Genomic DNA, 48,067 nt, shown 5'->3' with positions numbered 1-48,067 from the left:
GGCTGTAGGCTGTAGGCTGTAGGCTGTAGGCTGTAGGCTGTAGGCTGTAGGCTGTAGGCTGTAGGCTGTAGGCTGTAGGCTGTAGGCTGTAGGCTCATTTTATTCCTGTGATATGTAATGTACAAATAATATATCGAGCCGACTATTGTAACCTAAATATTATGAAAAACAAAAGGATTTTTTAGTTAAATCTGATTTGATGTAAGAAGGCTTTAGTGCGTTCATGTTGTGGGTTTTCAAATAACGTTTTTGGCGATCCTTGTTCCACAATAATGCCTTTATCCATAACGACCACTACATCTGCCACATCTAAAGCAAATTTGATTTCATGCGTGACTACGACCATTGTCCAACCTTCGTTAGCAAGCTCTTTCATCGTGTTTAACACATCTTGAACTAATTCAGGATCCAGTGCTGAGGTAGGTTCATCAAACAGCATTAATTCAGGTCGAATAGCTAAAGCCCGTGCAATACCAACTCGCTGTTGTTGTCCGCCGGAAAGTTGGTGTGGATAGAGATTAGCTTTGTCTATTAGCCCTACTTTACATAATAACGTTTCCGCTTCTTGGCGTACTTCATCAGGCTTGCGTTGTTGTACTTGAACGGGTCCTTCCATGATATTTTCTAATGCGGTTTTATGTGGAAATAAATTATATTGTTGGAATACCATGCCTGATTTTTTGCGTAGCGGTAAAATGTTTTTGCGAATGTGTTTATCCGTAAAATCAATATACAGCGGATTTTCTTTGTGAAATTCGATTGTGCCTTGTTCCGGTAATTCAAGGGCATTTAAACAACGTAAAAAAGTCGTTTTACCTGAACCTGATGGTCCTAAGATGACAACAACTTGACCTTTTTCTATATCTAAATCAATTCCACGTAATACAGGATTATTGTCGAATGTTTTATGAATATTACGAATTTTAATCATCATTTATCCTTTGTTAGCGAGTAACATAACGAGCAAGTTTTTTTTCTATGCGAGCTTGCCATAAGAACAAGACAAAACAGAAACACCAATAAATCAGGGCTGCCTCAATATAAACGGGTAGGAAATCGTAAGACATATTTGCTACTTGTTGTGCCACTCGGAACATTTCCGTTACTGTTACTACCGAAGCTAATGAAGTGTCTTTGAATAAACTGATAAATGTATTACTCAGAGGCGGAACGGCAACACGAAATGCTTGCGGTACAATAATTCGGCGGAAAGTTTGCATATAAGTCATGCCGATTGTGTAACCGGCTTCCCATTGTCCTTTAGGGACGGATTGTATCGCCGCTCGTACCGTTTCAGAAGCATAAGCACCGACATTTAATGAGAAACCGATAATTGCGGCAGGAATAGGATCAATAAAAATCCCCAGTGCAGGTAATCCATAAAAAACGATGGATATTTGCACCAGCATTGGTGTCCCACGAATAATTGAAATATAAATTTTTGTTATAAATAAAAAGAGGCGATGGATAATGCTATGGCTCGGACTCACTCGAATTAACGCAACAGCAATCGCAATAACCATTCCCAATATAAATGATACGATAGCAAGCGGTATTGAAACTAATACCGCCGCTTTGACCATGGGAAAAAATCCATTTATGACTAATTCTGCTCTTGCCTCAGTCATAAAAGGCAATGAGGCAAGGAAATTATTTAACACTGATATCTCTACCAAAGAATTGTTCACCTAATTGTTTTAATGTGCCATCGTTGCGTAATTCTTCGATAGCTGCACTGATTTTTGCTAGTGCTTCATCATTATTTTTATTGACAATAAGACCCGCCCCCACTTTATCTTCAGATTCCCATACCGGTTTTAAACCTGAATTTGGGTATTTTTTCAAATAATCCAATAAGGCTAGTGCATCGTTAAACGTCATATCTGCTCGTTTTTGTTGTATGAGTAATAAGCCTTGTGCCATGCCGTCAATAGGAACAATCTTAGCTTGGTATTTTTGTGCCAATTCACCATAGTTTGAGCTAAGTGTTTGTGCTGCTTTTAAGCCTTTTACATCTTCAACTTGTTTAATGCGAGTTTCATTATCTCGTGCTACTAACATTGCTCCGGACCAACTATAAGGTTCAGATTTGTCAAAAGTGGCTTGACGTTCAGGTGTTGTTAATGCGACTTGGTTTGCTACCAAATCAAAACGTCCTGCTTTTAAACCGGCAAGCATCGCATCCCATTGTGTTTCTTTAAATTCAACGGTTACACCTAATTTTTTAGCTACTGCACGAGTAACTTCAACATCATATCCCGTCAATTTTCCGGTTGAGTCATGGTAAGTGAAAGGTGCGTAAGTTCCTTCTGTACCGACAGTAATCGTTCCTTTGTTGTTAATGCGATCTAATAAACTCGCTTGAGCTGAGGCTTGTGTGTTGGCGGCTATTGTCAAAACAGCAGTGAATAAAAATGTTATTTTTTTCAACATAAAAGCTCCTTTCAGTAAAAATTGGGTTGCGGTAAAAAAGAGTGCTTGGCATTGTAAAAGAAATGTTAAATATTACAAATAACTTTCGGGAATATGTTATGCAGAATGGGTGTTTTTATCGAGAGAATTAGAGAGCTTACGAGCCGAAAACGCCTTGATACAGCAACAATACAGCGAAATAAGGGAATGAGCCTATGACACCAACCGAAAAGGCATTAAAGCGGATTGAAGTATTACTAAGCAATGAGCACCGCAATAAATTAACCTTGTGGGAAATAAACTTTCTCAACAGTTGTGCCAAACTTGCTGGAAACACCTATAAATTTGATACTTTCACGATGAAACAAAAACAAATGATCTACAACTTATACAAAAAAACAAAGTCGTAACGCTTGCGGTCGTTGAAACTTGCTTTCAACGTTCGCAAGGGTTGAGCAACCGTAGCGACAGCGTAGGGCGGTAGGCTTGAAAATTTGAATGATAAGGCATACAATACAAGAAAGGGACGAACCGAAGTCCGCCCCTTGGTTGGGTTGCTATCTTGCGATAGGGGTATCAGCAGTTAGCAACAGAACAATTACCAGGATTAAAAACAATCTAAATAATTTCACGCATAATCACCTCCTTAGATCGGTAAGATTTGGGAGGATATAGCTAACCCGAGTACCAGTCGGGTTAACTACAACACCCGACCAACCGTAGAATAGTATAACATAAACCGCCTACAATGGCGGTTTTGTTTTATGGAGCGATGAAAAATGATCAGAATTTAACGCCTAAAGCTCAAGCTGAAAAATCCGCAGGAAGCAGGATCGAGTAAAGGAAAATCAAGCGATATTTCGTTATGGCACTTGAAATAATCCTATATTATGCACAAAGGGCGTAAGCTGCCATAAAAGCTAGAAGAAAAACACCGAGACTATGAAGTTCAATAAAAATGAGCTTTGATAAGTGAATTAGGACTTAAAAAAGCTCATTTTGTTATATCGAAAAGGTCAATGTAGCCAGAATAAATAGGCAAATGTACCGATAAACAGTACGCAAATAATATTTAAGACAACACCTGCACGAACCATTTCTTTTTGTTTAATTTCGCCTGTACCAAAGACAATTGCATTCGGCGGAGTTGCAACCGGTAACATGAAGGCACAAGAGGCACCTAAACCAATGATCAATGCTAAACCTAATTCAGGCATGCCAAGTGACCGTGCAATAGAAATGAAGATAGGAACTAATAACGCCGCACTTGCACTGTTTGAGGTAAATTCAGTTAAGAAAATGATAAAGGCGGCAACTAATAAACCGATAAGATAGAAGTTCCCACCTTCGATCATGAAGACTATGCCGTCAGCCAAAACTTTGCTCGCACCTGAGTCTTGTAATACCGCACTTAATGTTAAACCACCACCGAAAAGCATTAATACGCCCCAATCCGTATTATCTTGTAACTGTTTCCAAGAAATTACGCCGCTGACGCAAACGGCAATAGCGGCAAGTAATGCGATGACACTGTCAAAACTGGCAATATTTTTTTCCAACCCTAATAAAGATGACAGCATTGGGTTGAGTTTGGCACTAAATATCCAGCAAAATGCAATAGTTACGAAAATAAGTAATGTAATGATCCGTTGATTATTCATCTCAACTTTCTCAAAGTTTTGTTTGAAACTCGCCTTGAGATTCGGTTTAAAGATAATGTAAAGAGTACCGATCATGATTGGCATAAGAATAAGCATGATAGGTAAACCGAAATAGAGCCAATCGGAGAAAGATAATTTCAATTGAGAAGCAACAATTGCGTTGGGCGGACTACCAATGACAGTTCCCATACCGCCGATACTCGCACTGTAGGCAATACCTAATAAGACGAATACATAAGTGTTATGTTCTTTCGTTCTATCTAATTGGCTAAGAATACCCATAGCTAACGGCAACATCATCGAAGCTGTTGCAGTATTACTCATCCACATAGAAAGAAATGCGGTAATTGAGAAAAGATAAATGACGCCAATAAAGAGATTTCCTTTTGCCAGCATCATTATTTTATTGGCGATCATTCTATCCAATTTTTGAATATGCAGTGCGGTAGCGAGGGCAAATCCTCCAAAGAAAAGGAAAATAGTTGGTGCTGAATAAGAAGCTAAAGCGGTTTTTGTTGTGACTAAGCCTAATGCAATTGCTATAAACGGCACCAATAAGGCTGTTACTGTTACATGCAGTGCTTCAGTTAGCCATAACACAGCAATAAAGACTAATAAAGCCAGTCCTTTATTTGCTTTTTCATCAAAGGGTAAAACATAAAGTAGAACAAAAAAAACGATAACATCAAGAATGAATATTAACGCATTTTGGTTAAAAATTGATTTAGAAACTGTTTTGCTCATAAGGTTATCCTGCTTAGATAAAATATTGAACTATCCCTATTTTGGGGTGGGAATTTGAGTGAAAGTTACCAAATGGTAAAAAAAATGCAACGACCTTTTGTTTTTTTTGTGAGGTATGTCTAAAAAATAAAAAGTGCGGTCTTTTGAACCGCACTTTTGTAGGAATTAGTGCTGAATGGTGATTATAAGCTATCAAACTCTTCTAAATCTAAAGGCTCTTGAGAAAGAATAATGCCGGTAAGATCTGCATAAACATAGTCATCAGGAAAGAAGGTTACGCCACCAAAATTTACCGGAACGTCCGTTTCTCCTATGCTTTGTTCATCTGAACCGACAGGGATAGGTGCAAGTGCTTGAATGCCGATATTTATGTTTTCTAATTGTTGTAATTGACGAATTGCTCCGTATACGATAATCCCTTCCCAGCCGTTATCTGCCGCTAATTGTGCTAAGTTTGCATCAATTAATGCACGGCGAACCGCACCGCCACCATCAATTAATAGCACTCGACCCTCGCCATTTTCTTCGAGAATTTCACTGATTAATCCATTGTTTTCAAAGCATTTGATTGTGGTGATTTTCCCAAAGAACGTGCTTTTGCCGCCAAAACTGGAAAAAATAGGCTCAACAACATCAATTTGATCGAGGTAAATATCACAAAGTTCAGCAGTATCAATATACATAGGGTTTTCCTTCTATATTTCGGACAGTTGTTAAGTATAACCAATATTAGTTTACAAGCAAGCTCAAACTGAATAATAGATTCGTGAACAAGGCAAGTAAGGACATTTGTGCAAGCATTGGGCGTAAATGTAACGGATTTTTATTGCGATACACAAAATGTGCATGCTTGATCAGCAGTGGAAAAGAAAGAATAAAGATAAAATTTGACCAATGTGTAAATGTGTATAAGGCAAAAATAATATAACTTAATGCACTGAGCAATAGAATAATGCAATGATAAATACGTGCATTTTCAGCACCTAAACGTACTGCAAGGGTATTTTTACTCGCTTTTCTATCTTGTTCAATATCACGTAAATTATTGATATTTAATACCGCAGTAGCTAATAAGCCTGTTGCGGTAGCAGGGAGAAAAATAAACCAATTTAGCTGATGGGTTTGCAGATAATAAGTACCGCCAACACCGAGCAGACCGAAAAATATAAGTACCGAAACATCGCCTAAACCTAAATAACCATAAGGTTTTGTACCTACGGTATAAGTAATTGCGGCAAGAATGGCGAGTAAACCCAAAAGTGCAAAGGCAACAAGATCAACAATTGTTTGATAAGCATTCACAATCAGTAAACTGCCGGAAATCAAACTCAAGAATACAACAAGAATAAGTCCCTGTTTTAATTGTTTTGCGTTAATAGCACCTTGTTGAATAGCACGCAACGGTCCGATACGTTCTTGTGTATCGGAACCTTTTTGATGATCTCCATAATCATTGGCAAAGTTGGATAAAATTTGCAATAGCAAGGTCGTTAATAAACAAAGTAAAGTTGTTGTCCAACTGAACTGTTGTGACCAATAAGCCAATGCCGAGCCAGTCATAATTGAGGCGGCAGCCAAAGGTAAAGTTTTGGGTCTAGCTGTTTCAAACCACATTTTGACACTATTATTTGCCATAATATCCACATTATAATTGATACAGAAAATGAAATTTTCACCAAGCGTGTAAATTTGCGTTATTCTACTGTTTTATTAATGAGTTTTTAACTGTTTTAAGGAAAATATGTCTAAATTTTTACTTCATCTTACGCCGATTGCAATCATTCATACGCCGTATAAAGAAAAATTTTCCGTCCCTCGGCAAGCGAATTTAGTTCAAGACGGGACAGGTATTGTGGAGTTGCTTCCGCCGTTTAATTGTCCGGAGGCTGTACGTGGACTGGAGCAGTTTTCTCATTTGTGGTTAATTTTTCAATTTGACAACGTGCCGACAGGTAAATGGCAACCTACAGTACGACCTCCCCGTTTAGGAGGTAATGAGCGTATTGGTGTTTTTGCTTCTAGATCGACACATCGCCCAAATCCTTTGGGTTTATCTAAAGTAGAACTTCGTGAAATTGAATATAAAAACGGAAAGGTTTTGTTACATCTCGGCTCGGTAGATTTGGTTGACGGCACACCAATTTTTGATATTAAACCTTATATTGCCTATGCGGATAATGAACCTAATGCAAGATCGGGATTTGCCCAAGAAAAGCCAAAGCAGGAATTGCGAGTGGAATTTAGTCCTGAGGTGCAGGCAACACTGGAAAAACTGGAAAAAAAACGACCGCACTTGAAGCGTTTTATTCGAGAAGTTATTCAGCAAGATCCCAGACCTGCCTATCAGAAAGGAAAAAATTTGCATAAAATTTATGGTATGGCACTGTATGAATTTAATGTTCGTTGGAGAATTAAACATGATGATGTTACAGTGGCGGAAGTGATTCACATTCAGCATGTTTGATCTTCAAATAAATTTTTTGATCCACTTCACATTTTTACAGTTTTCTTTTTTCTTTTTATGAAATTTTCCATTAAACTACTTTTTGTTTAATCGAAACGTTTCGATGATAATTATCAATGTTTTCTCTGAATAATTTCAGAAAAATGGGAGAAAATTAATATGAAGAAAACAAAATTATTAAATGCGAGCTTATCACATTATATTGCAACGTTAGGCCATACAGACAGTTTGGTTATTTGTGATGCCGGATTGCCTATTTCAAATCAAGTTGAACGTATTGATTTAGCGTTGGAGGCAGGCGTTCCCGCCTTTTTACAAACTGTTGATGTGGTTATAAGTGAGATGTTTGTGGAGCATGCTGTTGTGGCGAAAGAAATTAGAGAAAAAAATCCGCAAATTCATGACGCACTTTTAGATTCGTTAAGAAAATTATCAGAACAACAAGGCAACTGCATTGCCGTTGAATATGTGGAACATGAAGAATTTAAAGTATTAAGTTCTGAGAGTAAAGCTGCTGTACGTACAGGGGAATTCTCGCCGTATGCCAATATTATTTTGTATTCAGGTGTGCCGTTTTAATCAGTTGAAGAGAGGTATTTATGCAAGTGGAAACCTTGCTCAAAATTACCGGTGTAGATAAATCTTTTCCGGGTGTTAAAGCACTTAGTAATGCTTGTTTATCTGTTTATGCGGGACGAGCAATGGCACTTATGGGAGAAAATGGTGCAGGTAAATCAACGTTAATGAAGGTTTTAACCGGAATTTATAGCAAAGATAGCGGTTCTATTGAATATTTAGGAGATGTTGTCAATTTTAAAGGACCTAAGGATTCTGAAACGGCAGGAATTAGTATTATTCACCAAGAACTGAATTTAGTTGCAAATTTAACCGTTGCTGAAAATATTTTTTTGGGGCGTGAATTTACAACCTCTTGGGGAGCAATTGATTGGAAGAAAATGTACAGAGAGGCTGATAAATTATTAGCACATTTGGGTGTGTCATTTCGCAGTGATCAGCTTTGTTCGGAATTGTCTATTGGTGAACAACAAATGGTTGAGATAGCAAAAGCGTTGAGCTTTAAATCAAAAGTGATCATTATGGATGAACCGACAGATGCCTTGACAGATACGGAAACGGAAACGCTTTTTAACGTTATTCGTGAATTAAAAGAACAACATTGTGGCATTGTATATATTTCTCATCGGATCAAAGAAATTTTTGAAATTTGCGATGATGTAACAGTATTACGTGATGGACAGTTTATTGGTGAAAGTGCGGTGCGAGATCTCACGGAAGATCGTTTAATCGAGATGATGGTTGGTCGCTGTTTAGAGGAGCAATATCCGCATGTTGAACAAGATCGTGGTTCTGTTCGTTTGGAAGTAAATCAGCTTTTCGGTAGCGGAATATGTGATGTGAGCTTTAAACTATATAGTGGTGAGATTTTAGGTGTGTCAGGCTTAATGGGTGCTGGTAGAACTGAATTGATGAAAGTGCTATATGGTGCTTTGCCTAAAGAAAAAGGTGAAGTGCGGTTAAATAATAAAGTCATTTCTAATAATTCTCCTCAAGACGGTTTAAGAAACGGTATTGTATATATTTCTGAAGATCGTAAAGGCGACGGACTAATTTTGGGTATGTCTGTAAAAGAAAATATGTCTTTGACCGCCTTGGATCATTTGTCAAAAGCCGGAAAAATTAATCATCAAGCAGAAAAAATGGTGGTAGATGATTTTATTGAGTTGTTCAATATTAAAACCCCAAACCGTGAACAGCAAATAGGCTTGCTTTCTGGCGGCAACCAGCAAAAAGTGGCAATTGCTAAAGGGCTAATGACTCGTCCTGATGTACTTATTTTAGATGAACCGACCAGAGGCGTTGATGTTGGTGCGAAAAAAGAAATCTATCAATTGATTAATAAATTTAAACAAGAGGGATTAAGTATTATTTTGGTTTCATCTGAAATGCCGGAAGTACTTGGGATGAGTGATCGGATTTTAGTTATGCACGAAGGTCGTATTAGTGCTGAATTTAGTCGTGAAGAGGCAACACAAGGAAAATTACTTGCCGCAGCACTCGGGAAACATAATTAAGGGAATTGTATGAAATCATCATTTAAATTGGGAAAAATGTTATTAGAGCAACGTTCAGTTATTGCTTTGTTGATACTTATTGCTATTGTATCAATGATTAATCCTGACTTTTTCAGTATTGATAATATTCTTAATATCTTACGTCAAACGTCGATAAATGCGATTATTGCAGTAGGTATGACTTTTGTAATTTTGATTGCAGGGATTGATTTATCCGTCGGTTCTATTCTTGCGTTGACCGGTGCGGTTGCCGCTTCATTAGTTAGCATGGAGTTATCCATTTTTATGGTTATTCCGTTAACGCTATTATTGGGGACTTTTTTGGGTAGCGTAAGCGGTTTTATCGTTGCAAAAGGCAAAGTACAGGCATTTATTGCCACATTAGTTACCATGACTTTATTACGTGGTGTGACTATGGTTTATACTGAAGGTCGTCCGATTAGTACGGGATTTTCTGAAACGGCAGACAGCTTTGCTTACTTAGGTACAGGTTATTTATTGGGTATTCCTTTGCCGATTTGGTTAATGGTAATTGTATTTGCGGTTGCTTGGTATGTTTTAAAACACTGTAAAATCGGACGCTATATTTATGCTTTAGGCGGTAATGAAAATGCAACGCAGCTATCAGGCATAAATGTTAATAGAATTAAAATATTTGTGTTTGCAGTGAGCGGCTTTTTATCCGCACTTGCCGGATTGATCGTCACTGCACGTTTATCTTCAGCACAACCGACAGCCGGTGTGTCTTATGAATTAGACGCGATTGCAGCCGTCGTTGTCGGCGGAACCAGTTTAATGGGCGGTAAAGGTCGTGTTATGGGTACATTAATCGGTGCATTGATTATCGGTTTTTTAAATAATGCACTGAATTTATTAGATGTTTCATCTTACTATCAAATGATAGCAAAAGCGTTGGTTATCTTAATTGCGGTGCTTGCGGATAACTATTTAGGTAACAAAAAAGCATAAACTCAATATCTTTATAGGAGATTTTAAAATGAAAAAATTAACAACTATTGCATCAGCTGTCATGTTAAGTCTTGCTTTTAGTGGTGTAGCAATGGCAAAAGAGACAATTGCATTAGCGGTGTCAACTTTAGATAACCCATTCTTTGTGTCACTTAAAGACGGTGCACAGAAAAAAGCGGATGAATTAGGTTATAAATTAGTCGTGTTAGATTCGCAAAATGATCCTGCGAAAGAACTGGCTAATGTTGAAGATTTAATGGTTCGTGGTGCAAAAGTATTATTGATCAACCCGACAGACAGCGAAGCGGTTTCAAATGCGGTTGCTATTGCCAATCATCGTAATGTTCCTGTCATTACCCTAGATCGTGGAGCGGCAAAAGGTAAGGTAGTGAGCCATATCGCTTCAGATAACGTAGCCGGCGGTAAAATGGCAGGTGACTTTATTGCACAGAAATTGGGGACAAATGCCAAAGTTATTCAACTTGAAGGTATTGCCGGTACATCTGCAGCACGTGAGCGTGGCGAGGGTTTCAAACAAGCTATTGCAGAACACAAATTTGACGTATTAGCCAGTCAGCCGGCTGATTTCGATCGTACTAAAGGCTTAAACGTTATGGAAAATTTATTAGCAAGTAAATCCGCAGTTCAAGCTGTATTTGCACAAAATGATGAAATGGCATTGGGAGCGTTACGTGCTATTAATGCGGCTAATAAAAAAGTACTGGTAGTCGGTTTTGATGGCACTGATGATGGTGTTAAAGCAGTTAAAAGCGGTAAATTAGGTGCAACTATTGCACAACAACCGGAACTTATCGGTAGTTTAGGCGTTGAAACTGCTGATAAGGTATTGAAAGGTGAAACCGTCGCAGAGAAAATTCCTGTTGACTTAAAAGTCATTGTTAAATAATAAAGTGAGGACATATTTATTGTCCTCATTTCTTGATATAAACAATAAGGGCGATTTTGTTTATTTTCTGATAAGGATAAATGATGAGTAAAACTCTTACTGTTCTTGGTAGTATTAATGCAGATCATGTTATTTCTGTACCGCACTTTGCCAAACCGGGCGAAACACTAAGTGGTAAACAATATCATATTGCTTATGGCGGAAAAGGTGCAAATCAAGCTGTGGCAGCAGCAAGATTAGCGGATTTTAGCCAAGGTGCAAAAGTGAATTTTATTGGTTGTATCGGTGATGACGATATTGGGCAAGCGATGAAAAAAGCATTTGCACAAGATGGTATTAATGTTGCAACGATTACTGAAATACCTAATGAAATGACCGGAATTGCAATGATTCAAGTGGCTGATAGCGGAGAAAACAGTATTGTCATTTCTGCCGGTGCAAATGCATATTTAACGCCTGAGATTGTAGATAAATTTGCGACAGAAATTGAGCGGGCGGATTATTTACTCATGCAATTGGAAACACCGTTGAACGCAATTTTGGAAGCAGCTAAATTAGCTAAGAAATATGGTGCGACAGTCGTATTAAATCCTGCTCCTGCGAGCCAATTACCTGATGAATTGCTCAGTTTATTAGATATGATTACGCCGAATGAAACAGAAACGGAAATTTTAACCGGTGTGAAGGTAACCGACGAGCAAAGTGCGGCGAAAGCAGCGAGTGTTTTGCATCAAAAAGGTGTTGCTACTGTGTTGATTACGTTAGGTTCAAAAGGTGTTTATGTGAGTCGGAAATCTTCGACACAAGAACTGGGGCAAAATAAGGTTATAGCTGGATTCAGAGTAAATGCTGTAGATACAACTGCAGCCGGTGATACGTTTAATGGGGCATTTTTGACCGCACTTTTAGAAAATAAATCTCTTGACGAAGCTATTCGTTTTGCACATGCGGCGGCAGCGATTAGTGTGACGCGTCAAGGGGCACAACCTTCCATTCCAACTCGTCGAGAAACATTAGACTTTTTGGCACAACATTAATTAATGTAAGGGCGTTGAAGATGGCTACAATGAAAGATATTGCTCGAATTGCACAGGTATCAACGTCCACTGTTTCTCATGTGATTAATAATTCACGTTTTGTCAGTGAAGAAATTCGGCAGAAAGTCATGGCGGTAGTGGAGCAACTGAATTATACGCCCTCAGCATTGGCTCGCAGTTTGAAAGTCAAAGAAACTAAAACAATCGGCATGCTGGTAACTACGAGTGATAATCCTTTTTTTGCTGAGGTTGTGGCGAGTGTTGAACGTTATTGTCGCCAACATCATTATCATTTGATCTTATGCAATACCAATGATGACAGTATTTGTTTGCAAGAAAATCTGCAAAATTTGATACGCAAGCAGGTCGATGGATTGCTCTTGATGTGTACGGATAGTGCCTTTGAAACCAGTCCTTTAAATTTAACTGTTCCTACTGTCATCATGGATTGGTGGCCGACAGAGCTAAGTGCGGATAAAATTTTTGAGGATTCCGAGCTGGGCGGATATTTGGCGACACGGACTCTTATTGAGCATCAACATCATGATATTGCGATTATTACGGGAAATCTGAAAAAGCCTCTTGCTCGTAATCGTTTGAAAGGCTATAAGCAAGCGTTGCAAGAATACAACATTCCTATTCGTGATAAATGGATTATTGAAAGTCATTTTAACTTTGAAGGCGGAATTAAGGGAATGGAACAGTTGTTACAATTGAAACAGCGTCCAAGTGCGGTGTTTGCTTGTAGTGATACCATTGCAGTGGGTGCTTATCAAGCTGTTTGGCGTCATGGGTTATCTGTGCCTGAAGATATTTCCATTATTGGTTACGATAATATTCATTTAGCACAATATCTTTCTCCTCCACTCAGCACCGTTCATCAACCTAAAGATGAATTCGCACACTTGGCAGTAGATACATTGTTGCAACGAATAAAAAATCCTACCGAAAGTTACCGCACGTTGACGTTAAAACCTGAGATAGTATTGCGTCAATCTATTTGTTCCTGTTTTTTGCCTAAGTCCGCATAGAAAAAAGACCGCAAGTGCGGTCTATTATTTATCTCCAAAATTTCCACCAGCTTGTGCGTTTTGCTTCCGGACCTTGAATGATTGTATTATTGATATATTCTTTTTCAACATCAGGTAGCGGTTTATCTAAATTAACGTCGGTGACAATACCGCGTCGATCAAAATTCACAATAAAAGTATGTTGCTCAGGTGCATTATAAGATTTTTGTTGTAAAAATACGTAGTACCAAGTTTGATTGCTAAATGGATCTATTAGCATTGGCGTACCAAGTAAGTACTGAACTTGTTGTGCATTCATGCCCACTTTCACTTGTTCTACAGCGGTAGATTCTAAATAGTTTCCTTGTGGAACATCAATACGATAAACGATTTTTTGAACACTGGAACAAGCGGTAACGCTTAATCCTAAAATCATAGCAGGAATAATAAATTTTAATCGCATATTTTGTTTACCTTAACTCGTAATAACGTCGTGGATAATAACTAAAATTCGTAAAATTGCCAACTTATTCTTTTGTTTGGCGTTGTAGTTGATCGCGTAAATTCGGCGGTAGTCCTGTAATGGTTAAACTATCCGTTGCTTCATCCCAAAATATACGGCTGTTTAATAACTCGGCATCAAAACTTAATGTGATACCTTTTCCTGAGCCGGAAAATTTAGTCAGCGATTTTAATGCAGTACGTACGGGAGGAATATTTTCTTCTAAGCCATAATTTTGGCTGACAGCGAAATCAACAAAAGACTGTTCATTTAGAGTGGGTATATTGGCAGAAAGTTCCCTGACAACGATTTCTTCGCCTACATTTATTTGTCCTTTACAATAATCGAATACTTGTTTTTTGACCGCTTGAGTTTGTTCTTTTGTCAAATCCGCCTGTTGGCAGTAGTCACTAACTGCTTGTAATAAACATTGATTTTGTGCTTGAGGATTTAATCCCTCTTCTGCACCTAAAAAATCCATAAAAAAGTCAGCAATTTTGCGTCCAACTCGACCTTTAATAAAAGTCAGATAACGAGTTGATTTTGCATCTAAATGCAATTCGGTTAAATTAATTCGGCAAGCAATATCAAATTGAGTAATATCAAGATAATGCGTTTGTTTTATTTCCAGATTTTCATCAACCAACATACTATAACGGCTATCTAATAATGCGATGAATAAATAATCTGTTGCGAGAAAATTGTATTGACACAAAATTAACGTGCCATCATTGGCAAAACTGTATTTTCCCAACTCTTGACGTAATAATTCTGCTGATTGATGACTAAATGCCAAGAAATCAATATCGTTTTCCAATGTGCGGTTGAGTATTTGAGCAAAATTTGAGGTTTCTTGGAATACTCCATAGGCTTTTGTTTTATTTTGATACTCTTGATGTAATTGCAACATCATTTGTTCTGTTTCCGCTGTAATTGGTAATAATTCATCACGTAAGTGCGTTTTTAGTTGAACGGTATTTTCATCTTGTGATGTTTTAACCAATTGATGCAAAACAATTTGATTAACTATAATGCTCATTTTGTTCAAATCCTGTTTATGATAAAAATTCTTAATATTATAACCGCACTTTAAGGAAAATATGCTAGTATGTGTCCAAATTATTCGTTTCTATTTATATTTAGCGTACAAAATTAAATGGCAAAAATTTCAAAATTTCAAGATAAACAAGTTGAGGCAATATTGAATGATATGATCGCTGTACTGGAAAAGCATCAAGCTCCGGTAGATCTTTCTTTAGTCGTATTGGGCAATATGGTAACCCATTTGTTAAACAGTAGTGTTGGGTCGCAACAACGTATTGTGTTGGCAAAAGTATTTTCCGATGCTTTAATGAATTCAGTAAAAAATAGTAAATAATATGTTTGGAATTAAAACAAGCAAGCAATATCGTGATGAATTATCTCGTAAGATTACGTGGGGACATTGGTTTGCTTTTTTTAATATTTTGTGGGCAATTGTTATTGGTAGTCGTTATGCCTTTATTATTGATTGGCCGCATACTTTATTCGGTAAAATATATTTTTTTATTAGTTTATTGGGGCATTTCAGCTTCATTGTTTTTGCTCTCTATTTGCTCGCTCTCTTTCCTCTCAGTTTTATTATAAAAAATGAACGCACTTTTCGTGGTATAAGCGTTATTTTAACAACGATAGGTGCAACCTTACTGTTGGTTGATACAGAGGTGTTTTCTCGTTTTAATTTACATCTTTCAACCCTCGTTTGGAATTTGTTGGTTAATCCTGATGATGGTAAGTTATCTTATAAGTGGCAAATATTTTTTGCACCTATGCCATTGATTTTATTTGTTCAAATGCTTTTCTCACGTTGGGCATGGTATAAATTACGCAGTTTAGAGAGACAAAAATGGATTAAAGGTGTTGCTCTTGTATTTGTTGTTAGCTTTATTGCTACACATATTCTTTATGCTTGGGCAGATGCGTATATTTATCGCCCGATTACCATGCAAAAATCGAATTTCCCTCTATCTTATCCAATGACAGCACGTTCATTTCTCGAAAAACATGGTTTCTTAAATAAGTCTGAATATGAAAAAACCTTAAATGAGCAAGGTCGTCTTGATGCGTTAAAAGTGAATTATCCAAAGCAGAAATTGACTTTTTCCGATGAGTTGCCAAAGACGAATATTGTCCTTATCACTATTAGTGGATTACGCCATGATGCAGTTCGACAGGATATAATGCCTAATTTATTTGCATTTTCTGAGAATTCAACTGAATTTACTCATCATTACAGTTCAGGAAACTCTCTTAATCAAGGTTTGACAGGATTGTTTTATGGATTGAATGCTAATTATGCGGACAGCTTACTTAGCAATAAAACAACACCTGTATTAATTGAGCAATTGAAACAAGGAAAAGTGCGGTATGAAATTGGGTTATTCGGTCAGAATTTATCCCGAAGTGCGTTATTGAAGAAAAGTATTTTTGCGAATGAGAAAATAAGAAATGACAGCAACGCATTTACCCAGCGTTTTATTGAGTTTGTTAATACTCGACAACAACAGCAAAAATTATTTTTTGCCTATCTAAATTATTCACTGAACAGCAATTTGACTATTGAACAATATTATCAAAAGTTATCTGAAATTGATGATGAGATTGGTTCGGCATTTAAGTCGATAGATTTTACTCATACCATTGTGATAGTGACTTCCGAATATGGTTATAGTTTTGATTTTTCTGATAAAAAAAGACCAACTAATTATTTTGCAAGAGAAGTAATTCAAGTTCCAATGATTATAAGATGGGAAAATTTACCTATCGGTAAAGTGAATAAATTGAGTAGTCATACCGATTTGGTCCCAGCCTTAATGAAACATATTTTTAAAGTAAAAAATCCAATTAGCGATTTTTCTCAGGGGCAGGATTTATTTGATTTGGATGATAATCGTAGTTGGGTTCTTGCCGGTAATTACCGGTGGAATGTGATCATTACACCGGATGATTCGCAATATCATATTGATAGGAATGGGCATTATCAAAAATACAATCAACATTATCAAAAAATTTCGTCAACACAACCTCCGTTAGGATTATTCTTAGAAGTATTTTCACAGAATACGGCTTTCATCGAAAAATAGATTTATTAGAGGTAAGCCGTTTTTCGAGATGAGAATGCTAAGAGTGGAAGCGTATTCTGTTTTATAAAAAAAAGCGTTTCTTTTGTGGGGGAAGAAACGCTGAAATGTTGGAGTGATTATCTATTATTGTTTGAGTGATATAGATGATAATTGTTCTCAAATAGCTTGTCAATAAATAAATAAAAATTATTATCAATTTTTTTCTTGTCTTTAATTATTCTAGGTAATTCACTAAATTTGTTAGATAAAGTGCGGTCGGTTTTTGATGAGAAAAATCAAATTTTACAGCATAGCTATAAACTTCAACACCTTCTTTAACTGCTTGCTGCAGTAATTCGGCATAATCAGGATCAATAGATTTTGCAACAGTGAAGCGATTAAAACCGTCGTGAAGACCGGCGAAAAAAACGACCGCTCTATGTCCCCGCTTTTTCATTGCTATAAGCTCACGCAAGTGTTTTTGTCCTCTTGTTGTGACGGCATCAGGGAACAAACCGAGATGATTTTTGACAAACGTAACGGATTTTACTTCGACATAACAATCAGGTAAGTTTTTACCTTTGAGTAAAAAATCAATGCGACTATTTTCTACACCATATTTTACTTCAGGCAAAATCTCATCATATTCAGCTAATTCTGTGATGATTTTATTTTGCAAAGCTTCCAACGTTAATTGATTGGAACGGTGAGTATTGATACATACCGTTTGACCGTTTTTGAGTTGGGTTAATTCCCAAGAGTGCGGATATTTTCTCGTTTTGCTGTCAGAAGTAGAAAACCAGACTGTATCGCCTTTTTCACCACATCCTGTCATTGCACCGGTATTGGCACAATGAAGCGTTAAAATTTCACCGTTGTTTAATTCTACATCTGCCAAAAAGCGTTTATAACGGCGAAGTAATGTTGCTGATTGTAAATTCGGTAATTGCATAAAAATCCTTGTTATCCAACAGTTTTAGTAATTTTACCAGCTTTATCTGAAAAAAATTTTGATTGAAGCGATAGTTGAAATTTTTAAGAAAATAGCTTTATTTTTAGCGAATTAGTGGTACATTTACTCCGCTTGACTTTTTGTCATCTTAAAGGATGGGCGATATTATCTCCCAATTTTTTTAATCAATCAATTTGAAGGAAACATTATGTTAATTGGTGTACCTAGAGAACTGCTTGATAATGAAAGTCGTGTGGCGGCAACGCCAAAAACGGTTCAACAAATTTTGAAACTTGGTTTTGAAGTGATTGTTGAGAACAATGCCGGTTTTAATGCGAGTTTTGAAGATCAGGCGTTTGTAAATGCAGGCGCAAAAATTGGTTCGGCACAAGATATTTGGAATGCGGATATTATTTTTAAAGTAAATGCACCGACAGATGCTGAAATTGCACAAATTAAAGAAGGTGCAACGCTTATTAGCTTTATTTGGCCTGCTCAAAATTCAGAGCTAATGGCAAAACTTTCTGCTAAGAAAATTAATGTGTTAGCAATGGATGCTGTGCCTCGCATTTCTCGTGCTCAAGCCTTAGATGCGTTAAGTTCAATGGCAAATATTTCCGGGTATCGTGCTGTTATTGAAGCTGCACATGAATTTGGTAGCTTTTTCACAGGGCAAATTACAGCTGCAGGTAAAGTACCTCCTGCGAAAGTACTTGTTATTGGTGCAGGGGTTGCAGGGCTTGCAGCAATCGGTGCAGCTAATAGTTTAGGTGCGATTGTTCGTGCATTTGATTCCCGTCCGGAAGTAAAAGAACAAGTGAAATCAATGGGAGCGGACTTCCTTGAAATAGATTTCCAAGAAGAGGGCGGTAGCGGTGACGGTTACGCAAAAGTCATGTCAGAAGAATTTAATCGTCGAGCGATGGCACTTTATGCGGAACAAGCAAAAGAAGTGGATATTATTATTACCACAGCAGCGATTCCGGGTAAACCGGCACCACGCTTGATTACTAAAGAAATGGTGGATTCCATGAAACCGGGTAGTGTGATTGTGGATCTTGCTGCACTGACAGGCGGAAATTGTGATTATACGAAAGCCGGTGAAATTGTGGTAACTGAAAATCAGGTGAAAGTCATTGGATATACAGATTTTCCAAGTCGCTTACCGACGCAATCCTCTCAACTTTACGGCACAAACTTGGTTAATTTATTAAAACTTTTATGCAAAGAAAAAGATGGCAATATCCATATTGACTTCGAAGATGTGGTATTGCGTGGTGTAACCGTAATTCGTGATGGCGAGATTACTTGGCCGGCTCCGCCGATTCAAGTTTCTGCACAACCGCAACAAAAAACAACCGCACCTGTTGCGGATAAAAAAGAAAAAACGCCGACGAACCCTAAAGTGAAATATGGGGCAATGGCATTGGCAGGAGCGGTCTTCTTATGGCTTGGTTCTGTTATGCCGGCTGCATTTTTATCGCACTTTACTGTGTTCGTATTGGCTTGTGTAGTCGGATATTACGTTGTATGGAATGTAAGTCATGCGTTACATACACCATTAATGGCAGTTACTAATGCAATCTCGGGAATTATCATTGTGGGGGCATTATTGCAAATTGCACAAGGAAATTTCTTTATCAGTTTGTTGGCGTTCATTGCTATTTTGGTTGCGGCAATTAATATTTTTGGTGGCTTTAAAGTGACTCAACGTATGCTTGCCATGTTTAGAAAAGGTTAAGGAGAGGATGCAATGTCTGAAGGTTTAGTACAGGCTGCCTATATTGTTGCAGCATTACTGTTCATTATGAGTTTAGCAGGTCTTTCTAAACATGAAACTGCTAAAGCCGGTTGTTGGTATGGCATTGTTGGTATGGCAATTGCTCTTGTTGCTACCATTTTTGGACCATATTCACAAGGATTATTCTGGATTATTATTGCAATGGCAGTCGGAGCCGTCATTGGTATTCAACGTGCAATGAAGGTTGAAATGACCGAAATGCCGGAATTGGTTGCAATTTTACATAGTTTTGTTGGTTTGGCGGCTGTATTGGTCGGTTTTAATAGTTTCGGTTTGCATGAAACCGCACAATTTTTGGTACCGGAAGGTGTTGAATATGTCACGGACGCTGCTCAAGCATTATTAGCACAACAAAAAGCGGACTTTGTTGCGGAACAATCTGTATTGGCAACTATTCACAATGTTGAGGTCTTTTTAGGTATCTTCATTGGTGCGGTAACATTTACCGGTTCTATTGTCGCATTCGGTAAATTACGCGGTATTATTAATTCTAAAGCGTTAATGTTGCCTCATCGCCATAAATTGAATTTGGCGGCATTGATTATTTCTGCGTTGTTGATGGTCGCATTTTTAAATTCACCTGATAATATCTTCCCTGTATTACTAATGACAGCGATTGCACTTGCATTTGGTTGGCATCTTGTTGCTTCAATAGGCGGTGCAGATATGCCGGTTGTCGTATCCATGTTGAACTCTTATTCAGGTTGGGCGGCTGCGGCGGCAGGCTTCATGTTAAATAATGATTTGCTCATCGTTACCGGTGCATTAGTAGGTTCATCAGGGGCAATTTTGTCATACATTATGTGTAAAGCAATGAACCGCTCTTTTATCAGTGTCATTGCCGGTGGATTCGGTAATGATGTAGTTGCTTCATCAGAGGCAGAACAAGGTGAACATCGTGAAACAACAGCCGAAGAAGTGGCGGAAATGTTGAAAAATGCAAGTTCTGTTATTATTACACCGGGATATGGTATGGCAGTGGCTCAAGCACAATATCCGGTTGCGGAAATTACAGCAAAATTGCGTGAACGTGGTGTGAATGTTCGCTTTGGTATTCACCCTGTAGCCGGAAGATTGCCAGGGCATATGAACGTATTGCTTGCAGAAGCGAAAGTGCCTTATGATGTTGTACTTGAAATGGATGAAATCAATGAAGATTTTGCGGATACCGATGTCGTATTAGTCATTGGTGCAAATGATACAGTGAACCCTGCCGCCATGGATGATCCGAATAGTCCAATTGCAGGCATGCCTGTTCTGGAAGTTTGGAAAGCGGCTAATGTTGTCGTATTCAAACGCTCTATGGCGGTAGGATATGCTGGTGTACAAAATCCGTTGTTCTTTAAAGAAAATACCCAAATGCTTTTTGGTGATGCAAAAGAGCGAGTAGAAGATATTTTGAAAGCGTTATAACAAGAGAAAAACTGGTATAGAATATAACTGCACTTTGCTAAAATAAAGTGCAGTTATTTTTTTACATTTAGGAATATGTTATGGTGCAATATGCCTTGCTCATTTTGTTTAGCCTTGCTTCAATAATTTTTATTATTAACTCCCATTATCGTTGGACATATTTTTTTGCAATAAGTCAATTTTTGTTATTTATTGGCATTATGTTTACTATTACAGGGCAATGGCAAAGAGCGGTTAATTTTTCTTCTACATTATTCATTGTTTTTGTGTTGTTTCATCGAATTAAAATCCATTTTTATAAGCAACCGCTTTTGATTTCAGATTTCTTTTTAGTCATAGATTGGCGAAATTGGGAAACCTTGTTGCATTATCGTCAGGCTTTTTTTGCTATTATGGGGCTATTGGTTTTGTTGGCTTATGGTATATTCGGTTGGCAAAATACCCCCGCTCTTCCTTTTTATTGGCAGATAATATCAGGCTTAATTTCTATTATTTTAATTGTTTCAATTTGTCACTGTACAAAGAATAAGCAAGCTATCAAGCAATGGTTAGATTCTTTACCTGATGATGGAAGAGATGTATTTCTTAATTTACCTATGTCCTGTCGAGGAATCTTTTATAAATCGCCGGTATTTTCTGGAGGTAGTCAATATTTTCTTGAAAAAGCAGAATCAATTGAAAGCCATAAACAATCAAATTCGGAGCAAAAAGCAGATATTGTAGTTTGGTTACAAGAATCAACGTTAAATCCGCATAGTTTTCTTTTTAAACAGCACAATATTCCACCTATCACAATGTATGAAAATCAAGATGATACAAAATGTAATTCTCATCTGCGAGTACATACCTTAGGTGGTGCAACTTGGAAATCAGAATTTGCATTTTTATCAGGATTGCCCTCAACAGATTTCGGTGCAATGGCAAATGCAGTATTTTATTCTGTCGTTCCTCATCTAAAATACAGTTTTGTTAAAAATTTAAAAGCACAAGGATATTATTGTGTTGCTTTGTCGCCTTTTACGAAAGGAAACTATAATGCGAAATCTGCTTATGATCATTTTGGTTTTGATTTAATGTTACAACCGCAAGATTTAGGCTATCCGGCTCCCATGGGTAAAAATCTATGGACAATCGGTAGTGATGAAATGAGTCAGTATGTTCAGAAAATTCTTGATAAAAAAGATGTGCCTCAACTAAAAGATTTACAAAAACCCTTATTTGTTTATGTATTAACAATGCGTGAACATGGTCCTTATTACAACTGCGGTAATATTTTTCAAATTCAAATGGATTGTGCAACGGAGCGAGGGATCGGGGAATTAAATGATTATATTCAACGGATTGTAAATTTGAATCAAGTTATGGAAGATTTTAATCTTTATATGCAACGGAGAAATAAGCCTTATATTTTAGGTTATTTTGGCGATCATCAAATTTCAATAAAAGAAGCTGTACCAAGTTACAGTTTTAATTATCCTTATCCGGAATATATCACGCAATTTGCGGTTCGCAGTAATTTAGAAACGGATTTTGAAAAGCACGATTTTTTAGATTTAGCATTTATAGCAGGAGCTATTTTAGAAATAGCGGGATTGCCTGTCGATGAATTTATGCAAACAAATATTAAAATGAGAAAATTAAGTGGAGGTAAGTTACAGGACTGTACTGATCAACAATTATTAGAGTCTTATCGCCATTATATTTATTCAGAATTAAAAGTAGCGGAGTAGTTCATTATGAATATGTTGCCTAATTAAAGGCGTTGCTATTAAAAGGTGTAATGAAAAATGGTTGCTAATAATATCTTTCTGAAGTTATTAGCAACTCTTTTTATTTAAAAGTCCTTATTGACGTCCTCCCCTAGCTAAAGCAAGGAGATTCCTACCAGCTCCCATTGCAAGCAATGGCTACTCTCGGAGGGTTTCTGCTGCTGACCGCCAATGCGATTCACTTCACAGACGCTACGGGCACGTCCTGCCCTGATTATGCCGTCATTGAGAGTCTAAAGCGACCTCTGTTAGCAGTAAGAAGTATATCATATTTGTGCCTTATATCTACGCCCTAAAGGACGTGGTTTTACGGCACTGTCTGATAAAAACTATTTTTTCTTCGCATATTTCAAGGAATCAATTGCAACGGCAAAGATAATAATTGAACCTTTGATAATATATTGCCAATATGGATTTACACCAATATAGGTTAAACCATAGTTGATGACAGTAAAAATTAATACACCGGTTACTACGCCTAGTACAGTACCAACACCGCCTGCAAAAGATACACCGCCTACAACGCAAGCTGCAATGGCATCAAGTTCATACATAAAACCTAGATTGTTGGTGGCAGAACCGATACGTCCCGCTTCTAACATCCCCCCGAAAGCGTAGAATATACCTGCAATCATGTAAATGACGACAAGGTTACGAGTAACGTTAACACCCGATACTTTTGCTGCTTCCGGATTACCACCGATAGCGAAAATGTTTTTACCGAAACGTGTTTTATTCCATAGTACCCATACAAAAAAAGAAGCCAAAGCTGCATAGATTGTAATATAGGAAAGCTTGAAAGAACCTATACGGAAAAAGCCTTGAGCAAATGTAGAGAAACTTTCGTTGAACCCTGCAATAGGTGAAGAACCGACAGCATCATAATAGAGAGAGTTAATACCGTAAACGATAATCATCGTTCCCATCGTGGCGATGAAAGGTGTGACATTTAAGAACGCAATTACAACCCCATTTACCAATCCAATTATTGCCCCAATCATACAGACTACTATGATTACAACAGGAATAGGAATTTCACCAAGTTCAGGGAAAACTCTATTTATATTATCCATTGCTTGTAACAGAGTTGCCGAAATAACTGCAGCTAGACCGACTTGACGACCCGCTGACAAGTCTGTTCCTTGTGTAACTAATAAACCTGCAACGCCTAAGGCAATAATTAAGCGAACGGAGGATTGCGTTAAAATATTACTAAAGTTTCTTAAACTTAAGAAACTTGAGTCTTGCATAATAATAATTCCGAGTAAGATCAATAACACAAAATAAATTGCGTTTTGTTTAAGGAAATCTAGCGATTTGTTTTGTTTTAAAGCAGACATAATTCATTTCCTTCCTTTAAAGATATTTTGCCGCAAGTTGTAAAATTTCTTCTTGCGATGTTTTTGCTGTTTCAACAATTTCAGTAACTTTTCCGTTACTCATAACTAAAATACGGTCTGTCACTCCCAATAATTCCGGCATTTCTGAGGAAATTAGAATGATCCCTTTATCTTTTTTTGCCAATTCCATGATTAGCTGATAAATCTCGTATTTTGCACCAATATCAATGCCTCGAGTCGGTTCATCAAGCATCAAAATTTCAGGTTGTGTGAGCAACCAACGCCCAATAATTACTTTTTGCTGATTTCCTCCAGAAAGTGAGCCAATATGGGTTTGATGTGAAGGGGTTTTGACATTCATTGCATCAATAACCCATTGGGTATCACTTTTCATTTTAATGGACTTTAATAAACCAAAATGACCTAAATAGGATTTCATATTAGAAATGAGAGAGTTAAATTCTATGCTCAGATTTGCATAAATACCTGTTGAGCGACGTTCTTCGGTAACGAGAGCAAATCCATTATTAATCGCCTCAAGTGCGGTGCGATTTTTCATTTCTTTGTTATACAATTTAATTGTTCCACTTTTACGCTCACGAATACCGAAAATGGTTTCTACAATATCCGTACGTTTGGCACCAACAAGTCCAGCAATACCAAGAATTTCACCTTTACGCAATTCAAAAGAAACATCTTGAATGGAGGGTTGATTTAATGCTGTCAGATTTTTGACTTCGAGAATAACTTCTTTGGGTTGATTTGTTTTAGGGGGGAAGCGTTGAGTTAGTTCTCTTCCCACCATCATGGAAACTATTTCATCCATGGTAGTTTTTTGTACTTCAACAGTATTAATCCATTTACCGTCACGCAAAATTGTGATTTCATCACAAATTTTGAAAATTTCATCCATTTTGTGTGAAATATAAACGATTCCACAGCCACGTTTTTTTAGTTTTGCAATGATTTTGAATAAATGTTCAACTTCTTTTTCTGAAAGTGAGGAGGTTGGTTCATCCATAATCACAATTTTGGCATTGTAGGAAAAGGCTTTTGCAATTTCAACCATCTGCATTTGTGATACAGATAAATTCGCTACTTTCTCTTTGGGATCAATATCAATACCTAACTCATCAAAAATAGCTTTTGTATCTCGATACATTTTTCCGTGATCAACAAAAATGCCTTTCAATGGATAACGTCCTAGCCATAGGTTATCCATCACATTACGTTGACGCACCAAATTTAATTCTTGGTGAACCATGGATATACCGTTTTCCAACGCCTCTTTTGAGGTTTTGAAATTAATTGGCTTGTTTAAAAAAAGAATATCGCCTTCATCTTTAGCATAAATACCGAATAAGCATTTCAACAGTGTTGATTTACCAGCTCCATTTTCTCCCATTAACGCATGGACTGAGTGAGATCGAATTGTTAAATTCGCTTTATCAAGTGCTTTTACGCCGGGAAAGGATTTACTGACATTTATCATTGTAAGCAGTATTTCGCCACTTTTATGCAGAGTTACTGTCATATCCAACCTCATAGAAAAGGGGAGCATAGATCTCCCCTAATGATTATAACAATTATTTTAAGAATTCATTTAAGTTGTCTTTATCGATGCCGACATAAGGAATACGAACAACACGTTTTTCTAATTTCCATTTTGTTCCTTCTGTTGCAGGTTTATTTTGTGCTAAATTTTTTGCAAGTTGAACCACAGCTTTACCTTGGTTAACACCATCATTTAGTACAGTACCTGCCATTTCACCTTTTTTAATTAACTGTAATACTTCCGGCAAGGCATCGACACCGAAAATCGGCAGTTTTTTCCCATGAGCTTTAGTAGCTTCCAATGCACCCATAGCCATACCGTCATTATTAGAAATAATGACTTCAATTTCATTTGCCTTGGAACTGGATAACCAAGCATCTACTTTATCTTTTGCCATTGCAGCATCCCACATACCGGTATCAATAAATAATTGTTCTGATTGAATACCTTGAGCATTCAGTGCTTCAATTACATATTTTGTACGGGCTTCAGCATCAGGATGACCTGGTTCACCTTTCAATAACACATATTGAATTTTTCCATCTTTATTTAAGTCATAGGCTGGATTTGCTTTCCAATGTTTCGCAATTAAATTACCTTGAATGAGTCCGGATTCTTTAGGATCCGTACCGACATAGTAAGCGTGGTTATAGCTTCCAATTGCTTTTGCTCCGGGATCTTTATTGAAGAAGATAACTGGAATATCCTCCGATTTTGCTTTTTTAATGACAGTTGGTGCAGCGGCAGGGTCAACAAGGTTTATTGCTAATGTTTTAATGCCCTTGGAAATTAATACATCAACCTGATCATTTTGAACAGATTGTGCATTTTGTGAATCATTCATTAACAACTCTAATCCACCTACAGCTTTTGCTTCTTTATCGATTTCTTGACGCATTAACGCCATAAAATTATCGTCGTATTTGTAAATGGTTACACCGATACGATCAGCTGATTGTGCTGAGATTGCACTAAAACCTACAGCTAAAGTTACCGCACTTAATATTGTTTTTTTCATAAAATGCTCCTTGATTGGACTGGAAAATAGATATTCTTATCGATACTTAGCCTATGGTTTGGCAAGCCACGACAAGGATAGCCGAAAATGTGTGACAAGACTGTGATCTGTTTCACATTTATAGAAATTTATGAAAACGATTTCATAAAATAGGAAAATTAAGGACGTTCAACTGAAAAGCGTCGAACTAAAGTTGGATTAAATTGGATATGAACAGGTTCATCAATTTGATTGTCTACTAGACTTAGTGCGAGTTTTGCCGCATAAGTTGCCATTAAATCAATAGGATAGCGTACAGTAGTCAACTTAGGAATTAAATAGCGTGAAATGGGCATATCATCAAATCCAATAATAGAGAATTGTTTAGGAACTTGTATATTATTTTCGTTCAATACGGAAATAGCACCAGCAGCCATACTGTCGTTATACGCAATAACTGCGGTTAAATTTGAGTTATAACTCAATAAATTAATCATCGCATTTTCACCTCCTTCAAAATCAGGTGTGCTACGTGCAATTGCATGTTCAACAGCGTGAAGTTTATGATGTTCTAATGCTTTCAAATAGCCATTAAAACGATCATTTTCATCTGTAATTTGATGATTTGAGCCAATATAACCAATATGCTGATGCCCAAATTTGATCAGCATTTCTGTAGCCAGAAAGGTACCTTTATTATTGTCTAAACTTACACAACGAGTTTCATAACCTTGAATGACACGGTTGATGATTACCATACCGGAAATACGTTCTAAATATTGAGCAAGCTCTTGATCACTTAAAGCTTTTGAATGAACAACTAAGCAACTGCATCGTTTGCACAATAAGGTGTCTATTGCATTTCTTTCTTTTTCCGCATTGTGATAGCCAATGCCGATTAAGATACTTTTTTCATGTTCTTCCGCAACGTTATCTACGGCTTTAACTAAAATTGCAAAGAAAGGATCGGTTACATCAGTAACAACAACGCCGATAGTATCTGTATGTTGTAAGGCAAGAGCTTGAGCATTGGCATTTGGATGATAATTTAATTTTTCGACCGCACTTTGAACCGCTAGGCGTGCTTTTTTACTGGCAGAAGGATGATTATTGAGTACCCGAGAAACTGTCGCAACAGAAACTCCCGCTTGTCTAGCTACGTCATGAATTGTAATCATCTTATTCACCCATACGGTTTAAAATTTGCATGAATTGCCACTTATCATAACCAAATAAATTATGTTTGGAAACGGTTGTTAAACTAAAATAAAAGCGACTTCACAAAATTATTATTTATCTCAATATTTATAATTTAATAATTGTGATATGGATCACAGTTAAACAAAATAGCGATGTGATAGCATAGCTGAAAATTATTTGTAATCGTTTACATTTTTGCGATAAATATCAAGTTTTGAGGGTATAAAAGTGAGTGAAATGACCGAATTTGTTGCGACAGAACATCCGCATCGTCGTTATAATCCTTTGACGGAACAATGGGTTTTAGTCTCTCCGCATCGAGCTAAGCGACCTTGGCAGGGACAACAGGAAAAAATAGCTGATGAAAATAAACCTTGTTACGATTCCGCTTGTTATCTTTGTCCGGGGAATAAGCGTATTACCGGTGAGCAAAATCCGAATTATACGAAACCTTTTGTGTTTAAAAATGATTTTTCCGCTTTATTGGAAGATACTCCTGAACCACTAAAAACGGATGACCCTTTATTTCAATCCAGTCTAGCACGTGGCGAAAGCAGGGTAGTTTGTTTTTCTCCGGATCATAGTAAGACGTTGCCGTTATTAACGGTAGAGGAAATTTTTGCAGTGGTAAAAGTTTGGCAAGAACAGCTGGAGGAGCTTGGTAAAAAATATCAATGGGTACAAATTTTTGAGAATAAAGGTGCGGTTATGGGCTGCTCTAATCCGCATCCACATGGACAAATTTGGGCAAATAGTTTTTTGCCTAATGAAGTTGCTCGGACAGACAAGGCACAACGAAATTACTTCAATAAACAAGGTTCGGTTTTGTTAATGGATTACCAAAAACGTGAACGAGATTTGCAGGAAAGAGTAGTAATTGAAACGGAATATTGGGTTGCAGTTGTGCCTTATTGGGCGGTTTGGCCATTTGAAATATTGTTACTACCCAAAATTCACGTGAAGCGATTAACTGATCTGAATGAGACGCAGGCAAAGGATCTTGCCTTGGCATTAAAAATGATCACAACCAAATATGATAATTTGTTTGAAACTTCTTTTCCTTATTCTATGGGGTTCCATTTTGCACCTTTTAATGGTGAAAAGAATGAACATTGGCAACTTCATGCACATTTTTATCCACCTCTGTTACGTTCGGCAACAGTGCGTAAATTTATGGTCGGCTATGAAATGTTAGGGGAAAGCCAGCGAGATTTAACCGCTGAACAGGCAGCGGCAAGATTGCGTGAATTAGGTGATATTCATTATAAAAATAAATAAATTTGACGGAGTGATAATATGACTCAACAAAATCTAAAGCAACGAGCGAAACAATTATTTAGTGAAAAATTTAACCGCACTTCTGAACTGAATGTCTATGCCCCCGGACGAGTAAATATTATTGGTGAACACACGGATTATAATGATGGATTTGTGATGCCTTGTGCAATTAATTATGGAACGGCGATCAGCGGAGCAAAACGAGATGATCATTTATTTTGTGTATATGCGGCAGATTTACAAGAATATGATGAATTCGATTTAAGTCGACCTATTGAACCTAAAATGGGCACGAAATGGACGGGCTATGTTCGGGGGGTAGTGAAATTTATTCAACTACATTGTCCGAATTTTCAACAAGGTGCGGATCTAGTTATTTGTGGAAATATCCCACTTTCAGCCGGATTAAGTTCTTCTGCATCTTTAGAAATTGCTGTAGGTAAATTTTGTCAGCAACTAGCGGATTTATCTTTAACAAATATAGAAATTGCATTAATAGGTCAGCAGGCAGAGAATAAATTTGTAGGTGCAAATTGTGGAAATATGGATCAATTAATTTCTGCATTGGGTCAAAAAGATCATTTTCTCATGATTGACTGTCGATCTTTAGATATTGTTGCCATACCTGTTCCTGAAAATATTGTTGTGATGATTGTGAATTCTCATGTGAAACATGATTTAGTAAATGGCGAATATAATATACGCCGTCGACAATGTGAAATGGCAGCCCAATTTTTTGGCGTGAAAGCCTTACGTGATGTATCTGTGGAGTTGTTCAAACAAAAGGAAGCAGAATTAACCGCTCTTGATCCTGAAATAGCGAAACGTGCCAAACATGTTGTGACGGAAAATGAGCGGGTTTTACAATCAGTTCAGGCCTTACAACAGGGAGATTTTCAAAAATTAGGGGAATTAATGTATCAATCTCATGATTCCATGCGAGATGATTTTGAAATTACTGTGCCTGAAATTGATTATTTAGTGGAGTTGGCACAGGTCGTTATCGGCAAAAATGGTGGAGCACGCATGACCGGCGGAGGTTTTGGCGGTTGTATCGTCGCTATTGCACCGCAAGACAAAGTGGAGGCAGTACGTCAAATTATTGCAGACAACTATGAAAAACAAACAGGGTTGAAAGAAGATTTTTATGTTTGTACAGCTTCTAAAGGAGTGACGATATGCTAATTGATTGTTTTGAGAAGGAACACAAGCAAGGAATGGCACCGGATGGACAACCTTTTCGTATTTTTACGTTAACTAATACAAAAGGCATGAAAGTGCAAGTGATGGATTGGGGGGCAACTTGGATTTCTTGTCAAGTACCGGTAGGAAAAGAAGTACGAGAAGTTTTGCTTGGGTGTCAGATTAATGATTATCCGATACAACAGGTTTATTTAGGAGCGAGTATTGGGCGTTATGCAAATCGTATTGCAAATAGCCGATTTGAGTTGAATGGTAAACGCTATTTACTTAACGCTAATCAACATCAGCATCAACTTCATGGTGGAAAAGGGTTTCATAATGAGCGTTGGTATTTAGAAAAGTGCGGTGTAAATTCCATCACTTTTTCTCATTTTAGCCCTGATGGAGATCAGGGATTTCCCGGTAATTTACATGCTTTTGTTACTTATTCTTTAAGTGAAACCAACAACGTGAGAATTGAATATGAGGCAATTTGTGATCAAGATTGCCCAATTAATTTGACTAACCATGCTTATTTTAACTTGAATGATGCTACTTTCGGTTGTGATATTCGAGGGCATTCTTTACAACTTAATAGCGATTATTTTTTGCCGGTGGACAGTGCGGGTATTCCTAATGCTAAGTTAAAAGCGGTTGAGGGAACTAGTTTTGATTTTCGTGAGGAAAAACCAATCGGTTTAGATTTTTTACAAGAAGAACAAAAATTGGTAAAAGGTTACGACCATTCTTTCTTGCTTAATCCGGACATTGAAAAACCTTGTGCTATTTTGACCGCACTTGATCGTTCTTTGAGAATGCAAGTGTTGACTTCTCAGCCGGCTTTACAGATTTATACGGGCAATTTTCTATCAGCTACGCCAACTCGCCAAAACGGGCAGTATGCTGATTATGCTGGTATTGCTTTGGAAACTCAATGTTTGCCTGATACACCGAATCATCCGGAATGGTGGAAATATGGTGGAATAACAAAGGTGGGTGAAAAATATTCTCATAAAACGGAATATCAATTTATCCGTTAGATTTTTAAGCAAACTCTATTGAAATTAAGGGGGAGTATTCAAAAAAACTCCCTTATTTTTTTCTATTTCTCGCTTATATTTTTGTTATGTCATACTTTTCCTGATTTTTCCTAGTTATTCGTTACAAAATATGATAATTTTCATGGGTCAATAAGACGGAAACAATATTACAGTTTATGAGTAACGACGAACAGATTAATACAATCACAGAAAATGAAAGTAAGAAAAATTTCTTTCACTCTTTATTTGGACGCTTTTTTCAGGGTGAATTGAAAAATCGTCAAGAATTAGTAGACGTTATCCGAGATTCTGAACAAAATGAGCTCATTGATCAAAATACACGTGAAATGATTGAAGGTGTTATCGAAATCTCAGAATTAAGAGTTCGAGATATTATGATCCCACGTTCACAGATTATTTTTATCGAAAATGATCAGGATCTTGAAGCGTGTCTTGATGTTATTATTGCAAGTGCACATTCTCGTTTCCCAGTTATCAGTGATGAGAGAGATAATATTGCCGGTATTTTACATGCAAAAGATTTACTTAAATTTTTTCGGTCTAATGCGGAGCAATTCGAATTACAAAGTTTATTACGACCTGCCGTTATTGTACCGGAAAGTAAGCGTGTGGATCGAATGTTAAAAGATTTTCGTGCTGAACGTTTTCATATGGCACTAGTTGTTGATGAATTCGGTGCGATTTCAGGTTTAGTTACCATAGAAGATATTTTGGAACAAATAGTGGGGGATATTGAAGATGAATTTGATGAGGAAGATGTGGCGGATATTCGTCAGTTATCTCGTCATACTTATGTAGTACGAGCTTTGACGGATATTGATGATTTTAATGAGCAATTTAAGACCAATTTTGCCGATGAAGAAGTGGATACTATCGGAGGTTTGATTATGCAAGCATTCGGCTATTTACCGAAACGTGGTGAAGAAGTTGTACTGGATAATTTGAATTTTAAAGTTACTTCGGCAGATAGTCGTCGCATTATTCAAGTACGAGTTACTGTGCCTGATGAACAACTTATAGACAGTAAAAAACAGAATAAAGAAGAATGAAAAATTACCTTGTTTATTTCATTGCTATTTTAACTGGGGGAGTGGGCGTATTAGCCTTTTCCCCTTTTGATCTTTGGGCAATCGCCTATCTTTCATTAGCTGGGTTGATTTGGGTTGCTAAAAAATCGCAAAAAAAGACCGCACTTCTAGCCAGTTTTTTATGGGGTTTAAGTTTCTTTGGGATTGGCGTTAATTGGCTCAATGTCAGTATTTATCAATTTGGCGGAACACCGTTAATTGTGAGTTATTTACTGGTCATTTTACTGGCAGGATATTTGGCACTTTATCCTGTGTTGTTTACTTATTTAGTACAACGTTTTAGGGTACAAAGTTTAGCGATATTTCCTGCAATTTGGACATTGACTGAATCCTTACGCAGTTGGGTATTTACTGGTTTTCCTTGGCTACAATTTGGCTATACTCAACTTGACAGCCCATTTGCGAACTTAGCCGCTTTGTTCGGTGTAGAAGGGCTGACTTTTTTCGTGATGTGGATAAGTGCGGTCATTTTTAGTCTTATTTCTCAGCTCATACAATCAAAGAAACAATGGGCAATTATTATTACACATAGTGTATTGCTTGTTGTGATGTTAGGGCTAAGTGCATCCACTGCGTTACTTAAATTTACACAAGAAAATCCACAAAAATCCCTAAATGTTACTTTAGTGCAAGGAAATATTGAACAGCAACTAAAATGGGATCCTGATTATTTTTATCAAACACTCACTATTTACCAACGCTTAATTAACCGGAGTTTAGATGACTCAGATTTAATTATATTGCCGGAAGCTGCCTTGCCGGCCTTGGAAAATCACATTCAACCTTATTTGCAAACCTTACAGCAACTTGCTCAAGAAAAAGGCGTTGAGGTTGTAATTGGAACGATTTATCAAGAGGAAAGTGAGGATAAATTATTAAATTCTATCGTAAATCTCGGTAACGCTGATGAACCTTATCATCTAAACACAAAAAACCGTTATGCAAAACACCATTTAGTTCCTTTTGGAGAATATGTCCCTTTAGACAAAATATTACGCCCGTTAGGTTCAGTTTTTAACTTGCCTATGTCAAGTTTTGCGTCAGGAGACTTTGTCCAAAAACCATTTTTAGCGAAAAATCGCCATTTTACTCCGGCAATTTGCTATGAAATTATTTTTGGTTCTCAACTACAACAAAATTTAACTAAGCAAAGTGATTTTATTTTAACTATCTCAAATGATGCTTGGTTTGGCGATAGTATAGGCCCTTGGCAACACTTGCAAATGGCAAGAATGAGGGCGATTGAACTGGGAAGACCTGTTATTCGTGCAACTAATACTGGTATTACAGCCTTTATTGATGCACAAGGTAAAATAGTTGCACAAGCTCCGCAATTTACTGAAACGACACTGAGACATAAAATCGTTGCAACGGAAGGCATGACTCCCTATGCAATATTAGGAACTAAGCCGTTGTATTTGTTAATCAGTTTATTAGTATTATTTAGAAGTCTAGGTGCATTGATACGCAAAAAATTGACGCAAGGATAGAAAAATATTATTTTGCGAACAGGTTACAGCTATTTTTCCAGATTGTAGATGCGATAAGTTCTGCCGGTTCTTTTCTTAATTGACATAATTCATGGAAAACATGAATAATTCGCTCTGAACGATTGGGTTGACCTTGAAAACCACAAATGGGCATATCGGGACTATCCGTTTCCAGTAATAAACTGTCTAAAGGTAATTTTGCAATAGTATTTCTGGTTTTATTGGCACGTTCATAGGTGATTGTGCCGCCAACACCGATTTTATAGCCTAAATCCACAAAACGCTTTGCTTGATCATAACTTCCGGCAAAACCATGAATTACACCGCACTTATTTACTTTTATTCGTTTCAGAAAAGTGAATAAGTGGTCGTGAGATTGGCGACTGTGCAAGCTGACAGGCAAATTAAAGCGTTGTGCAAAACTGAGTTGAACTTCTAGAAATTCACATTGCTTTTTCCATAATCTCTCGCTAATCAGATCAGATTTTCCTCGTTCCAAACCTATTTCAGCAATTGCTGTACAAGCAGCAGAACCTTGTTCTAACGCTTGGGACAAAATATCTAAATCATTTTTACTATGCTGTTCAATATATAAAGGATGTAAGCCTAATCCATAATACAGCTGAGTCGGGTAAAGTGCGGTCATGTTTACAATATTTTCAAAATCTTGCTGCAATACTGCAACAATCAGCATTTTCTCTACCCCAATTCGGTGAGCATTATGTATGAGTTGAGCTAAGTTTTCCTGAGTAACTTGCTGTACATAATCTAGGTGTATATGAGTATCGAAAAAACGCATAATGATTTGATGATAGCAACTTGGGAACAATATTGGCTACATTACGACGAAATCCTTGATCGACTTTTTGTTGAATGATCAAGGAAATCGTTATCTACAAGATGGGTAAAAATTGTAATATGCTTGAATGTAACACCGCACTTTTGGATGAAAATGTACCGACAATATTTGTCGGGCCACTATCAAAAATATTATTCAATGGTAACAGAAGTAATAATTACATCTTCAACAGGCACATCTTGATGGAAACTTTTGTTTCCTGTTTTGACACCTTTAATTTTATCGACAATATCCATTCCTTCAACGACTTCACCAAATACAGCATAGCCCCATTCTTGCACAACGGTTTTACCAAACATTTCTTTTGCTCGATAATCAAGGAATGTGTTGTCTGCTACATTGATGAAAAATTGAGCTGTCGCCGAATGAGGATCCGATGTTCTTGCCATGGCAATTGTGCCACGTTTATTGCTAAGTCCATTACTTGCTTCGTTTTTAATTGGTGCTTTAGTATTTTTTTCACGCAAGCCACTTTCCATACCACCACCTTGGATCATAAATCCATCAATAACACGGTGGAAAATTGTGTTATTATAGAAACCCTCTTTGCAATATGTTAGAAAGTTTTCCGCTGTAATTGGTGCTTTTTCAAAATTTAATGCTAATTTAATATCACCAAAATTTGTGTGTAATGTAATCATTTTAGATCCTTTGATTTTGTGTTGTTATAATGATGCTTATTATTTCATAAAGTTGCAATAAGTGCTATAAAATCATCACTGAGCGGATTCAGCGTTCTGGTAGATTAACGATTTCATTTAATTATAGAGAACAAACAAATGTTAAAAATTTTTAATACCCTAACACGAGAAAAAGAAGTGTTTAAACCTATTTCAGAAAATAAAGTAGGAATGTATGTCTGTGGTGTAACTGTATATGATTTGTGTCATATTGGACATGGACGCACTTTTGTTTGTTTTGATGTTATCGCACGTTATTTACGTTATTTGGGTTATGAATTGACTTATGTGCGTAATATTACTGATGTTGATGACAAAATTATTCGCCGTGCTTTAGAAAATAAAGAAACTTGCGAGCAATTGGTAGATCGTATGGTTGTTGAAATGTATAAGGATTTTGATGCGTTGAATGTATTACGTCCGGATTTTGAGCCTAGAGCAACACACCATATTGCAGAAATTATTGCACTGGTTGAAAAATTAATTGCACGTGGTCATGCTTATGTGGCGGATAATGGTGATGTTATGTTTGACGTGGAAAGTTTCAAAGAGTATGGCAAATTATCTCGTCAAGATTTAACACAATTGCAAGCGGGAGCAAGGGTTGAAATTTCTGAAATTAAGAAAAATCCAATGGATTTCGTGTTATGGAAGATGTCGAAAGAAAACGAACCCAGCTGGAATTCGCCATGGGGAGCCGGTCGCCCCGGTTGGCATATAGAATGTTCCGCAATGAATTGTAAACACTTAGGTGAGCATTTTGATATTCATGGCGGTGGATCTGACTTAATGTTTCCTCATCATGAAAATGAAATCGCACAATCTTGTTGTGCACATGGAAACCGGTATGTAAATTACTGGATACATTCAGGTATGATCATGGTGGACAAAGAGAAAATGTCTAAATCGTTGGGCAACTTTTTTACTATTCGTGATGTGTTAAACCATTATGATGCGGAAAGTGTCCGTTATTTCTTGTTGACAGCCCATTATCGTAGCCAATTGAATTATAGTGAAGAAAATTTGGATTTGGCACATGGTGCATTGGAGCGGCTATACACTGCTTTGCGTGGCACAGATAAAAGTGCGGTTGCTTTCGGAGGGGAAAATTTCATTGCTCAGTTTACTGAAGCTATGAACGATGATTTTAATACGCCGAATGCTATTTCTGTTTTATTTGAAATGGCTCGTGAAATTAATCGATTAAAAAATGAAGATAAACTGCTTGCCGATGGCTTGGCGGCTCGTTTGAGAGAATTAGCCGGTATTCTAGGTTTATTGGAACAAGATCCGGAAGATTTTCTACAAGCAGGCTCGGATGATGCTGAAATTGCTAAAATAGAAGAATTGATCAAGCAACGTAACGATGCTCGTCAGGCAAAAGATTGGGCGAGAGCTGATGCTGCGAGAAATGAATTGACGGCAATGGGCGTTATTTTAGAAGACGGTTCAAACGGAACCATGTGGCGAAAAATGTAGTGATTGAAAGGGGCGATATTCTCGCCCATTTTGATACGTTACGGTTAGATTTTACTTATCAGCAGAATAATATAATTTACCAATCTCAATTTTCTGACGACCATTTGCTTCACGCCATTTGTTTGTATCTCGTAAAGAATAGACGCAACCGCAGTATTCTTGTTGGTAAAAACGTTCTCGTTTACTGATTTCAATCATTCGTTGCGACCCTCCGCCTTTACGCCAATTGTAATCCCAATAAACCACATCATCATATTTTTCCGCTGCACGATGTCCACAACCATTAATTTGGTTCATATCTTTCCAACGAGAAATTCCTAAGCAACTGGTAAAAACAGGGAAACCATTTTCATGGGCATACTGTGCGGCTTTTTCAAAACGCATATCAAAGCACATTGTACAACGAATACCCCGTTCCGGTTCATCTTCCATTCCTTTTGCACGATCAAACCAATTTTGACGATCATAATCTGCATCAATGAAAGGAATTCCCCATTTCTCGGCGAAGCGAATATTTTCTTCTTTACGAATTAAATATTCTTTTAACGGATGAATATTGGGATTATAAAAGTAAATTGTAAAATCAATGCCTGAAGCATGAATAGCTTCCATGACTTCTCCGGAGCAAGGTGCACAACAAGAATGTAATAACAGTTTATTATGTCCATGTGGTAATTCTAATTTGGGGCGTACGAAAGGTGTATTCGAATTTTTACATTCTTTCTTACGACGCTTTTGTGCATCAAAGTGCGGTTGCTTTTGTTCAAGTTTGGTTCTGTGCATATCTATTTTCATAAGGCTTGTTTGATAACGATTAAATTTAGGGGAATAAATGTTTAATTTCCCACTCAAGTCTAAAAGGTTTTTCATTCAAATCTGATAAGTATTTTTACTACAATACTCAATGTCTAATCATTAATAGTGCCTCTCAACGGATAAATAAGCCAAAGAAATTAATGCTTGCTTATATTGGTTTTCTGGTAAACAGGAAATTGAATCAACAGCTTTTTGAGCCTCTTCTTTTGCTTTACTCATGGCATAATCCAAAGATTTTTGTTCTGTCATAATGGCAAGTACATCCTCCAAAAAATCCCGTTTTCCGCCCTGTTCGATTGCTTCACGAATTAATGCAGATTGTTGTGGTGTACCATTACGCATTGCATGTAATAAAGGAAGAGTAGGTTTCCCTTCAGCTAAGTCATCACCGATATTTTTACCCAAAGTCGCCGCATTTGCACTGTAATCTAACACATCATCAACTAGTTGAAATGCTGTTCCTAAGTATCGTCCATAGTGTTGTAAAGCAATTTCTTGTTCTGCATTACTTTGAGCTGTTATGGCGGCACATTGTGTAGCGACCTCAAACAAGCGAGCGGTTTTACTATAAATCACTTTCATATAATTATCTTCACTTGTCTCCGGATCATTGACATTCATTAATTGTTGTACTTCACCTTCTGCAATGATATTTGTTGCATCGGACATAATTTGTAAAATACGTAATGAATTGAGTTTAGTCATCAATTGGAATGCACGTGTATAAATAAAATCACCTACCAATACACTTGCCGCATTGCCGAATTCCGCATTGGCTGTCGGATTTCCACGACGCATATCGGACTCATCAACGACATCATCATGTAACAATGTCGCCGTATGAATAAATTCAACAAATGCAGCACAAGTAATAGGCTCATCACCTTGATAATTTAGTGCTCTGGCTGCCAACAAAGCAATCATAGGGCGGATACGTTTTCCACCACTTTGAACAATGTAATAACCGAGCTGATTAATCAAAGCAACATCCGAATTAAGTTGTGCTAGAATTGTGGCATTCACTTTATCCATATCTGTTTTAATAAGAGATTGGATTGCATGGATATTCATTGGGTTCATTTTTTCTATCATGCTGAAACTATCATAAATTAAGCTAAAAGTGCGGTTGATTGTACCTGATTTTCTGAGCTTTCTGAAATTAAACTCTATAAAATAAGATTTTTTTATTTTCTTAAAAAGAAAGGCTTGCGAAGAAGCCGTTTTTTTCGTAGAATTCGCAACCTATTTATATGAATTTTGATGTGCTAAATGAAAATAACATTATAAGCACTATTATCTAGCGGAGTATTTATGTACGCAGTTTTTCAAAGTGGCGGTAAACAGCACCGTGTAAGCGAAGGTCATGTTGTTCGTTTAGAAAAACTTGAATTAGCAACGGGCTCTACTGTTGAGTTCGATTCAGTATTGATGATCGTTAACGGCGAAGATATTAAGATCGGTACACCAGTAGTGACAGGTGCTAAGGTAGTGGCTGAAGTTGTGTCGCAGGGACGTGGCGAAAAAGTTAAAATCGTTAAATTCCGTCGTCGTAAACACAGTCGTAAACAACAAGGTCATCGTCAGTGGTTCACAGAAGTGAAAATCACTGGGATTCAAGCATAATTTCACAGGAGTTATAGAATATGGCAACTAAAAAAGCTGGTGGTTCAACTCGTAACGGTCGTGATTCTGAAGCTAAACGTCTTGGTGTGAAACGTTTCGGTGGCGAATCAGTATTAGCAGGTAGTATTATTGTTCGTCAGCGTGGTACTAAATTCCATGCGGGTTCAAATGTAGGTATGGGTAAAGATCATACTTTGTTCGCTACTGCTGATGGTAAAGTAAAATTTGAAGTTAAAGGCGAGAAAAGTCGTAAATACGTTTCTGTTGTAGCCGAATAATTTTATTGATACAGAGTGATGCCCCACAATGTTTTTGTGGGGTTTTTTGTTTTTAGAAAATTAATACTTTATTAGCACAGTTACCAGTGCGGTGCTATTATTGCACGAGTTTTGTATTTATATAGGAGGGCGAATATGAAACAGAAACCATTACTCGGGTTTATATTTGCATTGACTACTGCGATAGCTTGGGGATCTTTACCTATTGCATTACAACAAGTTATGAATGCTATGAGTATGCAAACTATCGTTTGGTTCAGGTTTATGGTTGCTACTGTTGCATTAGCTATTTTACTTAAATTAGCGAACAGATTACCTAAATTATCAGATCTCAATCGTTACTTTTTTGGACTGGTTATATTAGGTGTTATAGGGCTATCCGGAAACTTTAGTCTGTTTAATTCCTCATTAAAATTTATTGAGCCTTCTGTTACTCAAATTTTTGTGCATTTTTCTTCCTTTGCAATGATGTTCTGTGGAGTTGTGATCTTTAAAGAAAGGTTAGGATTACATCAAAAAATTGGTTTAGTTATTCTAATTATTGGACTTATCTTATTTTTCAATGAGCGAGCGGACCAATTATTTGATATTAATATCTATTCTATAGGCGTATTTTTAAGTATGTCGGCATCCTTGATTTGGGTAACTTACGGACTCGCACAAAAATTACTTTTACGCCGTTTTAACTCTCAACAGATTTTATTGATGATTTATACAGGGTGTGCATTTGTTTTTACTCCTTTTGTTGAGATTGAGCAATTGCAAAATCTAAATACTTTTACGCTAATTTGTTTTATTTATTGTTGTCTGAATACACTAATAGGTTATGGTGCCTATGCTGAGGCATTAAACCATTGGGATGTTGCCAAAGTAAGTGTTGTCATTACCTTGGTACCTTTGTTCACTATTTTATTTGCTCACTTATTAAATTTAATATACCCACAGTATTTTTCAGCCCCTGAATTAAATACGCTCAGCTATATTGGTGCGTTCATTGTTGTCTTTGGTGCAATGACCTCAGCTATTGGTTATAAATTTATCAAGAATAAAATTTAGGAGAAAAAAAATGAAATTTATTGATGAGGCACTGATTCGTATCGAAGCTGGTGATGGCGGTAACGGCTGTGTAAGTTTTCGGCGAGAGAAATTTATTCCGAAAGGTGGTCCTGATGGCGGTGATGGCGGTGATGGTGGCGATGTATATCTAATTGCCGACGAGAATTTAAATACATTGATTGATTACCGATTTGAAAAACGCTTTGCAGCAGAGCGTGGAGAGAATGGGCGTAGTTCTGATTGTACAGGACGTAGAGGCAAAGACATTACATTAAGGGTACCGGTCGGAACAAGAGCAATCGATAACGATACCAAAGAAGTGTTGGGTGATTTAACTAAACATGGTACCAAAATGTTAGTTGCAAAAGGTGGTTATCATGGACTGGGGAATGCACGTTTCAAATCTTCAGTGAACAGAGCACCAAGACAGAAAACCAATGGAACACCGGGTGAAAAGCGAGATTTGCAATTGGAATTAATGCTTTTAGCCGATGTTGGTATGTTGGGATTGCCCAATGCAGGAAAATCAACATTTATTCGAGCTGTTTCCGCAGCTAAACCGAAAGTTGCAGATTATCCTTTTACTACATTAGTTCCTAGTTTAGGCGTTACTCGTGTTGATACTAGCCGTAGCTTTGTGATTGCAGATATTCCCGGATTAATTGAGGGAGCTTCTGAAGGTGCTGGGTTGGGAGTACGATTTTTAAAACATTTGGAGCGTTGTCATGTCTTAATTCATTTGGTTGATATTGCACCAATTGATGAGAGTGATCCAGCGGATAATATTGCAATCATTGAAGGTGAATTATTTCAATATAGTGAAAAATTAGCGAATAAACCTCGTTGGTTAGTTTTCAATAAAATTGATACACTTTCAGATGAAGAAGCAACCGCACGTGCAAAGAATATTATGCAACGTTTGGGTGGGGAAGATGATTATTACTTGATTTCAGCCGCAACAGGTAAAAATGTAGACGTTTTATGCCGCGATATTATGGATTTTATTGAAGAAAATCCACGTCAAGAACAAGAAAAGATAGATGCTCAAGAAGTGAAATTTAAATGGGATGACTATCATCAAGAACAATTGTCCGAACAGGTCTTTACAGAAGATGACCAAGAAGAGGATGATTGGGGCGATTGGTCGGAAGACGATGAGGAAGGTGTAGAAATTATTTATAAACCTTAGCTACAGAATAAAATATGAGGGTTTCCTTTTTTATTTAAATTGAATGTTGATATTCATATTCTAAGTAGGAAACTCTCAGTTTTTGTAGTAAGCTGTCTGAGCAATGCTGATCTTCTACAGATATATCACCATAAAATATCTACTTGTTTTTAGTGATGAGCGGTTATTTTTCCTACATTTTTTTTCGTAAAAAAGTAAATAGAGAAAAATTGTTTTTTTATCAGTGTTTCTGCATCAGTAACTAAGATGTCTCTTCCTCTAATTTATTGAAATATCTTTGCCAATCAAAATATTGACCAGGGTCTATTTTTCTATTCGGAGATATGTGGCAATGTCCGACAATACGTTGTTTGGTTATTAAAGGATATGAATGCATAATGTCTAAAGTCAGACGTTCTAAAGATTGATATTGTTCTTCTGTAAACGGTTGAAGATTACTTCCTTCCAATTCAATGCCAATAGAAAAATCATTGCATTTTTCTCTCCCTTCAAATGAGGATAATCCGGCGTGCCAAGCCCTATCATTGAAATTGACATATTGTGTAATAGCACCATCACGAGTAATCAAACAGTGTGCTGACACTCGAATGTTTGCAATAGTGGCAAAATAAGGGTGTGCGAGAGGATCAAGGTTACCTAGAAAAAAATCATCAATATACGAACCACCGAATTGCTCTGGCGGTAAGCTGATGTAATGAATAACTAAAAGGGAAATATCACTATTTTCCGGACGTTGATCAAAATGTGGAGAGGGTAATTTTCTAGCCTCTGAAAACCAACCTGTGCAGATATTTTTTTGTTTATTGTTCATAAATTATTATTTTTGCGAGTCGGCTCGCAGAAAAAGTGCGGTCTATTTGTCGGTTTTTTTCAATTTCTACAAACTTTCACTTGCCATTCGGCATTGTCATTTTATTTAAAAAAGGAAACATTATGAAAATAACCTATATTTTTTCATCAGCTAAAAAAGGATTTACTCTCATAGAACTGATGATCGTTATTGCTATTGTGGCAATTCTTGCAACCATTGCAATTCCGTCATACCAAAATTATACAAAAAAAGCTGCGATTACAGAGTTGTTACAAGCTTCTGCTCCTTATCGTGCAGAAGTTGAGCTATGCGTGTATAACAATGATGCACCGACAAATTGTAATGCTGGAACAAATGGAATTCAAGCGGCAATCAATACACCAAAAGGTAAAGTAAAATCAGTTAGCGTGCAAGGTGGAGCCATTACTGTTACAGGGAATGGAAATCTTAAAGATATTACTTATACCTTAACACCAACAGGCGATGCTTCAACCGGCGTTACTTGGAGTGCAAATTGCAATAATAAGGCTGATCTATTTCCTGCCGGATTTTGCTCTTCTACGTCTACAAACTCTCCTTAAACCATTAATTACGGTGGGTTGTCTCACCGTTTCATATTAATTGCACTATAAAAAGAATTTTTTTGCAAAAATATTGCATATTTATTCAAACGGTGATAATGTTTGCGTAAATCAATTAATAACCAAAACGAGATCTTTTATTCAAATGACAATTAGTGTTAAAAATTTAAATTTTTTTTATGGTGCATCACAGGCACTGTTTGATATTAATCTCACAGCTGAAGATGGTGATACCGTTGTTTTATTGGGACCAAGTGGTGCAGGGAAAAGCACCTTGATTAGAACGTTAAACCTACTTGAAGTTCCAACATCTGGAGAATTGAGTATTGCCAATAATAAATTCGATCTCTCGCAAGATATTGCCAACCCAAAGCAAATGCGTCAATTGCGTCAAGATGTAGGTATGGTATTTCAACAATACAATTTATGGCCTCATTTGACTGTAATGGAAAATCTTATTGAGGCACCGATTAAAGTTTTAGGGATAGCGAAAGAAAAAGCCAAAGAACAAGCTATTGAATTATTAAAACGATTACGCTTGGAAGAATTCGCTGAAAGATTTCCACTGCACTTATCAGGAGGACAGCAACAGCGTGTTGCTATTGCTCGTGCATTAATGATGAAGCCGCAAGTTTTATTATTTGATGAACCGACAGCGGCATTAGATCCTGAAATTACAGCTCAGATTGTATCAATCATTCAAGAGTTACAGGAAATGGGCATTACACAAGTTATCGTAACGCATGAAGTTGCGGTGGCAAAAAAGGTTGCAACCAAAGTTGTCTATATGGAACAAGGTCGCATCGTTGAAATGGGGGATTCCAGCTGTTTTGAACAACCCTCAACAGAGCAATTTAAACAATATTTATCTCACTCACACTAATATTTAAGGAGCTTATTATGAAAAAATTACTTTTAGCAACAATGTTGGCAGCTGCTACGATTGGTGCAAATGCACAAGATATTACTTTTGCTATGGAACCAAGTTATCCACCATTTGAATTAACTAATGAAAAAGGTGAAATTATTGGTTTTGACGTTGATATTGCTAATGCAATTTGTAAAGAAATTCAAGCTAATTGTAGCTTCAAAGCCCAAGTGTTTGATGCGTTAATTCCAAGTTTAATTAAAGGTCGCGGTGGGTTTGATGCGGCAATTTCAGCGATTGATATTACGGAAGCCCGTGCAAAACAAGTAGCATTTACCGATTCTTATTATGAAAGTTCAGCCAGTTTTATTGCATTAAAAGGGAAAGCGGATTTAACGACGGCAAAAGTGGTTGGTGTACAAAACGGTACAACGTATCAGCAATATGCGAATAAAGAAGCGAAGCAATATCAATCTAAATCTTATGCCAGCTTACAAGATGCAATTTTGGATTTAAAAAATGGTCGTATTGATCTCATTTTTGGTGATACGGATGTATTAAGAGATATGTTTGATAAAAATCCGGAATTGCAGTTTGTGGGCGAGCGTGTAACGGATAAACGTTATTTCAATAACGGCTTGGGAATTGCGGTAAATAAAAAGAATACCGCACTTGTTGAGCAATTAAATAAAGGTATTTCGGCAATCAAAGCAAACGGCGAATATCAAAAAATTTATGATAAATGGATGACTAAATAATTTTATGTTTATTGATTATTTACCTTTAATGTATACCGCAACCCTGATGACCTTAGGGTTGGCGGTTTGTTCTTTATTACTCGGATTGGCATTATCTATTTTCTTTGTAGTATTAGAAACACACAAATGGGCATGTATTCGTAAACCGACAGCCACTATTGTGACATTATTACGAGGGTTACCTGAAATTCTTGTGGTTTTCCTAATTTATTTTGGCGTACCTGAAATACTGGAATGGGTAATCGGAGAATATGTAGAGTTTGGTGCCTTTGGTTGTGGCGTGGTTGCACTGTCTATTATTTTTGCTTCTTATGCTTCTCAATCTTTGCGTGGAGCAATTCAGGCTATACCTTTAGGACAGTGGGAATCCGGTGCGGCATTAGGTTTGAGTCGTAGTTATACGTTTATTTTTCTTATTATGCCGCAAGTTTGGCGACACGCTTTACCGGGATTGAGTAATCAATGGTTAGTGTTATTAAAAGATACCGCACTTGTGTCGTTAATCGGTGTGCATGACCTAATGCGTCAAGCTGAATTAATCAATACCAATACTCACCAACCTTTTACTTGGTATGGATTTGCAGCATTGCTTTATTTGTTGATTACGCTATTTAGTCAATTTATTATTCGTAAACTTGAGCGGCGAGTCACACGCTTTGAACGTGCTACAAATTAAAGGATGAAAAATGATTAAAGATTATTTTTTAACAATTGCACAAGGAATTCCAACAAGCTTAATTCTTACTATAGTTGCCTTGCTGGTAGCATTTTTTCTTGCTTTGACATTAACTTTTGCTCTTTCTATGGAAAAAAAATGGTTAAGTCTTCCAATTAATCTTTTTCTCACAATTTTTACCGGTACACCATTACTGGTGCAATTTTTCTTAATCTATGCAGGACCGGGACAATTTTCTTGGATTGTAAATAGTTTTTTATGGCCTTTATTATCAAGTGCGTGGTTTTGTGCAATACTTACATTAGCTTTAAATAGTACAGCGTATTCAACTCAGCTTTTTTATGGTGCGGTAAAAGCGATTTCTAAAGGACAATGGGAAAGCTGTGTTGCACTAGGTTTGAGCCGTTGGCAAACTTTGAAAATTCTTGTTCCTTACGCATTAAAAAGAGCATTACCTTCATATAGCAATGAAATAATTCTTGTCTTTAAAGGCACATCGCTTGCTTCAATTATCACTATTTTGGATATTATGGGGTATGCAAGACAACTTTATGGTACTGAATATGATGCACTGACAATTTATGGTATCGCAGGCGTAATCTATCTCATTATTACAGGTATTGCTACTTTATTATTACGCAGATTGGAGCGTAAGGTGCTTGTATTTGAGCGTTTAGAAACGGAGCGAGTGTAAATACACAATAACAAATACCGAAAAGTGATCTGTGCCTTAATTTATCGTTTATGAGTTATCTATTTAAGATTTAAGGAACAGATCAATATCGGTAATCACCAATTGCTATTTCGTATGAAGTTTTGCCAATCCGATATCACAACTTTTGATTTGTATATCATGCTCCATGGCGAGAATTTGTTGCTTACTTTGTTTTAATTTACTTTTTATTTTTGCCAGTTGAACATGTGTTCCCGGCTGTTTTTCTGCCTCAGCAATTAGATTTTCTGTTTCTTTAAATAATTTTTGGCACTGCTCAGGCAGAGTGTTTGCTTGGACATGAGTTGTTGTTATAGTTGCAAATACGCTAGCTAAAATAATCATTACTGATCTTGGTTTTAGCATTATATTCATTGATAACCTCTTGAAATTTTTTCAGAAAACCTTCGGAAACTATCAAAAAAAGACTGACATGTCTAGTTATTTATTGCTTCATATTTTTTTGTAAATTTTTACTATTTGGAATAAATGTTAAAAATTGTGAATATTCTATAATGTTTGATGTATATCAATATATAAGAAAGTGTTAAAGAAATGTTATTTGATTTAGATCTAAAAATGTGATCTTTATAACACTTTTATTGTTTTTTATTCTTACTTTTAGTAGTAAAATTAATACCGTTTTTGGGTTATCCACATGACATTTAATGGTGAACTGTGAAACTTATGTAAATTTTATGTTGTATGTTCATTTAAATAAATGTTTATGAGGATAGTTCAGTAAATCTACTTGAGGTTTCAACTTGAGTATTTGAGGGGTGGTTACATAGTAATCATTGTGAAAAACTTGTAGCATTGCACAAGGAGTTGGAGATGTTGGACGTTGTTGAACTCTCTAGATTGCAGTTCGCGTTAACTGCGTTGTATCACTTTTTGTTTGTACCGCTAACATTGGGTTTGTCATTTATCCTTGTGATTATGGAAACTTTATATGTTGCAACAGGCAAAGAAGTGTATAAAGATATGACCAAATTCTGGGGTAAATTGTTTGGTATTAATTTTGCCTTAGGCGTGACAACTGGGATTACAATGGAATTCCAATTTGGTACTAACTGGTCATACTATTCTCATTATGTTGGTGATATTTTTGGGGCACCGCTCGCTATTGAAGCATTACTTGCATTTTTCTTAGAATCAACATTTGTTGGTTTGTTTTTCTTTGGATGGGATCGTTTATCAAAAGCTAAACATTTATTAACTACATATTGTGTAGCATTTGGTTCTAACTTTTCGGCCATGTGGATTTTAGTTGCCAATGGCTGGATGCAAAATCCGGTAGCGTCTGAGTTTAATTTTGAAACAATGCGTATGGAAATGACCAGTTTTATGGATCTTTGGTTAAACCCTGTTGCACAAAGTAAATTCTTGCATACATTGTCTGCGGGTTATGTGACTAGTGCATGTTTTGTTTTAGCTATTAGTTCATATTACCTCCTAAAAAGACGTGATGTCGGATTCGCAAAACGCTCTTTCTCTATTGCATCAGTTTTCGGTATCATTGCAACTGTTTCAGTATTGATCATGGGTGATGAATCTGGTTACGAAATTGGTCAAACCCAACCTGTAAAATTAGCTGCTATGGAAGGTGAATGGCATACTCAACCGGCTCCTGCGTCTTGGAATATGATTGTTGT

Annotated in this window: 47 protein-coding genes (1 of these 47 running past the window's edge); 28 read left to right on the top strand and 19 right to left on the bottom strand. The window is 36.9% G+C overall.

Annotation, left to right across the window (positions count from 1 at the left end; genetic code table 11):
- Window positions 1–181: 181 nt before the first annotated feature.
- The 6 genes from HNR69_RS04895 to HNR69_RS04870 all read right to left on the bottom strand — a co-directional run bounded on the left by HNR69_RS04895 (window position 182) and on the right by HNR69_RS04870 (window position 6,452).
- Window positions 182–931, bottom strand: coding sequence for an amino acid ABC transporter ATP-binding protein (locus HNR69_RS04895; protein ID WP_011608363.1), 750 nt, complete (start codon window positions 929–931; stop codon window positions 182–184).
- Window positions 932–944: 13 nt separating this feature from the next.
- Window positions 945–1,628 carry an amino acid ABC transporter permease gene (locus tag HNR69_RS04890; protein WP_221265078.1) on the bottom strand — a complete coding sequence of 228 codons (684 nt, stop codon included), beginning with the start codon at window positions 1,626–1,628 and terminating at the stop codon, window positions 945–947.
- Window positions 1,629–1,650: 22 nt separating this feature from the next.
- Window positions 1,651–2,433, bottom strand: a complete 783-nt coding sequence (locus tag HNR69_RS04885; RefSeq protein ID WP_075293699.1) for an amino acid ABC transporter substrate-binding protein — start codon at window positions 2,431–2,433, stop codon at window positions 1,651–1,653.
- Window positions 2,434–3,428: 995 nt separating this feature from the next.
- The gene (locus HNR69_RS04880) at window positions 3,429–4,817 is read right to left on the bottom strand and encodes a DASS family sodium-coupled anion symporter (protein ID WP_011608372.1); all 1,389 of its coding nucleotides are present in this window, start codon (window positions 4,815–4,817) and stop codon (window positions 3,429–3,431) included.
- A gap of 182 nt (window positions 4,818–4,999) precedes the next feature.
- Window positions 5,000–5,500 (bottom strand): ribonuclease E activity regulator RraA, encoded by a 501-nt coding sequence (gene rraA, locus HNR69_RS04875; protein WP_011608373.1) that lies wholly within the window; start codon window positions 5,498–5,500, stop codon window positions 5,000–5,002.
- A gap of 46 nt (window positions 5,501–5,546) precedes the next feature.
- Window positions 5,547–6,452: a 1,4-dihydroxy-2-naphthoate polyprenyltransferase gene (locus HNR69_RS04870; RefSeq protein WP_075293697.1), complete on the bottom strand. Its 906-nt coding sequence runs from the start codon at window positions 6,450–6,452 to the stop codon at window positions 5,547–5,549.
- Between the two features lie 106 nt (window positions 6,453–6,558).
- Between HNR69_RS04870 and tsaA the strand changes: the two genes are divergently transcribed.
- From tsaA to HNR69_RS04835, 7 genes are all read left to right on the top strand, one after another.
- On the top strand, window positions 6,559–7,281 hold the full coding sequence (gene tsaA, locus HNR69_RS04865) for a tRNA (N6-threonylcarbamoyladenosine(37)-N6)-methyltransferase TrmO (RefSeq protein ID WP_075293696.1): 723 nt from the start codon (window positions 6,559–6,561) through the stop codon (window positions 7,279–7,281).
- 159 nt (window positions 7,282–7,440) lie between these two features.
- The gene (gene rbsD / locus HNR69_RS04860; protein WP_075293695.1) at window positions 7,441–7,860 is read left to right on the top strand and encodes a D-ribose pyranase; all 420 of its coding nucleotides are present in this window, start codon (window positions 7,441–7,443) and stop codon (window positions 7,858–7,860) included.
- 20 nt (window positions 7,861–7,880) lie between these two features.
- On the top strand, window positions 7,881–9,374 hold the full coding sequence (rbsA, locus tag HNR69_RS04855; RefSeq protein ID WP_075293694.1) for a ribose ABC transporter ATP-binding protein RbsA: 1,494 nt from the start codon (window positions 7,881–7,883) through the stop codon (window positions 9,372–9,374).
- 9 nt (window positions 9,375–9,383) lie between these two features.
- Window positions 9,384–10,343, top strand: a complete 960-nt coding sequence (rbsC, locus tag HNR69_RS04850) for a ribose ABC transporter permease (RefSeq protein ID WP_012341719.1) — start codon at window positions 9,384–9,386, stop codon at window positions 10,341–10,343.
- A 28-nt stretch (window positions 10,344–10,371) separates the two neighbouring features.
- A complete protein-coding gene (gene rbsB, locus HNR69_RS04845; protein ID WP_075293693.1) occupies window positions 10,372–11,250 on the top strand; it encodes a ribose ABC transporter substrate-binding protein RbsB in 879 nt (292 codons plus the stop codon).
- Window positions 11,251–11,333: 83 nt separating this feature from the next.
- A complete protein-coding gene (gene rbsK, locus HNR69_RS04840; RefSeq protein WP_075293692.1) occupies window positions 11,334–12,287 on the top strand; it encodes a ribokinase in 954 nt (317 codons plus the stop codon).
- A 20-nt stretch (window positions 12,288–12,307) separates the two neighbouring features.
- Entirely contained in the window at window positions 12,308–13,318 is a 1,011-nt protein-coding gene (locus tag HNR69_RS04835) for a substrate-binding domain-containing protein (protein WP_075293691.1), read from the top strand.
- A gap of 28 nt (window positions 13,319–13,346) precedes the next feature.
- Here the strand turns inward: HNR69_RS04835 and bamE are convergent, their stop codons facing one another.
- Both bamE and yejK read right to left on the bottom strand, forming a co-directional pair.
- Window positions 13,347–13,760 (bottom strand): outer membrane protein assembly factor BamE, encoded by a 414-nt coding sequence (gene bamE / locus HNR69_RS04830; protein WP_012341754.1) that lies wholly within the window; start codon window positions 13,758–13,760, stop codon window positions 13,347–13,349.
- Between the two features lie 64 nt (window positions 13,761–13,824).
- The gene (gene yejK / locus HNR69_RS04825) at window positions 13,825–14,838 is read right to left on the bottom strand and encodes a nucleoid-associated protein YejK (protein WP_075293690.1); all 1,014 of its coding nucleotides are present in this window, start codon (window positions 14,836–14,838) and stop codon (window positions 13,825–13,827) included.
- Window positions 14,839–14,955: 117 nt separating this feature from the next.
- Between yejK and HNR69_RS04820 the strand changes: the two genes are divergently transcribed.
- Entirely contained in the window at window positions 14,956–15,177 is a 222-nt protein-coding gene (locus HNR69_RS04820; protein WP_011608383.1) for a YejL family protein, read from the top strand.
- A gap of 1 nt (window position 15,178) precedes the next feature.
- A complete protein-coding gene (locus tag HNR69_RS04815; RefSeq protein WP_075293689.1) occupies window positions 15,179–16,921 on the top strand; it encodes a DUF3413 domain-containing protein in 1,743 nt (580 codons plus the stop codon).
- Between the two features lie 214 nt (window positions 16,922–17,135).
- Here HNR69_RS04815 and sfsA read toward each other — a convergent pair whose 3' ends face one another.
- Window positions 17,136–17,852 carry a DNA/RNA nuclease SfsA gene (sfsA, locus tag HNR69_RS04810; protein ID WP_011608385.1) on the bottom strand — a complete coding sequence of 239 codons (717 nt, stop codon included), beginning with the start codon at window positions 17,850–17,852 and terminating at the stop codon, window positions 17,136–17,138.
- A 208-nt stretch (window positions 17,853–18,060) separates the two neighbouring features.
- Between sfsA and pntA the strand changes: the two genes are divergently transcribed.
- The 3 genes from pntA (at window position 18,061) to HNR69_RS04795 (ending at window position 22,796) form a co-directional block, all read left to right on the top strand.
- Complete coding sequence (gene pntA / locus HNR69_RS04805; protein ID WP_075293688.1) at window positions 18,061–19,593, top strand: Re/Si-specific NAD(P)(+) transhydrogenase subunit alpha; 1,533 nt, start codon at window positions 18,061–18,063, stop codon at window positions 19,591–19,593.
- Between the two features lie 12 nt (window positions 19,594–19,605).
- Window positions 19,606–21,066, top strand: coding sequence for a Re/Si-specific NAD(P)(+) transhydrogenase subunit beta (gene pntB / locus HNR69_RS04800; protein WP_011608387.1), 1,461 nt, complete (start codon window positions 19,606–19,608; stop codon window positions 21,064–21,066).
- Window positions 21,067–21,146: 80 nt separating this feature from the next.
- The gene (locus HNR69_RS04795) at window positions 21,147–22,796 is read left to right on the top strand and encodes a sulfatase-like hydrolase/transferase (RefSeq protein ID WP_075293687.1); all 1,650 of its coding nucleotides are present in this window, start codon (window positions 21,147–21,149) and stop codon (window positions 22,794–22,796) included.
- Window positions 22,797–23,164: 368 nt separating this feature from the next.
- Here HNR69_RS04795 and mglC read toward each other — a convergent pair whose 3' ends face one another.
- The 4 genes from mglC to HNR69_RS04775 form a co-directional block, all read right to left on the bottom strand.
- On the bottom strand, window positions 23,165–24,175 hold the full coding sequence (mglC, locus tag HNR69_RS04790) for a galactose/methyl galactoside ABC transporter permease MglC (protein ID WP_075293686.1): 1,011 nt from the start codon (window positions 24,173–24,175) through the stop codon (window positions 23,165–23,167).
- 16 nt (window positions 24,176–24,191) lie between these two features.
- Window positions 24,192–25,709, bottom strand: a complete 1,518-nt coding sequence (mglA, locus tag HNR69_RS04785; RefSeq protein ID WP_075293685.1) for a galactose/methyl galactoside ABC transporter ATP-binding protein MglA — start codon at window positions 25,707–25,709, stop codon at window positions 24,192–24,194.
- A 52-nt stretch (window positions 25,710–25,761) separates the two neighbouring features.
- The gene (gene mglB, locus HNR69_RS04780) at window positions 25,762–26,748 is read right to left on the bottom strand and encodes a galactose/glucose ABC transporter substrate-binding protein MglB (protein ID WP_075293684.1); all 987 of its coding nucleotides are present in this window, start codon (window positions 26,746–26,748) and stop codon (window positions 25,762–25,764) included.
- Window positions 26,749–26,906: 158 nt separating this feature from the next.
- Complete coding sequence (locus HNR69_RS04775; protein WP_135026559.1) at window positions 26,907–27,905, bottom strand: substrate-binding domain-containing protein; 999 nt, start codon at window positions 27,903–27,905, stop codon at window positions 26,907–26,909.
- Between the two features lie 259 nt (window positions 27,906–28,164).
- Between HNR69_RS04775 and galT the strand changes: the two genes are divergently transcribed.
- From galT to lnt, 5 genes are all read left to right on the top strand, one after another.
- Complete coding sequence (gene galT, locus HNR69_RS04770) at window positions 28,165–29,205, top strand: galactose-1-phosphate uridylyltransferase (RefSeq protein WP_075293683.1); 1,041 nt, start codon at window positions 28,165–28,167, stop codon at window positions 29,203–29,205.
- A gap of 18 nt (window positions 29,206–29,223) precedes the next feature.
- Window positions 29,224–30,390 carry a galactokinase gene (gene galK / locus HNR69_RS04765; protein ID WP_075293682.1) on the top strand — a complete coding sequence of 389 codons (1,167 nt, stop codon included), beginning with the start codon at window positions 29,224–29,226 and terminating at the stop codon, window positions 30,388–30,390.
- A complete protein-coding gene (gene galM, locus HNR69_RS04760; RefSeq protein WP_087437233.1) occupies window positions 30,384–31,427 on the top strand; it encodes a galactose-1-epimerase in 1,044 nt (347 codons plus the stop codon). Before galK ends, galM begins: the two co-directional genes overlap by 7 nt.
- 176 nt (window positions 31,428–31,603) lie before the next feature.
- On the top strand, window positions 31,604–32,497 hold the full coding sequence (gene corC / locus HNR69_RS04755; protein WP_075293680.1) for a CNNM family magnesium/cobalt transport protein CorC: 894 nt from the start codon (window positions 31,604–31,606) through the stop codon (window positions 32,495–32,497).
- Window positions 32,494–34,026 (top strand): apolipoprotein N-acyltransferase, encoded by a 1,533-nt coding sequence (lnt, locus tag HNR69_RS04750; RefSeq protein ID WP_075293679.1) that lies wholly within the window; start codon window positions 32,494–32,496, stop codon window positions 34,024–34,026. The genes corC and lnt overlap by 4 nt, the downstream gene beginning before the upstream one ends.
- 7 nt (window positions 34,027–34,033) lie before the next feature.
- Here lnt and HNR69_RS04745 read toward each other — a convergent pair whose 3' ends face one another.
- Together HNR69_RS04745 and HNR69_RS04740 are read right to left on the bottom strand one after the other, a co-directional pair.
- Window positions 34,034–34,825 carry a TatD family hydrolase gene (locus HNR69_RS04745; protein ID WP_075293678.1) on the bottom strand — a complete coding sequence of 264 codons (792 nt, stop codon included), beginning with the start codon at window positions 34,823–34,825 and terminating at the stop codon, window positions 34,034–34,036.
- A 191-nt stretch (window positions 34,826–35,016) separates the two neighbouring features.
- On the bottom strand, window positions 35,017–35,526 hold the full coding sequence (locus tag HNR69_RS04740) for a peptidylprolyl isomerase (RefSeq protein WP_011608395.1): 510 nt from the start codon (window positions 35,524–35,526) through the stop codon (window positions 35,017–35,019).
- A gap of 138 nt (window positions 35,527–35,664) precedes the next feature.
- On the opposite strand from HNR69_RS04740, the gene cysS reads away from it, so the two are divergent.
- Window positions 35,665–37,044, top strand: coding sequence for a cysteine--tRNA ligase (gene cysS / locus HNR69_RS04735; RefSeq protein WP_075293677.1), 1,380 nt, complete (start codon window positions 35,665–35,667; stop codon window positions 37,042–37,044).
- A gap of 51 nt (window positions 37,045–37,095) precedes the next feature.
- On the opposite strand, the gene HNR69_RS04730 is transcribed toward cysS, so the two are convergent.
- Window positions 37,096–37,827 (bottom strand): epoxyqueuosine reductase QueH, encoded by a 732-nt coding sequence (locus HNR69_RS04730; RefSeq protein WP_011608397.1) that lies wholly within the window; start codon window positions 37,825–37,827, stop codon window positions 37,096–37,098.
- A gap of 132 nt (window positions 37,828–37,959) precedes the next feature.
- Window positions 37,960–38,931, bottom strand: coding sequence for an octaprenyl diphosphate synthase (gene ispB / locus HNR69_RS04725; protein ID WP_075293676.1), 972 nt, complete (start codon window positions 38,929–38,931; stop codon window positions 37,960–37,962).
- A 240-nt stretch (window positions 38,932–39,171) separates the two neighbouring features.
- Here ispB and rplU point away from each other — a divergent pair, with 240 nt between their 5' ends.
- The 4 genes from rplU (at window position 39,172) to cgtA (ending at window position 42,006) form a co-directional block, all read left to right on the top strand.
- Window positions 39,172–39,483, top strand: a complete 312-nt coding sequence (rplU, locus tag HNR69_RS04720) for a 50S ribosomal protein L21 (RefSeq protein WP_011608399.1) — start codon at window positions 39,172–39,174, stop codon at window positions 39,481–39,483.
- Window positions 39,484–39,503: 20 nt separating this feature from the next.
- Complete coding sequence (gene rpmA / locus HNR69_RS04715; RefSeq protein WP_011608400.1) at window positions 39,504–39,761, top strand: 50S ribosomal protein L27; 258 nt, start codon at window positions 39,504–39,506, stop codon at window positions 39,759–39,761.
- A gap of 135 nt (window positions 39,762–39,896) precedes the next feature.
- Window positions 39,897–40,817: a DMT family transporter gene (locus tag HNR69_RS04710; RefSeq protein ID WP_012340377.1), complete on the top strand. Its 921-nt coding sequence runs from the start codon at window positions 39,897–39,899 to the stop codon at window positions 40,815–40,817.
- A 10-nt stretch (window positions 40,818–40,827) separates the two neighbouring features.
- On the top strand, window positions 40,828–42,006 hold the full coding sequence (gene cgtA, locus HNR69_RS04705; RefSeq protein WP_075293675.1) for an Obg family GTPase CgtA: 1,179 nt from the start codon (window positions 40,828–40,830) through the stop codon (window positions 42,004–42,006).
- 241 nt (window positions 42,007–42,247) lie between these two features.
- Here the strand turns inward: cgtA and ampD are convergent, their stop codons facing one another.
- On the bottom strand, window positions 42,248–42,817 hold the full coding sequence (gene ampD, locus HNR69_RS04700; protein ID WP_075293674.1) for a 1,6-anhydro-N-acetylmuramyl-L-alanine amidase AmpD: 570 nt from the start codon (window positions 42,815–42,817) through the stop codon (window positions 42,248–42,250).
- A 122-nt stretch (window positions 42,818–42,939) separates the two neighbouring features.
- Here ampD and ppdD point away from each other — a divergent pair, with 122 nt between their 5' ends.
- From ppdD to artM, 5 genes are all read left to right on the top strand, one after another.
- On the top strand, window positions 42,940–43,398 hold the full coding sequence (ppdD, locus tag HNR69_RS04695) for a prepilin peptidase-dependent pilin (protein ID WP_075293673.1): 459 nt from the start codon (window positions 42,940–42,942) through the stop codon (window positions 43,396–43,398).
- A gap of 145 nt (window positions 43,399–43,543) precedes the next feature.
- Window positions 43,544–44,281, top strand: coding sequence for an arginine ABC transporter ATP-binding protein ArtP (gene artP, locus HNR69_RS04690; RefSeq protein ID WP_012340409.1), 738 nt, complete (start codon window positions 43,544–43,546; stop codon window positions 44,279–44,281).
- 17 nt (window positions 44,282–44,298) lie between these two features.
- Window positions 44,299–45,024, top strand: a complete 726-nt coding sequence (locus HNR69_RS04685; protein WP_075293672.1) for a transporter substrate-binding domain-containing protein — start codon at window positions 44,299–44,301, stop codon at window positions 45,022–45,024.
- A gap of 4 nt (window positions 45,025–45,028) precedes the next feature.
- Window positions 45,029–45,700, top strand: a complete 672-nt coding sequence (gene artQ / locus HNR69_RS04680; RefSeq protein WP_011608407.1) for an arginine ABC transporter permease ArtQ — start codon at window positions 45,029–45,031, stop codon at window positions 45,698–45,700.
- 10 nt (window positions 45,701–45,710) lie between these two features.
- A complete protein-coding gene (gene artM / locus HNR69_RS04675) occupies window positions 45,711–46,394 on the top strand; it encodes an arginine ABC transporter permease ArtM (protein ID WP_011608408.1) in 684 nt (227 codons plus the stop codon).
- A 105-nt stretch (window positions 46,395–46,499) separates the two neighbouring features.
- On the opposite strand, the gene HNR69_RS04670 is transcribed toward artM, so the two are convergent.
- Window positions 46,500–46,757 (bottom strand): DUF5339 domain-containing protein, encoded by a 258-nt coding sequence (locus HNR69_RS04670; RefSeq protein WP_178384284.1) that lies wholly within the window; start codon window positions 46,755–46,757, stop codon window positions 46,500–46,502.
- 489 nt (window positions 46,758–47,246) lie between these two features.
- Here HNR69_RS04670 and HNR69_RS04665 point away from each other — a divergent pair, with 489 nt between their 5' ends.
- A protein-coding gene (locus tag HNR69_RS04665) for a cytochrome ubiquinol oxidase subunit I (RefSeq protein WP_012340448.1) crosses the window boundary here: on the top strand, window positions 47,247–48,067 show its 5' portion. 745 nt of this gene lie beyond the right edge of the window; the window shows 821 of its 1,566 coding nt (coding positions 1–821); the start codon lies at window positions 47,247–47,249; its stop codon lies beyond the right edge, outside the window.

The sequence above is a fragment of the Histophilus somni genome, from assembly GCF_014202395.1.
Classification (GTDB): domain Bacteria; phylum Pseudomonadota; class Gammaproteobacteria; order Enterobacterales; family Pasteurellaceae; genus Histophilus; species Histophilus somni.
The sequence above is the reverse complement of the archived record's forward strand: the minus strand, read 5'-3'. Positions and strand labels throughout refer to the sequence as shown.

Coding starts and splice junctions, on each gene's coding strand:
- tsaA (WP_075293696.1), top strand. CDS start 6,559: ATGTCTAAATTTTTACTTCATCTTACGCCGATTGCAATCATTCATACG.
- HNR69_RS04730 (WP_011608397.1), bottom strand. CDS start 37,827: ATGCACAGAACCAAACTTGAACAAAAGCAACCGCACTTTGATGCACAA.
- HNR69_RS04710 (WP_012340377.1), top strand. CDS start 39,897: ATGAAACAGAAACCATTACTCGGGTTTATATTTGCATTGACTACTGCG.
- HNR69_RS04670 (WP_178384284.1), bottom strand. CDS start 46,757: ATGATTATTTTAGCTAGCGTATTTGCAACTATAACAACAACTCATGTC.
- HNR69_RS04685 (WP_075293672.1), top strand. CDS start 44,299: ATGAAAAAATTACTTTTAGCAACAATGTTGGCAGCTGCTACGATTGGT.
- mglC (WP_075293686.1), bottom strand. CDS start 24,175: ATGTCTGCTTTAAAACAAAACAAATCGCTAGATTTCCTTAAACAAAAC.
- sfsA (WP_011608385.1), bottom strand. CDS start 17,852: ATGCAATTACCGAATTTACAATCAGCAACATTACTTCGCCGTTATAAA.
- HNR69_RS04795 (WP_075293687.1), top strand. CDS start 21,147: ATGGTGCAATATGCCTTGCTCATTTTGTTTAGCCTTGCTTCAATAATT.
- HNR69_RS04880 (WP_011608372.1), bottom strand. CDS start 4,817: ATGAGCAAAACAGTTTCTAAATCAATTTTTAACCAAAATGCGTTAATA.
- HNR69_RS04895 (WP_011608363.1), bottom strand. CDS start 931: ATGATTAAAATTCGTAATATTCATAAAACATTCGACAATAATCCTGTA.
- yejK (WP_075293690.1), bottom strand. CDS start 14,838: ATGAGCATTATAGTTAATCAAATTGTTTTGCATCAATTGGTTAAAACA.
- rplU (WP_011608399.1), top strand. CDS start 39,172: ATGTACGCAGTTTTTCAAAGTGGCGGTAAACAGCACCGTGTAAGCGAA.
- ppdD (WP_075293673.1), top strand. CDS start 42,940: ATGAAAATAACCTATATTTTTTCATCAGCTAAAAAAGGATTTACTCTC.
- rbsB (WP_075293693.1), top strand. CDS start 10,372: ATGAAAAAATTAACAACTATTGCATCAGCTGTCATGTTAAGTCTTGCT.
- corC (WP_075293680.1), top strand. CDS start 31,604: ATGAGTAACGACGAACAGATTAATACAATCACAGAAAATGAAAGTAAG.
- artM (WP_011608408.1), top strand. CDS start 45,711: ATGATTAAAGATTATTTTTTAACAATTGCACAAGGAATTCCAACAAGC.
- lnt (WP_075293679.1), top strand. CDS start 32,494: ATGAAAAATTACCTTGTTTATTTCATTGCTATTTTAACTGGGGGAGTG.
- pntA (WP_075293688.1), top strand. CDS start 18,061: ATGTTAATTGGTGTACCTAGAGAACTGCTTGATAATGAAAGTCGTGTG.
- HNR69_RS04820 (WP_011608383.1), top strand. CDS start 14,956: ATGGCAAAAATTTCAAAATTTCAAGATAAACAAGTTGAGGCAATATTG.
- HNR69_RS04890 (WP_221265078.1), bottom strand. CDS start 1,628: ATGACTGAGGCAAGAGCAGAATTAGTCATAAATGGATTTTTTCCCATG.
- rbsC (WP_012341719.1), top strand. CDS start 9,384: ATGAAATCATCATTTAAATTGGGAAAAATGTTATTAGAGCAACGTTCA.
- mglB (WP_075293684.1), bottom strand. CDS start 26,748: ATGAAAAAAACAATATTAAGTGCGGTAACTTTAGCTGTAGGTTTTAGT.
- ampD (WP_075293674.1), bottom strand. CDS start 42,817: ATGAACAATAAACAAAAAAATATCTGCACAGGTTGGTTTTCAGAGGCT.
- cysS (WP_075293677.1), top strand. CDS start 35,665: ATGTTAAAAATTTTTAATACCCTAACACGAGAAAAAGAAGTGTTTAAA.
- galK (WP_075293682.1), top strand. CDS start 29,224: ATGACTCAACAAAATCTAAAGCAACGAGCGAAACAATTATTTAGTGAA.
- artP (WP_012340409.1), top strand. CDS start 43,544: ATGACAATTAGTGTTAAAAATTTAAATTTTTTTTATGGTGCATCACAG.
- artQ (WP_011608407.1), top strand. CDS start 45,029: ATGTTTATTGATTATTTACCTTTAATGTATACCGCAACCCTGATGACC.
- galM (WP_087437233.1), top strand. CDS start 30,384: ATGCTAATTGATTGTTTTGAGAAGGAACACAAGCAAGGAATGGCACCG.
- rbsD (WP_075293695.1), top strand. CDS start 7,441: ATGAAGAAAACAAAATTATTAAATGCGAGCTTATCACATTATATTGCA.
- HNR69_RS04740 (WP_011608395.1), bottom strand. CDS start 35,526: ATGATTACATTACACACAAATTTTGGTGATATTAAATTAGCATTAAAT.
- cgtA (WP_075293675.1), top strand. CDS start 40,828: ATGAAATTTATTGATGAGGCACTGATTCGTATCGAAGCTGGTGATGGC.
- rbsK (WP_075293692.1), top strand. CDS start 11,334: ATGAGTAAAACTCTTACTGTTCTTGGTAGTATTAATGCAGATCATGTT.
- rbsA (WP_075293694.1), top strand. CDS start 7,881: ATGCAAGTGGAAACCTTGCTCAAAATTACCGGTGTAGATAAATCTTTT.
- HNR69_RS04745 (WP_075293678.1), bottom strand. CDS start 34,825: ATGCGTTTTTTCGATACTCATATACACCTAGATTATGTACAGCAAGTT.
- mglA (WP_075293685.1), bottom strand. CDS start 25,709: ATGACAGTAACTCTGCATAAAAGTGGCGAAATACTGCTTACAATGATA.
- HNR69_RS04885 (WP_075293699.1), bottom strand. CDS start 2,433: ATGTTGAAAAAAATAACATTTTTATTCACTGCTGTTTTGACAATAGCC.
- HNR69_RS04835 (WP_075293691.1), top strand. CDS start 12,308: ATGGCTACAATGAAAGATATTGCTCGAATTGCACAGGTATCAACGTCC.
- ispB (WP_075293676.1), bottom strand. CDS start 38,931: ATGAATATCCATGCAATCCAATCTCTTATTAAAACAGATATGGATAAA.
- pntB (WP_011608387.1), top strand. CDS start 19,606: ATGTCTGAAGGTTTAGTACAGGCTGCCTATATTGTTGCAGCATTACTG.
- rpmA (WP_011608400.1), top strand. CDS start 39,504: ATGGCAACTAAAAAAGCTGGTGGTTCAACTCGTAACGGTCGTGATTCT.
- HNR69_RS04775 (WP_135026559.1), bottom strand. CDS start 27,905: ATGATTACAATTCATGACGTAGCTAGACAAGCGGGAGTTTCTGTTGCG.
- HNR69_RS04815 (WP_075293689.1), top strand. CDS start 15,179: ATGTTTGGAATTAAAACAAGCAAGCAATATCGTGATGAATTATCTCGT.
- rraA (WP_011608373.1), bottom strand. CDS start 5,500: ATGTATATTGATACTGCTGAACTTTGTGATATTTACCTCGATCAAATT.
- galT (WP_075293683.1), top strand. CDS start 28,165: ATGACCGAATTTGTTGCGACAGAACATCCGCATCGTCGTTATAATCCT.
- bamE (WP_012341754.1), bottom strand. CDS start 13,760: ATGCGATTAAAATTTATTATTCCTGCTATGATTTTAGGATTAAGCGTT.
- HNR69_RS04870 (WP_075293697.1), bottom strand. CDS start 6,452: ATGGCAAATAATAGTGTCAAAATGTGGTTTGAAACAGCTAGACCCAAA.